The following is a 54,913-nucleotide window of genomic DNA, read 5'->3' as shown; positions in this document are numbered from 1 at the left end:
CATCACTGACCGGCTCAGGCCCTGGACACTGGAGGGTCGCGCCACAGCGGCAGGGTCAGGGCCAGGACGGTTCCCGCCTCGGACTCCACGGTCGAGATCTGACCTCCGTGCCGCGCCACGGTACGGCGAACATTGGCCAGACCGGCTCCCCCACCGGACTCCAGGTCATGGCCCAGTGGGGAGAACAGAAGCTGCACCTCCTCGGCCGTGAAGCGGCCGTTCGACTCCAGCCGGACCTCCACCTGCTGCCCATGCACCGCCGCGCTGATGGTGATGATCAGGTCGCCGGTGTCGGCCGGGCGACTCAGCAGGGTTAGGAACACCTCCGCGAACACCTGGCGCAGCAGCAGCGCGTCGGCCCGCACCACCGGCAGGCTGCCCATCTTCCACTTCACCGTCTGCTGGCGGGTATAGGATTCCAGGTCGCTGCGCACCTGAATCACCAGCTGATCGAGCGGCACCCGGCTGAGCCGCAGTTCTCTGTTCTCCAGATCGGAGAACTGCCGGATCTCCTGCGCCACCCCGCTCATGCGCTGCGTCTCAGCACTCAACAGACGGAACAGCTGCACAATCCGCTCGTCCTTCAGGTGGTCCAGCCGGCCCAGACGCTGCTCGATCAGGCCCACCACCCCGAAGACCCGGCGCAGCGGTTCTTCCAGGCTGCCGGCCAGCGTCGTGGCGATGGCCCGCAGTTCCAGGTTCAGGTCCTGCCAGCGCCGGGTGCGTTCCATCACCCGCTGCTCAAGCAGTTCCTCAGTGCGCTTCTGGTCGTCGATGTCGGTGGCCGACCCGACCCAGCGCATCAGCTGGCCGTCCACCAGCACCGGGATCACCCGCGCGACATGCCAGCGGTAGGTGTGGTCAGAGCGGCGTATGCGCAGCTCCAGGCGGTACTCCCGGACCGCCCGGATGGCCTCCGCACGAATCTGCATCAGCAGCGGTTGGTCGGCCGGATGAATGGCCTCCAGCCAGCTGACGCCCTCCATCTGCTCGGTCTGGCCGGTGTAGCTTCCCCACTGGGTATTGAATTCCTGCACCAGCCCGTCCGGCGTCAGAATCCACACCAGGTTCGGCAGCGCGTTCAGAATGCCGCGCAGCGACTGCTGGTTGAGCTGCTCACTGCGCGCCACCTCCTCGGCCTGCCGGCGGGCGGCCTGCTCCCGTTCGTACAGGCGGGCACGCTGCAACACCTGGGAGGTGTGGGTGGCCAGGGCCACCAGGAACTGGCGCTCCACCGGGTCAAAGTCATGCGGACTGGCGTAGCTCAGCGCCAGCGTGCCGGTGACCTGTCCGTCACTGCGCAGCGGCAGAACCGCCAGCGCCTGCGTCCGCGCTTCCAGGGTGCCGGCCAGCTCCGGAAAGCGCTGCAGCAGCTCGGCCCGGGACGACACGTATACCGCCTGCCCGGTTCGCCGGGCCAGCTGAACCGGCAGGTCGGCCTCGGGCGGAATGACGTGGTGACGCTCCATGAACTGCGGAGCGTAACCCTGCTGGGTGTCCACCACCAGTGTGGCCCCATCCAGCGCGACGCTGGTGAAGAAGCCGCCGTACGCACCGGTCACCTCGGCGCTCTCCTGCAGCACTCCCCGGTGGACCTCCTCGCAGGTCAGGCTCCGGGACAGCTGATCGGTGATGGTGTTGAGCAGCACCTGATACTGCTCCAGCCGCTGCCGGACGGTGAGCAGCCCGGTACGCACCAGCGCCTGCCCGATCTCGTCCGCCGCGCCCACCAGCAGGGCCCGCAGATCCGGGTCGAACGGCTGCGGCTCGGTGAAGTCGAGCACCAGCACCCCCATCGGGCGACGGGCCCGCATCAGGGGAATGCAGGCCAGCGCCTGCAGGTGGTACGTGTCGATGATCGGGTGCATCTGGGGATAGCGCTCTGCGAGATCGGCCTCGACCCAGATGGGACGTTCGACCCGGATCGCCTGGGCCGCCGGCAGATCGGCGGTGGCCGCCACCGACCGGATCGAGGTGACGTCCTCGTCCGAGTACCCGTGAGTGGCACTCAGCAGCAGCTCATTGCCGTTGTCGCTCAACAGGTACAGCAGGACCCCATGGGCCTGCAGCACTTCATGGCAGCCCTGCAGGGCCGAAGCTACGGCCGTCTGCAGGTCGGTGGCGCGGGCCAGGCCCTGCGTGAGCCGCAGCAACCGCACCGACAGGCCGTTCTGCCGCGCCCGGCTGTGCTCGGCCCGCTTCAGCGCGTCGATATCGTGGCAGGTGGAGACCCAGTGAATCAGCTCGCCCGTTTCCGACCGGACCGGCTGGCTGCGGCTACAGACCCAGTGGTACTCCCCGGTGGCCTGCAGCAGCCGGTACTCATATTCCACCGGGTCCTGGGCCATCCAGTGCGCCGGCAGCACGTCCCGCACCCGGTTGCAATCGTCCGGGTGCACACCCTGGAGGTACCCGTCACCGAGCATCGCTTCCGGCGACAGCCCGGTGGTCAGGGTCATGGCCCGGTTGCTGTACAGGCAGTGGCCCTCCTGATCAGAGCACCACACCGGTTGGGGCAGGACCTCATAAGGACCGAACTGTTCTGTCAACCCGGAGGACTCGGCACGCATGGACTACCGGCACATTGTCAAAAAACGCGCTCCAGCATTGTTAAATGTTTACAAAGCCGCGGCACATGGCAGCTGCGGGCTGAATACAGGGCTAAGGAGCGGACAATAGCTCAGCCCGGCCAGGTTCGGTCTGTAGGCCCGGGCTGAAGGCGGATAGCCCAGGCTCACTGAAGCGGCGATGGTGAGCGTCTGCTGTGGCTGCCCTGAGCCCGGCAGATGAGCTCGGCGGAACGCTTGCTGCTGGCGTGGCAAGGCTTCCACAGCTCCTCAAACAGGGCCTGCTTTTCCCCTGACCCGCCAGCCGGACTCTTCCAACAGCAGCGCCGCCCGATCACATATCAGGCGGCGCTGCTGTTCTCGGCTCAATCCAGCAGATTTACTTCTTGGGTTCGTCCGCCACGTCGCCAACCACGCCCGGCACGACCCAGCTCATGCTGTTCAGGTCGGCCACGCTCAGCGTCTTGCCGGCGGGCACACGCGTCACGCCATACCGGTCCTTGAGCGGCCCGGCGAACGGGTCGAAGGTGGGCTTGGCCGAGCTCATGTCCTTGGTCAGGGCCATCAGGCGGTCGTACACGCTCACCTTCTGCCCCTTCACGGTCATGGTGGCGGCCTTCAGCTGCGGCACGTACTTGGGATTGACCGCCAGTCCGGCGTCGGCGCCCATCTCCACTGCACCCTTGTTGAGCAGCCACCAGTAGTCCACGTTCTGCAGGTTCTTGTTGGTGTAGGTCCCGTTGTGCACCTTGGTCAGGAAGTCGATGTAGATCTTGTCCCAGTGCGCCAGGTGGCCGGTCACCACGTAGTCCTTGGAGAAGCGGTACATGCTGTTGTAGTGGCTGAAGGTGGGAATCTTCTTGGCCGCCGCCGTCTGCACGCCGGTGGCGCTGTCCTCGGCGCTGGTCAGCACGTCGTCGCCCTGCGCCAGCAGCGCCTCACTGGCCTCGCGGGTCTTGGCCGGATCGAACCAGGAGTTCAGCCACTTCACGTCCACCACGGCCTTGGGGTTGGCCGCCTTGACGCCCAGGGCGAAGGCCGACAGGTGACGCTTGAGCTCCGGCACCGGGTAGGTGCCCACGAAGCCGATCTTGCCGCTCTTGCTCAGTGCGCCCGCCACCAGACCGTTGAGGTAGTACACCTGATAGAAGTCGGCCATGTAGGTGGCCATGTTGGGGTTGCGCTTGTAGCCGGCCGCGTGCGCGAAGATCACGTTCGGGTACTTCTTGGCAGCGGTCAGGGTGTCGTCCATGTAGCCGAAGCTGGTGGTGAAGATCACCTGGCACTTGTCGGCCACCAGCCGGTCAATGGCCGGCAGCGCCTGCCCTTCCGGCACGCTCTCCACGTACTTGGTCTCCAGCCACGGCAGCGCCTTCTCGGCCGCCTTGCGCGCCTGGTCGTGGGCGTAGGTCCAGCCGATGTCGCCGGTGGGCCCCACGTAGATGAAGCAGGCCTTGAGTTTGGCGGTGCTGTTGCCCTGCGCCTGGGTGGTCTGTCCGAGCAGCGCGGCGCCTCCGGCGGCAGCGGCAAGGGCCATGGTCAGAATTCGCTTCATGTGGTTCCTCCTGGGTCCGGCGACGGACTGCGTTGAATGTAGAGCAAAACCTGAACAAAATGTTGATTTGATTCGGAAAAACTCCTCATAAATGCCTGGGGTGAACCGGATGGGGCACCGCAACCCGACACTCAGCGTTCGCCGCGGGTATACGGGCGGCCCAGCGCCTCGGGCGCCGCGCCCTGCTGACCGCGCAGCCCGGCGAAGGCCAGCACCACCACCACCAGCAGGTACGGCATGGCCGAGAAGAACTCGGTGGGCACCGGGCTCTGCCCCTGCAGCCGGAACTGCAGGTAGTACAGCAGTCCGAAGAAGATGCTGCCCAGAACGGCGCGCAGCGGGCTCCAGCCCACGAAGATCACCAGCGCCACTGCAATCCAGCCGAGGCCCGCCGTCATGCCATCGGTCCAGCTGGGCCGGTACACCAGCGACAGGTACGCCCCGGCCAGCCCGGCCAGGGCGCCGCCGGCCATCACGCCCAGGTAGCGCACCAGGCCCACGTTCAGCCCCAGCACGTCGGCCGCCGCCGGGTTCTCCCCCACCGAGCGCAGCGTCAGGCCAAAGCGGGTGCCCTGAAACACGAAGGCCAGCACGGCGGCCAGCGCGATGGCCCCCACCGTGAAGGGCCACTGCGGCGGCTGGTTGAACAGCGGAAAGCCCTCGTAGGGCTTGCCCAGCATGCCGGCCACGCCCAGCCCCAGCAGCGTCAGGGCCAGCCCCGACACGAACTGGTTGGCGCGCAGGGTGATGGTCACGAAGGCGTGCAGCAGCCCGGCCAGCGCGCCGGCGGCCATGGCCGCCAGGATCGCCAGCACCAGGCTGCCGCCCATGCCGCCGCCGTAGGCCACCGCAAATCCCGCCAGGGCGCCCAGGGCCATCATGCCCTCCACACCCAGGTTCACCACCCCGGCCCGCTCGTTGATGATGGCGCCCAGGCTGGCCAGCAGCAGCGGCGTGCCGAAGGCCAGCGCCCGGGTCAGCGCGTTCAGCAGTTCATCCATACTCCACCTCTCCTAGCCGCGCTTCCAGCGGTAGCGCACGAACACTTCGCTGGCGATCAGGGTCATCAGCATCACGCCGCTGAACACGTCCACGATGCGGCCCGGCATGTTCAGGTTGATCTTGAGCACGTCGCCGCCCGCCAGGATGATGCCCATCAGCGGGGCCGTCACCAGGCACAGCAGCGGATTGCCGCGCGCCAGCCACGCCACGATGATGGCCGTGAAGCCGTACCCCGCGCTGATCTGGGCCGGGTCCAGCAGCTTGTGGTGGATGCCCGCCACCTCGCCGGCCCCCGCCAGCCCAGCCATGCCGCCGGTGATCAGCGCCATCAGCAGCACGGTGCGCGGCGCGCTGATGCCGGCGTACCGGGCCGCACCGGGGTTCTCCCCCACCACCCGCAGCTCATAGCCCCGGGTGGTGCGCGACAGCACGAACTGCAGGCCCACCGCCGCCACCACGCCCAGCACCAGCGTCAGAATGCCGACCCGGGTGCCCGGCACCACCGCCAGCTGGGCGGCGGCCGGAAAGTCGTCGGTGTAGATGAAGCCGCGCACGTTCTTGCCCTTCCATGGCCCCGCGATCAGGTACACCACCAGGTACTGCGCCACGTAGTTGAGCATCAGGGTGCTCAGAATCTCGTTGACGCGCAGGCGGGTCCGCAGCCACGCTGCAATCAGCGTCCACAGCCCGCCCACCAGGAAGGCGGCCACGAACATCCCCACCGGCAGCAGCAGGCCCGGCAGCGGCGTGAACAACGCCACCCCGCCCGCCGCCACCGCGCCCATCAGCAGCTGCCCCTCCGCCCCGATGTTGAAGAACTGCGCCCGGAACGCCAGCGTCAGCCCCACCCCGATCAAGAGCAGCGGCACCGCCCGCCGCAGCACCTCGGCCCAGCCCTGGGCGTCCATCACGGTGCCCTGTAGCAGCGTGCCGTAGGCGGTGAGCGGGTTGGTGCCGGACGCGGCGAACACGGCTCCGGCGATCAGCAGCGCCACCACCAGTGCCGCCAGCGTTACCCATACCACCCGGCTCCGGCTCGGCGTCGTGATCTGGACGAAGCTCACAGCGCCACGCCCGCGGCCTCGGTCTCGCTGCCGGGACCGGCGCCGTGCGGGATGCCGCTGCCGCCGGTCATCAGCAGGCCCAGCCCCTCACGGGTCACGCTGCCCACGTCATAGGGGCCCAGCAGCTCGCCGTGGTACATCACGGCGATGCGGTCCGACAGGCTCAGCAGCTCGTCCAGATCCTCCGAGACCAGCAGCACCCCCGCACCCGCCTCGCTGCGTGACAGCAGCACCCGGTGCACCTGATCGGTGGCCCCGATGTCCAGGCCATAGGTGGGATGCACCGCCAGAATCAGCCGGGCCTGCCCGGTCAGCTCCCGGGCCAGAATCAGTTTCTGGATGTTGCCGCCCGACAGCAGCCGCGACGGGGTGGTCAGGCCCGGCGTGCTGACCTGATACTCCTCCACCATCTGCCGGGCATGCCGGTCCAGGGCACCCAGGTTGCGCACGCCGCCGCGCGCGTAGGGCGTGGCCGCGTACTCGCGCAGCGCCAGGTTCTCGGCCACCGTCATGGTGGGCACCGTGCCCATGTGGATGCGGTCTTCCGGGATGTGCGCCACCCCCTGCGCGAAGCGGCGGCGCGGATCGCCGCTCAGCGGTGTAGCGTCCAGGGTCAGCTCCCCGCTGTCGGCGGGGTGCAGACCGGCCAGCACCTCCACCAGCTCGCTCTGCCCGTTGCCGGCCACGCCCGCCACCCCGATCACCTCGCCGCAGTGCAGCGTGAAGGTCACGTTCTGCAGGGCCGGCAGGCCCCGGCCGCTGCGGGCGTTCAGGCCGCTCACCTGCAGCAGCGGTGCGGCCGCGTGGCTGGCCCCGCGCTTGCGCTCGAAGCTGACGCTTTTGCCCACCATCCGCTCGGCCAGCAGTTCGCGGGTCGCTCCAGCGGTGGGCCAGCTGCCGACCAGCTGACCGCGCCGCAACACCGCCACCCGGTCGGTGATGCTCAGCACCTCGTCCAGCTTGTGCGAGATGAACACCAGCGACTGGCCGCCGGCCCTCAGCTCACGCATCACCCCGAAGAGCCCCTCGACCTCCTGGGGGGTCAGCACGCTGGTCGGCTCGTCCAGAATCAGCACCCGCACCCCGCGCAGCACCGAGCGCAGAATCTCCACCCGCTGCTTCTCGCCGGGCGACAGGCCCTGCACCCGTGCGTCCGGGTCCACGCCCAGGCCATAGCGCTGGCTCAGCTCCCGGATGCGTCCGCGCATGGCCCGCGCTGGAAACAGCGCCGACCCGGTGCCGAGCGCCAGGTTCTCGGCCACGGTATGCCGACCGACCAGCATCGGATGCTGCGGCACCAGCCCGATGCCCAGCCGCAGCGCGTGCGCCGGAGACGCAATATTCACCGGCCGGCCGTCCAGCAGGATCTGGCCCTCGTCGGGGCGGTACAGGCCGTACAGGATGCTGATCAGGGTGCTCTTGCCGGCCCCATTCTCGCCCAGCAGCGCCAGCACCTCACCGGCCTGCAGGTCCAGCGTCACGTCGTCGTTGGCGGTCACGCCGGGAAAGCGCTTGGTGATGCCGCGCAACGACAGCACCGGCGGGCGGGCAGCAGCGGCATTCGGAGAGGGGTCGGTCAACATCGGCTCCTTCACGGTTCAGACGGGTAGACGCAACAGCTGGCGACGGCCGCAGATGCTTCGACCTCTCTGCATTGCCTCTAAGAATGATGACATAGTTGCATTAAGAATTTCTTTAGCCCCACGGGTCCGCAGATGCAGGCGCAGGTAAAAGGTTCATGAGTTACGCTTTGAACATGATCAACCCATTTTCCGTGCGTCAGCTGCCGCTGTTGGGCGGCGCGGCGCTGCTGGCCAGCCTGCTGACCGCCTGTCCTGGACCCCCCACGCCCCCACCGCCAGGGGTGAGCCTGGGGTTCAGCTACCCGGCCCAGGCCGACACCAGCGGGCTGACCCTGGCGGCCATCTACTTCACCGGCACCGCCGGCACCGACCTGAAGGTGCTGTCCACCTCCAGCGGGTACGGTGGCTATGGCCCACCCGCCGGCAGCAGCGCCAGCCTCTACATGGACGGCTACGCGCTCGCCGCCCTCGCCAAGGATCCGCTGTGCATGACACCCTTTAAGGACGGCGAGGCCAAGGGCATGCAAGACGTCACCCTCTCGAATCCGGAGGTGCGGACCTGCAACGTCTACTTCCTGGCGTTCCGGGACGCCAACGGCGACCGTCTGCCGCAGAAGGCCGAAGAGGCATACATGACCCACGACATCCTGAGCAACGCCAGCACGGACTTCACCTACAGCTACCTCAGCCCGGACGGCAAGAGCCGGGAGAGCGGCAGTCGCAAGTCCGGCTGGACCCTGGTGCGCCACATGGTGCTGCAGCCGGAGGCCACCCCCGGCCAGTACCTGGTCAGCATGAACAGCGTCCCCACCGCCGATCAGGGTATTCCGGTCGCGCTGCACGAGCCGAGCAACTACTTCAGCAGCCTGAGCGTGCCGGTGGCCGGAGGCCAGCGATGAAGCGCCTGCTGCTGCCGCTGCTGCTGCCAGTGGTGCTGGCGGCCTGTGGTTCGGCCTCGCCGTCGCTGAACGGCGGGCGGCCCGACCTGCCCACCGGCGCCGAGGTGCGGCATCCGGGCGTCCCGGGCGGCGCCACGGTGTACCTGAACCTGCTGAGCGATGCGGGCGAAAGCTACTACCAGACCTCCGCCGTGGCGGGTTCTACCAGCACCACCGTGGACCCCACCGCGTGGCGTGGCAAGGAGAGCGGCAAGACCGCCGCCCTCCCCACCCTGGTGCCGGCCGACGCCACCGTCAGCGACCCCGGCGCCCAGGTGCTGCTGCTGCACTGGGTGATGTGGCAGGACAGCAACAGCGACGGGGTGCGTCAGCCCACCGAGCAGCTGGCGCTGATGAGCCACGACCGGGTGGCCTACGTCAGCAAGGCCGTCACGATTAGCTTCAAGACCGCCACGCCGGACATGCAGCAGCGCTGGACTCTGGCCTCCGGCTGGAGCCGCGCGGCCCACTTCGTCTACCTGCCCAGCGGCAGCAGCACCTACCAACGCACCCTGACCAGCACCACGCTGGAGCGCTACGAGCTGCACGTGCCCACGCCGGTCACCAGCCAGTAACCAACAAGAGAGGGGGCCAGACCGGTATGGTCTGGCCCCCTCTCTTTGTGGTCTTACTTCTTCATCAGCGTCTGGGCGATGTTGTTCGGCACCTGGGTGTAGTGGTCGAAGAACATGCTGTAGCTGGCGCGGCCCTGGGTCATGCTGCGCATGTCGGTGGCGTAGCCGAACATCTCGCTGAGCGGCACGAAGGCCTTCACGATCTGTGCGTTGCCACGCGCCTCCATGCCCTGGATCTGACCACGGCGGCTGTTCAGGTCGCCGATGATGTCACCCATGAAGTCGTCCGGCACGGTGACTTCCACGCGCATGACCGGCTCCAGCAGCGCCGGGGCACCCTTCTGGACCGCTTCCTTCAGCGCCATGCTGCCGGCGATCTTGAAGGCCATTTCCGAGCTGTCGACCTCGTGGTACGAGCCGTCGTACAGGGTGACCTTCATGTCCACCACCGGGAAGCCCAGCATCGGGCCGCTCTGCATGGCCTCCTCGATGCCGTTCTGCGCCGGCTTGACGTACTCGCGCGGTACGGTGCCGCCGACCACGGCGTTCTCGAACACGAACCCGCTGCCCGGCGGAAGCGGCTCGGCCTTGATCTTGACGTGGCCGAACTGACCACGGCCGCCCGACTGACGCACGAACTTGCCTTCCACGTCGGTGGCGCGGGTGATGGTCTCACGGTAGGCCACCTGCGGCGCGCCCACGTTGGCGTCCACCTTGTACTCGCGCTTCAGGCGGTCCACCAGGATCTCCAGGTGCAGCTCGCCCATGCCCGCGATGGTGGTCTGGCCGCTCTCCTGGTCGGTCTCGACGCGGAAGGTGGGGTCTTCCTCGGCCAGACGGCCCAGGCCCACGCCCATCTTCTCCTGGTCGGCCTTGGTCTTGGGCTCGATGGCCAGCTTGATCACCGGCTCCGGCACGTCGATGCTCTCCAGCAGCACCTTCTCGTCGCCGTCCCCGATCAGGGTGTTGCCGGTGCCCGCGTCCTTCAGGCCGATGACCGCGCCCAGCTCGCCGGCCTTGAGTTCGGTGACGTCCTCACGGCTGTTGGCGTGCATCTTGAGCAGACGGCCCACGCGCTCGCGCTTGCCCTTGCTGGCGTTGTACACGTAGCTGCCGCTCTGCAGGGTGCCCGAGTAGATACGCACGAAGGTCAGGCGGCCCACGTACGGGTCAGCCATGATCTTGAACGCCAGCGCGGCCAGCTTGCCGTCCGGGTCGGCCGGGTAGTCGCGGGTTTCCTCGCTGTCCTCCAGGTGACCGCGGATGGCCGGCACTTCCAGCGGGCTGGGCAGGTAGTCCACCACCGCGTCCAGCAGCAGCTGCACGCCCTTGTTCTTCAGCGCGCTGCCACACAGCACCGGGAAGATGCGCTTCTCGATGGTGCCCTTGCGGATGGCCTTGATCAGTTCCTCGATGGTGGGCTCCTCGCCCTCGAGGTACTTGAGCATCAGGTCCTCGTCCACCTCAGCGGCGGCCTCGATCAGCGCGGCGCGCATCTCGGTGACCTTGTCCGCGAACTCGGCCGGCACGTCGTGCTCCTCGATGTCGGTGCCCAGGTCGTTGGTGTAGGTGTAGGCGCGCTGACGCACGATGTCGATGATGCCCTTGAACTCGTTCTCCTGGCCCATCGGGTACTGGATCGGGGCCGGGATGGCGCCCAGGCGCTCACGGATGTCGTTCAGCACCAGCTCGAAGCTGGCACCGGTCTTGTCCATCTTGTTGGAGAACGCGATGCGCGGCACGCCGTAGCGGTCAGCCTGACGCCACACGGTCTCGCTCTGCGGCTCCACGCCCTGGCTCGAGTCGAACACCGCGACCGCGCCGTCCAGCACACGCATGGACCGCTCCACCTCAATGGTGAAGTCCACGTGGCCGGGGGTGTCGATGATGTTGACCACGTACTCCTGGCCGCTGCGGGTCCACTTGGCGGTGGTGGCGGCGGCGGTGATGGTGATGCCGCGCTCGCGCTCCTGCTCCATCCAGTCCATGGTGGCGGCGCCGTCGTGCACCTCACCGATGTTGTGGGTCCGGCCGGTGTAGTACAGGATGCGCTCGGTGGTGGTGGTCTTGCCGGCGTCGATGTGCGCGGCAATCCCGATATTCCGGAAGTGGGTCAGATAACTGCTCGTCTTGGTGGTCATGTATGCTCCCTGAACACTCGGTGTGGGCGAGGCCCTCACGCAACATGGAACGGCGAGACGTCCCGCCGTTCCACTCCCTCTTCATGGCTGCTGTGGCCATGAAGACCGCTCAACGGGATTACCAGCGGTAGTGCGCGTAGGCGCGGTTGGCTTCCGCCATGCGCTCCACGTCGTCTTTTTTCTTGATGGCGCCGCCACGGCCCTGCGCGGCGTCCATCAGCTCACCGGCGATGCGCTCGATGGCGGTGCGCTCGGGGCGGCTGTCGGCGGCGGCGGTCAACCAGCGCAGCGTCAGGCTCTGCACGCGGCGGGGACCCACCTCGACCGGCACCTGGTAGGTGCTGCCACCCACGCGGCGGCTGCGCACTTCCACGCGCGGCTTGATGTTGTCGTAGGCCTGCTTGAAGATCAGCTGCGGGTTCTGACCGGTGCGCTCCTGCACCAGCCGGAAGGCGCCGTACAGGATGCGGCTGGCCAGGTTCTTCTTGCCGTCCTGCATGATGCGGTTGATCAGGGCACTGACCAGCACGTCCTGGTACACCAGGTCGGGGGTCAGCGGGCGAACTTCTGCTCTGCGGCGTCTTGCCATGTGGTTGCCTCTCTATCTCGCATGCGGCGAGAGATCGCTTCTCAGGGCGCTAAGCCCCAATACTGGCGCTCGTCTGCTTCATTGGACTCACCCCCGGGGGGTCAGCCACCCACGTGACGGGGCGGGCCGATGACCCGCCCCGATGTGCGGGTCTTACTTCTTCTTGCCGGCCGCCGCGGCAGCTGCCCCGGCCTTCGGCTTCTTGGTGCCGTACTTGCTGCGGCTCTTGTTGCGGTTCTTGACGCCCTGGGTGTCGAGGCTGCCGCGCACGATGTGGTAGCGCACGCCGGGAAGGTCCTTCACACGGCCGCCGCGGATCAGCACGACGCTGTGCTCCTGGAGGTTGTGGCCTTCACCGGGGATGTACGCCGTGACTTCGAAGCCGCTGGTCAGCCGCACGCGGGCAATCTTGCGCAGCGCCGAGTTGGGCTTCTTGGGGGTGGTGGTCTTCACGACCGTGCAGACGCCACGGCGGAAGGGGCTCCCCTTGAGGGCGGGAACCTTGGACTTCTTGCGGAGCGTGGTGCGCCCCTTACGGAGAAGTTGCTGTACGGTTGGCAGTGCGATCACTCCTTGCTGGTGCTTGGGTCTGTCTCAGGGCGCGCGGGCAGCATATCCACGCGTCGTAGGGACTTGCGAGAAACCTCCGGCTGCAACCTTGCCAGTCAGTTTCCAACCCTCGTATGGTACAGGTTTGGGGGTACGGGCGCAAGGCGAGCCCCACAGTCTGCCCATGCCAACGGCCTTCGGGCCGTGCTGGCCGGACTGTCACACCCGGTGCCGATCTTGAAAGAAGCTTCATGAAACACTGGCGGACATGCTGCAGAGCACCGACGCCCGCTGGACCACTGCCCTGATCGTGGCTGCGCTGCTGTGCGGCGGCTGGGCGCTGTGGCCGGTGGTGGCCCCGGCCAGCGCGCCACAGGTGAGCCATCAGCCGTTGCCGCTGCCGCCAGCCGAGGCCGCTCCCGAGTACCGCACCACCGGCAGCATCACGCCGCTGATCTCAGGACGCCTCGACTTGAACACCGCCACCGAGGAACAGTTGGAGGCGTTGCCAAAAATCGGTCCAGCCTTGGCGCAGCGGTTGCGGGCAGGCCGGCCGTATCACTCGCTGGCCGATCTGGACCGGGTGAAAGGGGTGGGACCGGCCCTGCTACAGACCCTGGAGCCGCTGGTGCGCTTCTGATGACCCGGGGACAGGCGCTCTTTCCTGCCCCCCTCGCCATCACTCCGGCCCACTGGTGGGAACGGCTGCCCCCGACCCTGCCGCCGCTGCTGGGGCTGATGGCGGGCATTCTGCTGGGCTTCGGGTCCGGCTGGGGCTGGCCGGCGGCCCTCCTGGCCCTGGCGCTGTGCGTCCCGGGGCGACGCTGGCCACTGGCCCTGCTGGCCGTGCTGGCTTGTGGACTGGGCTGTGTGCGGGAGCAGGCGTGGTGGAACGCTCCGGACCCGCTGGCCGGCTACATCGGCGCTCAGCTGACGCTCCAGGGCGACTGGGACGGTCAGCTGCTGCACCTCCGGGACCCGGCCTCAGCCGTGGCCCTCTCGCCCCGCCCGACGCTGGGACCGGGGCCGCTGAGGGTGTCGGGCGTGCTGGTGCGGCCTCCGCCCCGCCGTATTCCCGGCGGCTTCGACGCCCGCTTCTGGCTGCGGGCGCAGGGTGTGCGGGCAGAGCTTGTGGCCGCGCGGGTCCGGAGCCACCAGCCGCAGCGTGGCCTGAAAGGCTGGTTCCGGCGTGGCCTGACGGCCGGGCTGCCGGCCCGAGAGGCGGCGCTGATGCAGGCGATCGAGCTGGGCGATAAGGCGGAGCTGGGGCAGCAGACCTTCGATGATGGGCAGGCGGTGCAGGCCAGCTTCGCCCGTGCCGGCCTGTCGCACCTGATGGCGCTCAGCGGCCAGAACGTGGCGCTGCTGATCGGGGGGCTGACCCTGCTGCTGACGCGGCTGCCGGGCCAGACGCTGGGCCGCTGGCGCTACCCGGCGATGCTGCTGTTCCTGCTGGGCTTTCTGTGGCTGGTGGGACCGTCTCCCAGCATCACGCGGGCGGTGCTGATGGGCATGGCCAGCCTGGGCGCGCTGTGGGCCGGGCGGGGCCGGCTGGACCTGTACGGCGTGCTGGCGCTGACCGCACTGGTGGGCCTGACGTGGCAGCCCGGCTGGCTGTTCGACCTGGGTTTCCAGCTGAGCTACCTGGCGGTGCTGGGCCTGTCGCTGTCCGGGCGGGCGGCGGCGCTGCTGCCCCCGCGCTGGCCGGAACCGCTGCGGCTGGCACTGGTGGGCACCGTGCTGGCCGAAGTCGCCACCCTGCCGCTGGTGGCGGGCAGCTTCGGTCAGCTGCCCCTGGTGGGGCTGCCCGCCAACCTGCTGGCCGAGCTGATCATGGCGGCGCTGGTGCCGCTGGGCTTTGTGGCCGGGCTGCTCGGTCCCTGGAGCGGGCCGCTCCAGACGATCAATCACCTGCTGCTGGACGCCCTGCTGGGGGTGGCGCAGACATTCGGGCACGCGCCGGTGCTGCCGTGGGGACAGGTGTCGGCGGCGGGGGTGGCCGCCTACGCCGTGTTCGCGCTGGCCGGAGCGCTGACCCTGACCGGGCGGCTGCCGCTGCGCTCGCTGGCGCTGGTGACGCTGCTGTGCGTGCTGGGCACCGCGCTGCCGGGCCGGCTGCAGCTGCCCCGTGAAGTGGTGTATCTGGACGTGGGGCAGGGCGACAGCACCCTGCTGCGCCTGAATGGCCTGGAAGTGCTGGTGGATGGCGGGGGCACGCCACGCGGCGACTACGACGTGGGGGCCAGGACCGTGGTGCCGGCGCTGCGGGCGCTGGGGGTGACGCGCCTGAACGTGGTGGTGGCCACCCATGCCGACGCCGACCACATCGAGGGCCTGATCAGCGTGCTGCAGCTGATGCGGGTGGGTGAGTTGTGGGTGGGGCAGCCCAAGCGATCGGACCCGCTGATGGGCGCGCTGATCGCCACCGCCCAGACCCGGCATATTCCGGTGCGTGAGGTCAGGCGCGGCGACCACCTGCAGGCCGGTGACCTGAGCCTCACGGTGCTGTGGCCGCAGGGGGCACCCTGGGCCGCCGCCGACAATGACAACAGCGTGGCGCTCCGGCTCGACGGCCCACAGTTTCACACCGCCCTGCTGGGCGACCTGCCGGACCCGGCCGAAGAACGGCTCGGCGTGGGACGGCTGGACCTGCTGAAACTCGCCCACCACGGCAGCCGCTTCTCCAGTTCGGCGGCGTTTCTGGCCGAGACGCAGCCGCGGGCCGCCATCATCAGCGTGGGGCGCAACAGCTACGGCCACCCGAACGCGGCGGTGCTGGAGCGGCTCCGGCAGCAGGGCGTCCAGGTCTGGCGTACCGATGAACTGGGCACCATCCGCTGGCCGATTCCGTGATCGGTACACTGCAGGGCATGGGCACCCTGGATGGACGCATTGGCGGCATACGGCTCGGCTATGACCTGCACGCCCATTGGGACGGACAGCACCTCTCCGGCCGAATTGGCGGGCATCTGGAAGGGCAGGACATTGAGCTGACGCTGCGCGGCGAGCAGCTCGACGGACGCATCGGCGGGCGGATCCACGGCTTCAGCGCGGACGGAGCAGTGACGGCGCGCGAGCTGAAGGTGCGGCTGGGTGGCCGGATCGAGGGCGACGACGTGCGGGCCAGCCTGAGCGACACCAGCGCCAGCGGCCGCTTCAGTGTCCGGCTGGACGGCAAGGACATTCAGCTGGAGCTGACCGGCGACCGCCTGAGAGGCCGGATGGGCGGCACCTTCGAGGGCAAGGACGTGGACCTGCGCCTGGACGACGTGCCGCTGGGCGTGGCCGTGCTGGCCGCCGTCTGCGCCTACAAGGCCCTGGAGGATCAGCAAAACCAGGAACAGGCAGGCCAGTCGGACTGACCGGGAGAGCAGCACAGAAGCCGGCGAAGGGAGACCACCCCAGGAGACCGATGTTCCTGAGGCGGGCCGAACCCGGTGGCCCGCCGTTTCTGCATCCCTAAAACTGGCTTCGGCGCTGAGGCTGGGTCACGTCTGGCCTTCTCTCAGAGCTGCCCAGACCATTCAGGGCGGCAGATTCCTTCCCCTCTCAAGCCAGCGTCCACACCTGCGCCTCGTTGGCGCTGAGGCTGTTCGCCTCGCCCGCTCCGCCCAGGCTGCTCAGCCGCAGCAGGGCCCCCTGCAACTCCGGCAGGTCCAGCGGCACGGCCTGCGCACCAAAGTTGAGCAGCACCAGCATCCGCTCCCCCTCCGCCTCGCGCACAAAGGCGAACACGTCTGCATGTCCGGTGTCCAGGCTGCGGTAGGTACCGGCAGTCAGCGCGGCCGACTCGCGGCGCAGCCGCGTCAGGGCACGGAAGTAATTCAGGTCGCTGCGCGGATCGCTGTCCTGGCGGGCCACGTTGACCTGCTGGTAATCGGGGGCCAGTGGCAGCCACGGCTCGGCGTCCGAGAAGCCCGCGCCCGGCGTGTCGTCCCACTGCATCGGGGTGCGCTCCGGGTCACGGCCCGCCGCCGGCACGTCCGGCTGCTGCAGCGCGGCCGGGTCCTGCACCCGGTCGGCCGGAATCTCCACGTTCTGCATGCCGATCTCGTCGCCGTAGTACACGGTGGGCGTGCCGCGCAGGGTCAGCAGCAGCGTCTGGGCCACCCGGTACTGCGCGTCGCCCACCCGGCTGCGGAAGCGGTGCTGGTCATGGTTGCCCAGCACCCAGTTGGGCCAGCCGCCGGCCCGGGTCACGGCGGCGTCGTAGTCGTCCACCAGGGCGCGGATGTCGTGCGCCCGCCAGGGAGTCAGGATCAGGTGGAAGTTGAACGGCAGATGGCACTCCAGCCCGTCTGAAGAGCCGTAGTACGGCATCAGCTGCTCGACCGGCAGGTAGATCTCGCCCACCATCATGCGGTCCGGGAACTCGTCCAGCGCGGCCCTCAGCTCGCGGATGTACTGGTGGGTGAGCGGCAGGTCCTGGGTGTAGATGTGCTGCAGGCTGTTGTGCTCCGGCTGACCGGGGCGCCAGTCCGGGTTGCGCGGCTCGTCGCGGTACTCGGGGTCCTTGGCCAGCAGCCAGATCACGTCCACCCGGAAGCCGTCCACCCCTCGCCGCATCCAGAAGCGCAGGGTGTCGGCCATCTCCTGCCGCACCTCCGGGTTGGCCCAGTTCAGCTCCGGCTGGCCGCTCACGAACTGATGCAGGTAGTACTGCCCGGTCTGCTGGTCCAGGGTCCAGGCGTCGCCTCCGAAGAAGCTCTTCCAGTTGTTCGGCACCCCGCCGTCCGGGGCCGGGTCGCGCCACATGTACCAGTCGCGCTTCGGGTTGTCACGGCTGCTGCGGGCCTCCACAAACCAGGGATGCTCGTCGCTGGAGTGGTTCGGCACGAAGTCCAGCATCACCTTCAGGCCCCTCTGGTGGGCCGCCTGCACCAGGTCGTCGAAGTCCTGCAGGTCGCCGAACAGCGGATCAATGTCCTTGTAGTCGGCCACGTCGTAGCCGAAATCTTTCATCGGGCTGCGGAAGATCGGGCTGAACCAGATCGCCTCGATGCCCAGCGAGGCCAGATAATCCAGCCGCTGCGTCACGCCGCGGAGGTCGCCCACACCGTCGCCGCTGCTGTCCTGAAACGAGCGCGGGTAGATCTGGTAGATGATGCCGTGCTGCCACCACTTCAGAGACGCTGCGCTGGATGTCATGGCTCCAGCGTAGCAGAAAGATGGCCGGAACTGAATCGATTCAGATGGCCGATTTCTCAGGGGGCCGGCACGTCCGACCCCAGTCGTACCGTCAGGTCCGTGTCGGAGGCCGGAGCCGCCGCGTCCGGAGCACCGTAGCCCAGCTGCGCCACCAGCGCGCGCGCCGCCGCCGTGTCCCCGCTCACCGTGGTCTGCGCAGAGCTGTGGCGCGGTTCCGACACGATCTGGACGCTGCGGTAGCCGTCGGCCTCCAGCTGCGCCTTGAGCCGGGCCGCGCTGCCCGGTGGGGCGTCAATGTTGACCAGGGCGATGTCCAGGCCACGAGGGTCGCTGCTGCCCGCGAACTGACGCCGCACCAGCGTCCGGATGGCGGCGCGGTCCGGGGTCCAGGTGCCGCCCGGTCCGAAGTTGCCCGGCAGCGTGGTGGTGCCGACCTTTGGGCCGTGCAGCAGCGCGCTCAGCAACGCCCCCGCCTCGCTGCGCGATAGGTTGCTCTTGGTGTTGCGGTCCAGGGCACCCACCACCGCTGGAATCCGCCAGATGTTCAGCGGACTTTTCAGCCGGGCGGCGAGGGCCCCCAGAAACAGCTGCTGGCGCGTCACCCGCCCGATGTCGCCCAGCGCGTCGTGGCGAAACCGCAGGAACCCTTCCGCCTGATGCCCGTTCAGACGCTGCGGCCCCGCCTTCAGGTCAATGTGCAGGTGGCCGGCGTCATCGTCGTACTTCATCGCCTCCGGCACGTTCAGCTGGACGCCGCCGGCCGCGTCGGTCAGGTCGCGCAGGGCGTTGAGACTCAGCAGGGTGTAGGCGTCCACCGACAGGCCGGTCAGCTGCTGCACCGCCGCCACCAGCATCTGCGGCCCGCCGTGCGCGTTGGCCCCGTTGATCTTGCCAAAGCCCCACTTCGGAATGTTCATCCAGGTATCGCGCGGGATGGACAGCATCCGCACGGTGCCGTCGGCCCGGACCTGCGCCAGCACGATGGTGTCGGTGATGTAATCGAAGGCTTCCGGCTTGGCCGGCCAAGGCCAGACGGCCGAGGTGTCGTCGTACCGGGGCGTCACGCCGGCCAGCAGCAGGTTGAGCGGCTGCTGGCGCGTGTGCGGCAGACCACCGTAGCGCAGCAGCGCCGGCACCGCCGGAGCAGCCAGCGCGGTCAGACCGGCCAGCAGCAGGGCGAGGGCGGCGCTCAGGCGGGGCATGCCGGTCAATCTAGCAGAGCCGCCTGCTGGCGCGAACAAACGTGACGCACCGGCCTACAGGCTGCCGGCCTTCTTGATCGCCGCGCCCACATTCAGCAGCCTGCCACCTGAGACGCTGCTGGCGCTGCTGGTCAGCACGCTGCGGACCTGCGCCTGGGTCAGCTTGGGCCGGAAGGCCCGGATCAGGGATGCCGCGCCGGCCACCTGAGGGGCCGCCTCGCTGGTGCCGGCCCACAGCGCGTAGCTGCCGTCGGCGACGGTGGTCAGGCTCAGGATATTGAAGCCGCTGGACGCGCCCACGCCGCCCGGAGCCACCAGATCCAGCGGCTTCTGCCCGCTCTTGGGCCGGGCGCTGTAGCTAGCCAGGTCGTTGGACTGCCCCACCGCGCCCACCGCCAGCACGTTGGGGTCGCTGGCCGGGTAGTACAGGCCGTCATTCGGGGTGTTGCCGGCAGCCGCCACCAGCACCACATCCGCCGTGACCGCCTCCTTGATGGCCGCCGCGATGGTGGGGTCGCTGCTGCCGACAAAGCCCAGGCTCATGTTGATGACCTTGGCGCCCTGCTTGACCGCGTACCGGATGCCCGCCGCGAGGCTGGTGGTGGTGGCGCCGCCGGTATCCCCGAACACCTTGACCGGCAGGACGTTCCGGCCACCCCAGGTCAGGCCCGCGATGCCCAGCTTGTTGTTGGTGGCGGCCCCGATCAGGCCGACTGAGCTGGTGCCGTGGCCCACGTCGCCCCCGGTCGCCTCGGAGGGATCGGTGTCCTCGCTGGTGCAGTTGTCGTCGCTGTCCACCTTGGCGCAGAAGTCGTAGCCGGGCAGCAGGCGACCGGTCAGGTCCGGATGCGCCCGGTCCACGCCGGTGTCCAGCACCGCCACCACCGCACCGGCCGGGCTGCAGCCGGCGGCCTGCACCGCGTCCCAGCCGGCCTGGGCGTTGATGCGGGTCAGATAATCCTGATCGTACTTCTGGCCATCAACCTGCACGCCCGGATAGCTGGGGTCCGGATAGCCGGGATCGTTGGGTTTTGCCAGCGCGCTGTACACGTAGTTCGGCTGCACGCTGAGGCCCGCCCCCGTCAGCTGCGCGGCAAAGGCCCGGTCACTCTGGCCCGCCGGGGTGCGGAGCAGCTGCAGGTTGGTGCCGGGCACCGCCTCCCGGCTCGTGCCGGCCAGCGCCTGCTTTCCGGCCAGCGACAGGCTCTGCAGGGCGGGCGCCCCGATCAGCAGCACCTGGCCCTTCACGTGCGGCAGGCTCCAGTCGGCGAGATCGGCGTGGCCGCTGACGCTCAGGGTCCCCAGCTGAACTCCCGACTGCGCCGATGTCTGCAGGCTCAGCGGCGCGATGCACTGCGGCTTCGGGACGCCGCCCCCGCCACCGTTACCGGGCGGAGGCGTGACGCCCCCGGTTCCGGTTCCACCACAGGCGATCAGCAGGCCACAGGTCACGAGTGGCAACACAGCAGCGGCAGTCCAGCGCGGCGTCAGGGTCATGCTTCTAACTTGAACGCTCCAAGCTGACGATGCTGCCCGGGGCCGCTGTGACATTCTTTATAAATCCGTCAGTGACCGGTCAGCTGCGCTCCACTGCCCCCTTTACCCCCCGCCCCTGAGCCTCCACAATGCCAGCGTGCCCAGCGGACGCGTCCATAACCTGATCAACATCGCCGCCTACGCGCTGCTCTCGGCCGGCGCGCTGTACCTCACCCACGTTCCCACCTTCCAGGCGGCCCCGCTGGTGATCACGCCCGTGCAGGCGGCCAGCTTCACGCTGGCCTACGCGGCCGGCACCTTCCTGCTGTCGCCGGACCTGGACCTGGCCGAGGGGAAGGTGGACAGCAAGCGGCACTGGGGCGTGCTGGGCTTCCTGTGGGTGCCGTACGGCCTGCTGTTCAGCCACCGCGGGTTCAGCCACACCTGGCTGCTGGGTCCGCTGACCCGGCTGGTGTATCTGGCGCTGATGGTGCTGCTGGTGTGGGGTCTGCTGCATCTGCTGGTGCCGCAGCTTCCGCTGCCCTGGCTGCCTCAGCCGCTCAGCCTGAAGGTGCTGCTGCCCGCCCTGATCGGGTACTACCTCAGCCAGTGGCTGCACCTGATCGCCGACGGGGTGCGCCCGGACCACGGGCTGCGGCGCGGCCACCGCAAGGTCAGGAGCGGCCTGCGCAAGTTCCGCTAGCCCTCACGCCGCCGGGTCTGGAACACCATCACCTCGCTGCGTTCGTCCAGCGGCCCGCCGTGGAAGCTGCCGGTCACGCGCGGCGACTCGAAGCCCGCGCAGCGCAGCAGCCACTCCACCTCGTAGCGGGTGTAGTAGCGCTGGGTCAGGGTGTAGTGCCGCCGGGTCAGCTGGCCCTGCTCGTGGGTGGTGTCGGCGTAGTACTCGGTGACGATGCGCTGGCGCAGCTCATCCTGCCGCTGCACCAGAAACACGTCGGTGCGCCGGCCCTCGTGGTGGAAGGTCTCGCCCTCGTGCCGCAGGGTGGCCAGCGCCCCGTAGCGCGGCACCGACAGGTCGAAGACCAGCTGTCCGCCCGGCTCCAGGTGCCGCCGGATGTTCTCCATCGCCTCCAGCTGCTCGTTGGGGGTGTACAGGTGCATCAGGGCGTTGAAGGGGGCGATGCACAGCGCGAACCGCTGCGGCAGCTGCACTGTCCGCACGTCCCCCTGCACCAGCCGCAGCGTCAGCCGCTCGCGCTCGGCCCGCTGCTCGGCGTATCCGATCATGCGGGCCGAGGGTTCCAGGCCGGTCACGTCCACCCCGCGCCGCACCAGGTGGCTGGTCACCCGGCCGGTCCCGGCCCCGATCTCCAGCACCGGCCCGCCCACCCGCTCGGCCAGCTGCGCGTACAGGTGCAGGTCGTCGCGGTAGCTGTCGTACTGGTGATCGTAGAGGTCGGCAAAGTCGTCGTAGTTCATAGACAGGATCGTGGCAGGTGCTGCGCCGGCGCGCTAGGCCGGCGGGTCGCCGTAGCGCTCCAGAAAGGCGGGCAGGCTCAGCAGCGAGACGCGTGGCTGAGGTGTCCGGAGCACCGGGCTGCCGTAGGCGCGGCGCAGCACCGCAGCCCAGCGGCTCAGGCGCCGCTCGCTGCCGGGCGGCAGCGGCAGCGTGGCAAAGCCGAGCTGCGCCAGCAGCGGGGACAGCGCACTGATGCAGAACACCGCCCGCGCCGAACGCCACTCCGGGTCCTGCAGCAGGTCGTGGGCCAGCCACCGCAGGTCCTGCGGCGCCTGACGCATCGTCTGCCGCACCCCCAGGTCCACCATCAGCGGATTGTTGACGTGGAACTCAATCACCGGGTCGCCCCGGCGCAGCACGCCGCCGTCCGGCAGGGCCACGTCCGGCAACGGGAACGGCACCAGCGCTGCGCGGACCAGCGTGTCGTGCCGGTCCGCCACCCGGCGCACCCGGCCCAGCCGGTCGTAGAGGCGGTCCAGCAGCCGGATCAGGCGGCGCGGCAGGCCCGCCGGCGTCAACGGCGTGGCGCCCTCCAGCACGGAGAGCGGCACCAGCCGGTAGCCTCGATCCGTCAGCCGGGCCAGCAGCCCGGGGAGCATCGGCAGCGTGACCCGGGCCCCCGGTCCGGCGTCATGCAGCACCACCACCGCGCCCGGATGGATCAGGCGCAGCAGCCGCGCGCGCACCCCGTCCGGAGTGCTGGCGGGGTGCCAGTCGCGGCCCTCAACGCTCCAGTGGGCGCCGGGCAGCCGGGCCCGGCGCAGCCCCAGCACAGTGGCGAGCGTGTACGCGCCGTGCGGCGGCCGGTACACGGTGGGCGGCTGGCCGGTCAGCTGCTGCAGTTGCCGCGCCGCCCGCTGTGGCTCCAAGAAGGCGCCCCAGGGGGTGCGGAGCCAGGCGTGACGGTGCAGGGTGGCATGCGGCTCCAGCTGATGCCCCTCCTGCCGGATGCGCTCCAGCAGCTCTGGATGTGCCCGGGCCCGCGGCAGCAGCACGAAGAAGGTGGCGCGCGCGCCGGCCGCCTTCAGGGCGTCCAGCACCTGCGGCGTGCTGAGCGGGTCCGGGCCGTCATCGAAGGTCAGGGCCAGCTCGCGGCGGCGCTGCCGGCCCTCGCGGATCAGGCCCAGGCCCAGGCGCTGCACCAGCAGGTACGGCAGCAGCACGTAGACCGCCGCGCCCAGCACCCCCAGCCCCACGACCCGCCGGCGCATTCAGCGCCCCAGTCCGGCGTCGAGCGCGCTGAGCAGGGCCGCGGCCCCCCGCTCGGCCGCGTCCGGGACCCCCACGCTGCGGGCGGCTCCGGACAGGCGGGCACGCACTTCCGGGTCCAGCGCCCGGTTCAGCTCGCGCCGCAGCTGAAAACGGTCCTGCGGCCACAGGCCCGCCCCGTGCTCCACCAGAAAGCGGGCGTTGTGCTCCTCCTGGCCGGGAATCGGCTGATACACCACCAGCGGCACGCCCAGCACAGTGCTCTCGGCCACGGTCAGGCCGCCGGCCTTGCCCACCACCAGATCGGCGGCGGCCAGCAGTTCCGGATAGGCGTCAGTGTAGCCGAGCCGGTGCAGGGTGGCGCCGCCCCGCTGCTCCACCCCGGGCGCGCCGGTCTGGCCCCCGGCCACCAGCACCTGCACCGGCCGGCCCAGTTGCGCCAGGGTATCGAGCAAGGCGGGCAGGGCCCGGTAGGTGCCCTGCGCCCCAGACGACACCAGCAGCAGCGGCCGGTCCGGGTCCAGGCCGTGTTTGCGCCGCAGCGCCGCCGGGTCTGCGTCCGTCAGGGCGCGCAGGCGCGGCCCCACCGGAATGCCCGTCACCACCACCCGTTCTGGGGCGACGCCCCAGGCCAGCAGCTGGGCGCGGGTCTGTTGGCTGGCCACCAGCAGCAGGTCGGCCTCCGGGCGGGCCCAGTGGTGGTGCGCCCGGTAGTCCGTGACCACGATGGCGTTCAGGAAGTGCAGGCCCAGCCGCTGCCGGGCGGTGTCGGCCAGCGCGACGTTGGTGGGAAAGCTGGACAGCACCAGCTGCGGCATGGCCGCCTCCAGGTCGCGCATCAGTCCCGGCAGCCCCAGCCAGCGGAAGGTGCCGGTGATGCTGCGCGGCTCGCTCTCCTGATCGGTCCACTCGTAGAAGCGCCGGTACATTTCCGGCGCGTGGCGCAGCCAGGCCATGTAGACGTCCAGCGTCCAGAAGCGCTGGAAGCGGTTGAGATACCGGATGAAGTCGCCGTGATGGAACGTCAGCGCCGGCCGCTCGGCCTGCAGCGCCTCCACCAGCGCCCGGCCCGCCTGGGTGTGGCCGCCCCCGAAGGCCGCTGAGAACACGAAAGCAGCATGCGGCCCGGTGGACGGCGGCGCGCCGGTCACGCGCGCCTCAGCTGCCACAGGCCCAGCGCAGCGAACAGCAGGTTGGCGAACCAGATGCCCAGCTCGGTCAGGGCCGGCACCGCGCCCGCCACCGTCAGCCCCACGAAGAACACCAGGTAGTACGCCACCGAGGTGAGCAGCGCGATGCCCAGCGATACGCCCAAAGAGCGGCCGTAGCGCAGCGCGAACGGCAGGGCGGCCAGCGCCAGCACCAGGTTGCCCACCGGCAGCGCCAGCTTGCGGTTCAGTTCGCGGCGGGCCTGCTGCCGCTCGGCCGGGGTGCGGTCCGGCGCGCGCAGCACCCCCACCAGTTCCGCCCAGCCGTTGGCGTCGGCGCCGATGGTGTCGGCGTACTGCGCCAGCGTCTGGGTGCGGGTCAGTCCGGTGTCGAGCGTCAGGACGTCGCTGGTGCTGGCCGGCACGTTCACGGCCGTGAACACCTGCTGCACCGCCTGCTGCAGCGCCTGCGGGTCGCCCTGCGGCACCTGGGTGAGCCGGTTCACCTGCGCGTAGTCCACGGTGTAGACGCTGTAACCCTGCAGCCGCAGCACGTTCTGCTCGAAGGTGCCGCTGTCGGCGAAGATCAGGGTGCCCTGACGCGGGGCGTCGCGGCCCCAGCGCTCCAGCCGCACCTGGGTCAACCGCCGGGTGGCGGGGTCATAGCCGCCCAGCGACAGGCTCAGGCCGCCGCCCAGGTCCACCTGCCGCCCGACCAACTGCGACAGCCCCGCGCCGGTCAGGGTGTCCCAGTAGAGCCCGCGCGACTCCACGTTCAGGCGCGGGGCCACCCACAGCGAGAGCCACAGCGCCAACGCGGCCACCAGCGCCGCCGTGACCGCCACCGGCCGCGCCACCCGCCCTAGCCCGATGCCGCCCGACTGAATGGCCACCAGTTCGCGCTCGGCAGCCAGCCGCCCGAAGGCCACCACCACCATCAGCACCACGGCCATCGGGAACACCTTGACCAGCGTGTCGGGAATCTGATACCCGATCCAGCGCGCGATCAGGGTCAGCGGCACCCCGGCCAGCCACTGCGCGCTCACAAAGAAGTAGCCAAACGAGAGCACCGATGTGAAGAGCGCCACCCCCGCCAACAGCGGCGGGAGCAGCTCCCCGGTGACGTAGCGGGTGAGCCTCAACGTCCCACCGGCCGGCCTCCGGTCACCGGCCCACCGCGAACAGGATCTGGGCCTCGGCCGCCACCACGCCGTCCACCTCGGCGCGGCAGATGGTCTTGCCCAGGCCGCGCCGGAAGTAGTCCAGCTGCACGTGCAGGTGCAGCGTGTCGCCCGGCACCACCTTGCGCTTGAAGCGGGCCCCCTCCACCCCGGCGAGGTAGCCGATGGTGCCGGGTTCGAGCGGCAGGCAGAACATGCTGGCCTGCGCCAGCGCCTCCACGATCAGCACGCCCGGCATCACCGGCTCACTGGGAAAGTGACCCTGAAAGTGCGGCTCGTTGACCGAGACGTTCTTGATGGCGTGCACGGTGCCGTCGCCGGCGCTGAGCACCCGGTCCACCATCACGAAGGGAAAGCGGTGCGGCAGGGTGGCCAGCACCTGCTGGATGTCCATGGGGAAGGCAGGGGAAGCAGAGGATTCAGTCATAAGGCAGTATGGAGCCGAACACACGAGAAGCGCCGGTGCCGCAGCTCAGCGTCTTAGGTAGTTGTCGCTGCTCACCAGGTGGTGGCGCAGCAGGTGGATCATTTCCAGCGCCATGCCGGTGCCGACCGCCACCGCCTCGGTGGCGTTCTCGGCCACCGCCACCGGAATGCCGGTGGCCTGGCGCAGCAGGTCGTCGAAGTTGCGCAGCAGCGAGCCGCCGCCGGTCATCACGATGCCGCGGTCGATGATGTCGCTGACCAGCTCCGGCGGCGTGATCTCCAGCACCCGCTTCACGCCCTCCACGATCTTCATGACCGGCTCTTCGAGCGCCTCGACCACGTCGCGGCTTTCCAGGCTGATAGTCTTGGGCAGGCCGTTCACCAGGTCGCGGCCGCGCACCTCGGCCACTAGGTTGTCGGCGTCGGTGAGCAGCGTGGCGGCCCCCACCTTGACCTTGATCTCCTCGGCGGTGCGCTCGCCGATCATCACGTTGTGGGTGCGCCGCACGTAGCGGATGATGCTCTCATCGAACTCGTTGCCGGCCACCCGCAGCGATTCACTCACCACGATGCCGCCCAGCGAGATGACCGCCACGTCGGTGCTGCCACCGCCGATGTCCACCACCATGCTGCCCACCGGCTCGGCAATCTTGAGGCCTGCCCCGATGGCTGCCGCCAGCGGCTCCTCGATCAGGAAGCTTTTCTTGGCTCCGCTGTTCAGCGCGGCGCGCAGCACGGCGCGGCGCTCCACGTCGCTGACGCCGCTGGGCACCCCCACCATCAGCTGCGGCCCCAGGCCCAGCCAGCGGCCTGCCCCGCCGCGCACCTTGTGCAGGAACATGGTGATCATCTTCTCGGTCAGGCCCTCGTCGGCGATCACGCCGTCCTTGATGGGCCGCACCGCCACGATGTTGCCGGGGGTGCGCCCCAGCATGCGGTAGGCTTCCTCGCCCACTGCCAGCACTTCCTTGGTGTCGCGCGTCATCGCGATCACGCTCGGTTCCTGCAACACCAGGCCCCGGCTCTTGCTGTAGATCAGAAAGGTGGCGGTTCCCAGGTCAATGCCAATGTCTTCAGAAAATCTCACGCGACTCCTCCGCTAAGCAGTTCACTCTAACATCCGGCGCCGCCGCACTGAACCGCCAAGAGGGTTCAGTGCGGCGGCGCGCTGCCGGGCCCACCTGCCTGCCTGCTGTGTCGAGACTACGGAAGCGGCATGAAGAGAGTCTGAACTGCGTCTGCCCGGCTCAGCGCGGCTTGACGTAGGCGGCCAGCCAGACCAGCAGGCAGGCGAGCAGGCCCTCGGCCACCGCCCGCCAGAACGCCTCCAGCGGCAGCCGCAGTCGCCCGGCCAGCAGCGCCTCGGCCGCCGAGAGGGCCGCCAGCGCCGTGGAACTGCCGCCGTTCAGGCTGGCCAGGGCCCCCAGGCTCAGGGCCGCGCTCAGCACGGCCAGCAGGGCCAGCAGCACCATCAGCAGGGCTAGCAGCGCGCGCAAGGGTGGGCCACGGTGCGGGAAGGCAGAGGTGAGGGGCGAAGACGCCGGGCAGAGGTAAGCAGCACGCCCCAAGCTTGCCACAACCCCAGGGTCCGCTGAAGCACCCGGGTCAGCCGGCGGGTGCCGGTTCGGCCAGCAGGCCGGACCAGAACTGCACCGAGGCCTCCTCGTACAGCAGGCCCATCCGCAGGGCGTGGGCCGCCTGCTGCTCGTCCGGGCCGCACAGCACCGTCATGATGTGCCGGTACTCGTCCAGCCGGGTCTGGTGCAGGCTCAGCTGCTCGGCGGCAATGGCGCGCTGCAGGGCGCGGTCGTCCTGCGGGGCGAAGAACAGCTTCAGCAGCCCGGGGTCGCGCAGTTCTCCACTGCCGGCGGGCGTGGCGAGCCAGGCGGTCAGCGCCGCCTGTCCGGCTTCGGTCAGCCGGTACACCCTGCGGCGCCGTCCATCCGGCTCCTGCTGCTCCTGAAGCAGTCCGGCGGCGGCCAGCCGCTGCGGTTCGGCGTACAGCTGCGACCGGGGAAAACTCCAGAAGTACCCGACCGACTCGTCCACCCAGCGTTTCAGGTCGTAGGAGGTGGCCGGGCCGTGCTGCGACAGCATGCCCAGCACGATGTAGGAGGTGGGACCCAGAGAGGTGCGGCTTGCATCGGTCACGGGTCGAGTGTACAGTCTTTTCAGACCGTCCGAAAGAGACCATCTGAAACAGATGAGGGCGGCGGGAGGCAGACCATGACCCAGACAGCAGCAGTTTCGAGGCCTTCGGCAGCGGCCAGGTCCGCAGAGCGGCTCACCGCCGAGCTGGACGGCGACTTCGTGGTGTTCCTGATCGGCATGCAGATCAACCGGCCGTGGAAGGTCGGCTCCTGGCTGCCGGTGGCGATGGCCATGCCCCGGATGCTGCGCGAGCTGGCCCAGCAGCCGGAACTCGGCTGCCTGGCCAGCTGGGGCAGCGGGCTGAGCGTGATCCAGTACTGGCGCAGCGCCGAGCAGCTGCAGGCGTATGCCCACGCCCAGAGCCAGCAGCACCTGCCCGCCTGGCGCGAGTTCAATCGCCGGGCCCGCACGGCGGCCGGCGACGTGGGCATCTGGCACGAGACCTTCCGGGTCCGCGCGGGCGAATACGAGACGATCTACGTGGGCACGGCCCCGCGTGGCCTCGGGCAGGCGGGGCGGCTGCTGCCCGCCAGCGGCCGGCGCAGCAGCGCGGCCGGCCGCCTGCAGGGCGCCGCTACTTCTGCGTCAGAAAATCCGGCGCCCGCTTCTCTTTGAACGCCTGCACGCCCTCGGCGTGTTCCCAGCTGGCCCCCGCCTGATCCTGCAGGCGGGCTTCGCGCAGCAGGGCCTCCTCAAAGCTGCCCAGCTGCCCCTCCCACAGCGCCTGCTTGGTGAGCCGCAGCGCGGTGGCCGGCCGCGCCGCCAGCCGCTCGGCGTACTGCTGCACGTCCTCGTGAAAGCGTTCGGCCGGAAACACCCGCTCGCACAGGCCCAGCCGCAGCGCCTCATCCGGCAGCACCTTTTCCGCCAGCGCCATCAGCTCGAAGGCGCGCTGCGGGCCCACCAGCCGGGGCAGCAGCCAGGTGCTGCCCGCGTCCGGCACCAGTCCGATGTTCGAAAACAGCTCCACCAGACTGGCCTGGGCCGACCACAGCCGGATGTCGCCGCCCAGCGCGATGCTGGCCCCGGCCCCGGCCGCCACGCCGTTCACGGCCGTGATCAGCGGCTTGGGCAGCTGCCGGATCGCCAGCATCAGCGGGTTGAAGGTGTGCTGCAGGTGCTGGCTGAAGCGGTCGGGGGCGGCCGCACCGTTCATCTGGCCCAGGTCGGCGCCGGTGCAGAAGCCGCGGCCCGCGCCGGTCAGCACCACCACCCGCACCTCCGGCGCCTGCCCGGCGTCCCGGATCGCCCCGGTCAGCTGCAGCAGCAGCTCGTCATTGGCACTGTTGAGCGTCTCCGGACGGTTCAGGGTCAGGGTCAGGACCCGCTGCTTGAGCTCGCTGAGGATCGGTTGTGACATGGCCGCAGTGTAGTGCCCGGCTGCACCCGGTCCACCCACACCCGGGTATGCTGCCGGCATGTCTCAAGACCTGCTGATCCTGACGCCCCACAGCAGCGGCGCGGTGCCCGCCTCCGTGCTGCACGCCATGCTGGGCGACCGGCTGTGGAACACGGCGGAACGCGAGGCCCTGCTGCGGCGGCTGTTTCTGGACGGCGATCCGTACACCGACCTGATCTTTCTGGTGCCGGGTGCCCGCACGCTCAACGCGCCGTGGTCGCGCTTTGTGGTGGACCTGAACCGCGAACGCGACGACCGCAGCGACAATGGGGTGGTCAAGCGCGGCGGATTCGACCGTCAGCCGCTGTATCCGGAGGCGGCCCAGCCGGATCACCAGGAAATGGAAGCGCGGCTGCGGCGCTACTGGGACACTTTTGAGCGGCAGGTCACGGCGGAGCTGCCCGGCGCCCGGCTGATGATCGTGGGGCACTGCATGGCCGCCTTCGGCCCGAAGCTGGGCCCGGACGAGGGCCGGCCCCGGCCCGCGCTGACGCTGATGGTGGGCGAGCCGGACCAGCCGACCTTTCCGCCCTCGCTGGTTCCGGCACTCCAGCAGGCCGCTCAGCAGGCATTTGCGGACGTGCTGGCGGGCGCTGCGGTGCAGGAGGTGGCGGTGGGCGTGCCGTGGGCCAGCGACACCCTGAGCCTGCAGCATTCCCGGCGCAGCGGCGTGCCGGCCTTCGGGCTGGAGGTCAATGCCGGTCTGTACCTGAACGCCCAGGGTGAGCCGGACGATGCGGCGCTCCAGGGCCTGAACGCGGCCTTCCGGCAGTTCGCGCAGGCGGCGCTGCAGCTGCTCTGACGGCGGCCCGCTGTCCGCCCTGGACCCGGTCTTGCAGGCCTGCACCCGCTTTGCTACACTGTTCGGGCCTGGGAAACCAGGCGGAGCAGTGGCAGCACGGGTTCTTAGCTCAGTTGGTAGAGCGGCGGTCTCCAAAACCGTAGGTCGAGGGTTCAAGTCCTTCAGGGCCCGCCACAACAAATCCCCGCTTAACGCGGGGATTTTGCTGTACGGGGGCAGCGTGGCTGCCCCCTCGTTCAGTGCGGCACGGCGTCCGAGCGGAACTCTTCGGCCCGGTCCGCCTGTCGCTCGGTGAGCTGCAGGGCGGCCCGCAGCGTCAGGGCGCGCATCAGCAGCGTCTCCTGACTCACCGGGTGCGCGACCCGCCGCAGCGGACCCATCACCGTCAGCGCCACCCGGGTGCGCCGCCACGGCTTCAGCGCCTGGCGGGCCGATTTCAGCAGCGCGCGGCTCCGGCTGACGCCCGCCTGCTGACCGCCGATCAGCCGCGCCAGCACGGTCGGCGGCAGCCACCCGTCCAGCGGGCTGGACGTTTCGCGCAGCCATTCGAGCAGCGGTCCGCGCTGCCGCGCGATCTCCCGCGCCCAGTCGGCCTCGTAGGCGCCCCGGGTGGCGAACGGCAGCTGGTACAGCTCGGGGAACAGTCCGGCCGCCGTCTCACGGAACAGCCGCTTGCCCAGGCGCCACTCGCCCGGCACGCGGCGCATGAAGCGCATCACGTCGCCGTCCAGCAGCGGGTTGAGTACCAGACCGCCCCGCACCGCCCGCGCCGCGAAGTGCTGGCGCCACGGCAGCAGCATGTACTGCAGGCGCTGTTCGGCGTACAGGGTGTCCAGCTGGTCCTGCAGGCTGGGCAGGTGCGCCACGCTGCCGGTCACCTGCTCCAGCGTCTCCTGCCACGCGCCCATCAGCCGCGACTGGACACCGCTTTCCAGCATCGGCGACAGCCAGCCGAGCTGGTTCCAGGAGCGCAGGCCCAGCCGGTCCAGTACGTCCTCCTGGGTGTGCAGCGGCAGCGGGTCGGCGTACCCGAAGTTGTGCTCGCCCACCCACAGCTGGCCCACCGGCTGGGTGGCCAGGGCAGACCAGGCGTCCGCCTCGTCGCAGAAGTTGGTGACGCCCTGGCCCCAGCGGGCGTTCTGCCACAGCGTCTGCATTAGGTCGCCCTGGTAGGAGGGCATCAGCCGGAAGCGGTAGCCGTAGTGGGCCGCCAGTCCGGACGACAGCGCCGCGTCGCTGCCGGCCAGCGGCCGCCCCAGCGCATAGGAGAAAGCCCGGCCCTCCTTGACCCCCAGCGCGCCGCCCAGCACGCCCAGAATGGTGCGGGCATCGTGACCGGCGCTGAGCGAGAGGGTCGGCACGTCCGGCCCCACCAGACGCCGCTGCACCGCCTGAACCAGCAGCGTGGACAGCTCGGCCCGCCGCTCGGCCTGCTGGGCGCGGGTCACGAAGCGGCTGGGGTCCGGGGTGTAGGCGTCGTCCCAGAACTGCTGGCGGCTCAGCACCGGCGCCGGGCTCCCGGGGCGCAACGCGTGGACGCTGGCGCGGCCCAGACTGCTCACCCCCTGGTAGGGCGTCAGGCCCGAGACCATGTGGCCGCTGGCCAGCGCGCTGCCGAGCCCAGCGGCGTCCAGCGCACGGCCACGCAGGGCAGGCACCGCCATCAGGGTGCGCAGGTCAGTGTCGAGGTGCAGCGAGGCGCCGCTCACCGCCCGGTACACCTTGTGCGAGCCGACCAGGTCGGTCAGCACCGCCACCAGCTCACGGCGCACGTCAATCAGCAGCAGGGTGAAGTGGCCCTCCAGCGACAGCAGCGCGGACAGCCCCTGCTGCTCATAGATCTCCAGCAACGAGGCCGGGGTGTGCCCGTAGACGTGGCCGTGCAGGGCCAGCAACAGCCCGCGCGCCCGCTGGGTGGCCAGCGGCACATCGCGCAGATGGAGGGTCAGATGTAGCGCGCCCACTCCCAGCTGACCGTGCCAGCTGGCCGCCTGCTCCGTCGGGAGGTGCAGCGGGAACGGCAGCTCGGCGGCGGCCGTGTTGAGATGGGTCGCGGTCAGGCCGAAGCCTGAAGGCAGATGTTCCATAGCAGAAGTATGGAGTTTTTTCGAAGCCGATGTGGAAAATGTGAAGCTTTACCGCCGCTCCAGCTCCGCCACCCGCTCCTCCAGCTGCTGCACCCGCCGGATCAGCGCCGAAAAGACCAGGGCGTAGTGGTCGTAGAGCTTGGGCCGCTCCATCCGCAGCTCTCCCTGCATCCAGCCGGACAGCAGCCGCTCGGCCTCCTGCAGCACCTCGTCGTCCGGCACCTGCTGGACAGCACGGCCCTGCAGGATCCGGCGCGCCAGGTTCAGTTCGTCACTCATGCGCCCATTCTGGCGCAGATGACGGCGCGCGCGGCCACCGCCCGGTACACTGCCGCCATGACCCGTTCCCGCTTTCCTGCCCCCACCAGCTACGGCCGCCTGCGGGTGGCCAGCCTGTCCACCGGCCCGATTCAGGAGAACGCGGTGCTGGTCTGGGACGAGGGCGGCCAGGGCTTCCTGATCGACCCGGGCGACGACGCCGAGCGGCTGCTCGCCTGGGTGCGTGAACACGGGGTACAGGTGCAGGCGATCCTGCTGACGCACGCGCACTTCGACCACATCGGGGCGGTCCAGCCGCTGCGCGAACAGCTGCAGGTGCCGGTGTACCTGCACCCGGCCGACCGGCCGCTCTACCAGCTGGGCGAGGCGTCCGCGGCGCGCTGGAACCTGCCGTTCGTGCAGCCGGCCGACCCGGACCACGACATCGTGCAGGACCAGCTGTTCGAGGCGGGCACGCTGCGGCTGCGGGCCCGCGAGCTGCCCGGACACGCGCCGGGGCACGTGGTGTTCGTGGCAGAAGCGGAGCAGGGCAGCGGCTTTGCGGTGGTGGGCGACACGCTGTTTCAGGGGAGCATCGGGCGCACCGACCTGCCGGGCGGCGACCATCCACTGCTGATCGGGGGCATTCGGCGCGAACTGCTGGGCCTGCCGGACGACACGGTGATCTATCCGGGCCACGGCGCGCCGACCCGCATCGGGGCCGAGCGTGCCAGCAACCCGTTTCTGCGCTGAACACCGGCCACCTGACCGGGCCATCACACGGCCGACCGGGCCGGACGCCTGCCCGGCCAGCCGGCGCCGCGCCCGGCTGGCCCGCAGCGCCGGGACGGGCCGCCCGCCCTCACCTGACATTCGCCTGACCTGCAGCGCAAGAATGAAGGTATGAGCCATGTGGTGGTCGTCGAGGACGAGGGCACGGTGCGCGAGGTGCTGCGCTTTCATCTGGAGCGGGCCGGACTGCGGGTCAGCGCCTTCGAGACGGCCTCGCCCGCCTGGGACACGCTGCCCGGCGCCGACCTGCTGGTGCTGGACTGGATGCTGCCGGGCGAGAGTGGCCTGCAGCTGCTGCGGCGGCTGCGTCAGGACCCGGAGCGGCGGCGGCTGCCGGTGCTGATGCTGACCGCCCGCGCCGCCGAGGCCGAGCGGGTGGAGGGGCTGGAAAGTGGGGCCGACGACTACCTGACCAAACCGTTCAGCGCCGCCGAGCTGGTGGCGCGGGTGCGGGCGCTGCTGCGGCGCACCCAGGCGGACGTGCCCACGCAGCTGAGCAACGGACCGCTGCAGATTGACCTGTCGGCGGCCGAGGCGCGGCTCGGCGCGGTGCGGCTGAACCTGACCCGCCGCGAATTCGATCTGCTGGCGTTCCTGACCCAGCACGCCGGCCGGGTGTACGCCCGCACCGAGCTGCTGGACCGGGTCTGGGGCGCGGACTTTCTGGGCGGCGAGCGCACCGTGGACCAGCACATCACCCAGCTGCGCTCCCACCTCTCGGATGATCCGGCCCAACCGACCTTTCTGGAGACGGTGCGCGGCAAGGGCTACCGGATGCGGCCCTGGAGCACGGTCGAGGCGCAGAGCGTATGACGCAGCCGTCAGAGGGCCAGCCGGGCCCCCGCCTCCCCTGCCCCGACGACCACTGGATGGACCTGCTGCCGCAGGCGGTGGTGCTGTACCAAGGGGGACTGGTCACGCGGCTGAACGCGGCGGCCACCCGGCTGTGGGGCGTGTCCAGCGAGCGGGCCAGCGGCCGGCCACTGCTGGAGGTGCTGCGGCGGCACACCTTGGAGGCGCTGGCCGAACGCGGCGGCGAACTGGAGCTGGACGTGGCGGGCCGCGCCCTGCGCTGTCAGGCGGCGCTGTCGCAGGGCGGCGGCACCCTGATCGTGGAGGACGTGACCGAACACCGCCGCCGCGAGGCCGAACTGCGCGAGGCCGCCGCCATCCTGTCGCACGAGTTCCGCACGCCGGTGGCGGGGCTGCGCGGGGTGCTGGAGGCGCTGGAATACGCGATGCCGCCGGAGCTGCAGCAGAACTTCGTGCGGCAGGGGCTGTCGGAGGTGGAGCGGCTGGCCCGGCTGGTGGAGGACCTGGCGGTGGGGTTCCGGCCCACCCGCGCGCGCACCTTCCCGATCAGCGAGGCGTTTGTGCGCGCCGAACGGCTGCTGGCCCAGGACCTCAGCAGCACGGGCACCCGGCTGAGTTTCGGCGAGGACCACCTGGTGCGCGCCGACCCGGACAAGCTGCTGCAGGTGCTGCTCAACCTGATCGAGAACGCCATGAAGTATGGGCCGCGCGGCGGGCCGGTCACGGTGGAAACCCGCGCGCGCGGCAGCTTCGTGGAGGTGGCGGTGCTGGATGAGGGCGCCCCGGTCCCCGACACCGAGAACATCTTCCGGGCCCACACCCGTGGCCCCAACGCCAGCGGCAACGGCAGCGGCATGGGGCTGTACATCGTGCGCAGCGTGGTGCAGGGCTGGGGCGGTCAGGCCTGGGCCGAGCGCCGCGTCCGCGACGGCCAGGAACCGCACAACGCCTTCTGCTTCACCCTGCCCACCGTGGCAGGGATGATGTAAGTTTCAAATCCGCTACCGTAGGAGACACATGCGCGAGGCACTCGAACACGACCTGAACACCATCCTGAATGGAGCCTTGGAGATGCTCGCCATCGTCCAGCAGATGCTGCCGCTGACCGGGCGGGTGCTGAACGACCGCGAGGTGGAGCTGGCGCCGCAGGTTAAGGCGCTGGACCTGCAGGTGGATCAGCTGGAGGCGCGGGTGGAGGCCGAGTGCTTGCGGCTGATCGCGCTGCACCAGCCGGTGGCCCGCGACCTGCGGCTGATCGCGCTGGTGCTGAAGAGTCTGACCGACATCGAGCGGATGGGCGACTACGCCGTGCACGTGGCCGAGGACGGCGAGGAGCTGAGCCACGCCCCGGCGCTCAAGAAGTACGTGAATCTGTCGCGTATGCTGGAGCGCCTCTCGGAGATGGGCGAGGCGCTGACGCAGGCGATCGTGGCCCGCGACGTGCCGGGCGCCACCATGGCGCTGCACATGGACGACGAGGTGGACGACCTGTACGAGCAGGTGCAGCGCGAGCTGGTGACCTACATGCTGGAAGACCCGCGCAACATCAGCAAGTCGCTGGTGCTGATGCGGGTGGGCCGCAGCCTGGAGCGGATCGGCGACCACATGGAGAACGTGGCCGAGCGGGTGCAGTACTGGGTCACCGGCCAGCGCTGAGGTCGGGGATGCGGCGGCTGGTGCTGCTGGCCCTGGGCCTGCTGGGCCTGACCCCTGCCCAGAGCGTGCCGGCCCTCCCGGTTCCGCCGCTGCGGGCGGTGGGCAGCGTGCCGCCCTGGGTACCGGACCTGCCGTTCCGGGCGCTGGCGCCGGCCGACAGTTTTCACGAGCTGTACGCGGGACGCGCCGACCTGGTGCTGGGCAGCCTGCCCCCGCCCGCGCCGCCGGCCGGACTGAGGCCGGCCCTGAACGTGCCGGTGGGCGTGTACGCGGTGGCGGTGGCGTACCGGCTGCCGGGGGTGCAGCTGCATCTGGATGTCCCCACCCTCTGCCGGCTGCTGGCCGGGCAGCTGCCCACCTGGGACCATCCGGCGCTGGCGCAGCTGAATCCGGGGGTGCAGCTGCCGGCGCTGCCGGTGCTGGTGAGCGCCCGGGTCGCGCGCAACGGCGTCAGCTACGCGGTGGCCAGCGCCTGTGTGGCCGCGCGCATCTGGCCGTACGCCCAGCTCAAGTCCAACTGGAGCAGCGGGGCCGCCTTCACCCGGGCCGCGCTGGGCGCGCAGCGCACCGACCTGAACATTCCCGGCAGCGTGGCCGTCTTCACCCTGCACGACGTGCCGCCCGGCGCCCAGGTGGCGCTGCTGCGCGCCGTGGGCGGCCAGGACCTGCCGCCGCGCAGCGTCCTGGGGCTCAGCGGGCCGCCGCCCACCTCGCCGGCCCAGGTGCTGCCGCTGCCGGACGTGCCGGGCAGCTATCCGCTGCGCGGGCTGGTGTGGGCCAGCGTGATGCGCGAGCAACGGTACCGCAGCCGCACCCTGGCGCAGGCCCAGGCGCTGCGGGCCCTGCTGGACCGGCTGCGCGGCACCGACGGTCCCAGCGTTGCCGGCCTCCCGCCGGCGCTGTGGACCCGGGTGCCGCTGCAGTACGGCGGCGAGCCGCTGCCCCCCCCGTAAGGGCTGGTGCCGTTTCTACGGTGCCGCTGCCGGCCTCCTTGTTATACTGAGTTCAAGAATAGATGCAGTTCAGCGGGCCGGCAGCCCTGAAGGAGGAGCTATGACGACGCAAGGTGGCATGGGGACGGCGGCGCTCAGCGGCCTGGAACGGCCCTGGCTGGAGCACTACGAGCCGGGCGTCCCGGCCGACATGGAGAACAGCTACAGCGCGGTGTACGAACTGCTGGGCCGTTCGGCTGCCCGCTTCCCGAACCGCATCGCCCTGCATTTCATGGGCTCCGAACTCAGCTACCGCCAGCTGTGGCTGGACGTGCAGCGCTTCGCCTCGGCGCTGCAGCGGCTGGGCGTGAAGCAGGGCGACCGGGTCAGCATCATGCTGCCCAACTGCCCGCAGTTCGTGGTGGCGTTCTTCGGGGCCTCGCTGGCGGGCGCGGTGGTGGTGAACACCAGCCCGATGTACGTGGCGCGTGAGCTGGCCCATCAGCTGCAGGACAGCGGCAGCGAGACGCTGATCATGCTGGACGCCTTCTACCCGCGCTACGCCGAGGTACAGGACACGGTGCCGGTGAAGCGCGTCATCGTGACCGGCATTCAGGACGCGCTGCCGTTTCCCAAGAACATGCTCTACCCGGTGCGTGAGCGCAGCCAGGGCCACTGGGTGGACGTGCCGCTGGGCGGCCGGGTGTTCGGGATGAAGGCGCTGCTGCGCTCGCAGGCCCCCAGCCCACGCCCGGTGCAGGTGCGCCCGGACGACGTGGCGCTGCTGCAGTACACCGGCGGCACCACCGGCGTGCCCAAGGGCGCCATGCTCACCCACCACAACCTGACCAGCAACGCGCTGCAGTGCCGCGCCTGGATGACTGACCTGAAGGAAGGCCAGGAGGTGCTGCTGGCCGCCATTCCCTTCTTCCACGTGTACGGCATGACCACCGCCCAGAACATGGGCCTGCTGATCGGGGCGACGCTGGTGCTGGTGCCGAACCCCCGCGACCTGGGCATGCTGCTGCAGCTGATCGACAGCCGCAAACCGACCATGTTCCCGGGTGTGCCCACCATGTACGGCGCCATCAATCAGCATCCGGACACGCCAAAACACGACCTGACCAGCATCCGCGCCTGCATCTCGGGGTCGGCGCCGCTGCCGCTGGAAACCGCCCGGCGCTTCCGCGAGATCACCGGCGGGGCCAACCTGGTGGAGGGCTACGGCCTGACCGAATCCAGCCCGGTCACGCACAGCAACCCGATCTTCGGGGAGCAGCGCGAGGGCAGCATCGGGGTGCCGTTCCCCGGCGTGTATGCCTATGTGGCCGCCGAGGACGGCACGCCGCTGCCGTCCGGCGAGGTGGGCGAGCTGTATGTGGCCGGGCCGAACGTGATGGCCGGCTACTGGCAGCGCCCGGACGAGACGGCCAAAACGATGCGCGAGCGGGCCGGCCAGCGCTGGCTGCTGACCGGCGACATGGCGGTCATGGACCCGGACGGCTACTTCCGGATCGTGGACCGCAAGAAGGACGTGATCATCGCGGGCGGGTTCAACATCTACCCGCGCGAGGTGGAGGAGGTGCTGTACCAGCATCCGGCGGTGCTGGAGGCGGCGGCGGTGGGGGTGCCGCACCCGCACCGGGGCGAGACGGTCAAGGCCTTCGTGGTGTTCCGCCCCGGCCACAGCGCCACGGCCGAGCAGCTGGAAGCCTACTGCCGCGAGCGGCTGAGCCCCTACAAGGTCCCGAGGCTGTTTGAAGTGCGCCAGGAGCTGCCCAAGTCGCCGGTGGGCAAGGTGCTGCGCCGGGTGCTGGCCGACGAGGCGCGGGCCGGCGCGGCCGCGTCACGCGGCTGAGCCCGGCCGCTGCGGCTCATCTGATTCTTTGCCGCTTCATACGGACCAAACCGGGCCGCTGCATTATCATGGACGTCTATGGCCTATACCATTCTGGTTGCTGACGACGAACCCGCGATCCGCACAATGCTGGAGGTCATCCTCTCGGCAGATGGGCATGAGATCGTCGCGGTGCCGGACGGCAAGGCCGCCCTGGACTACCTGCGGGACCACACGCCCGACGCGATGCTGCTGGACGTCAAGATGCCGTTCATGGACGGCTTCGAGATCTGCTCGCGCGTCAAGCGCATCAAGCGGCTGCGCGACTCGCCGGTGCTGCTGCTGACCGGCTTCGACGACGACCAGACCCGCGACCACGCCAAGCTGGTGGGGGCCGACGACATCGTGTACAAGCCGCTCTCCGGCAAGAACCTGCGCGGGCGGGTCAATGCGCTGATTGAGGCGCGGCAGCCCTGATGGAGCGGTCATGGTAGTCGTGGGACGGCTGTTCAGGCTGCTGCTGGCGCTGGTGCTGGCCGCCGTGTTCGTGGTGGCTGGCCTGGCCGCGCTGTACTCGGTGCGCTGGTCGCGCAACCTGCCGGACTACCGCGCCCTGGATTCGCTGACGCTCGGCGCGGTCACGCGGGTGTATGCCCGCGACGGTACCACGCTCGGCACGCTGGTGCCGAAGCTGGGCGACGCCAGCGTGAGCCGCACCCTGGTGCAGCTGGACGAGATCAGCCCCTACATGATCGCGGCCATCGTGAGCAACGAGGACCGGCGCTTCTTCGAGCACTACGGCCTGGACCCCTACGGCATCGCCCGGCAGTTCCGGCGGCTGTCGCAGAAGGAAGACCTGCAGGGCGGCAGCACCCTGACCAACCAGCTGGTCAAGAACACGCTGCTAGAGAACTACCAGAGCGCCCGCACCCCGGAGCGCAAGTTCAAGGAGTGGCTGCTGTCGGTGCAGGTGGAGCGCAACTTTACCAAGGAAGAGATTCTTCAGGACTACCTGAACATCATCTACTGGGGGGACGGTGGGCCGGTCGAGCTGTACGGCATTTACTCGGCGGCGCAGGCGTACTTCGGCAAGACACCCAAGCAGCTCACGCTGGCCGAGAGCGCCTACCTGACCACGCTGGTGCCGGGCCCTGGCAAGTACTACCCGCGCTACGCCGAGCAGCGGCTCTTCATGAAAACCCTGCTGGCCCGCATGGTCGAGGACGGCTGGGTAACGCAGGCGCAGGCGGACGCCGCCTGGGCCGAGAAGCTGCAGCCGCGCGGCTGGAAGGTCAGCTACGACGCGTCCGGCGGCATCAAGGCGGCGCGGCTGGTAGACCGCAGCGCCACCTACCTCAAGGCCGTGACCAGCGCCCGCGCGCCCCACTTCATGCAGCAGGTGGAGCAGGAGCTCGTGCGCCGCTTCGGGCGCGACAAGGTGTACGGCTCCGGCGGCCTGAAGGTCTACACCACCCTGGACCCGCAGGTGCAGAGCGCCGTGGAGAATGCTTCCCGTACCGCCCGCGTGCCGGCCGGCACCACCCTGGCGGCCGTGGTAAGCGATCCCTACACCGGTGACGTGCTGGGCATGGTCGGCCAGAAGCTGGTGGGCAACGCCCCGCCAGCCGACTGGAACAACGCGGCCCAGGGCCAGCGGCAGATCGGCAGCACCATCAAGCCGCTGCTGTACACCACGGCCCTGTCCACCGGCGCGACCCAGCTGGACCGCTACGACGACTCGCCCATCAGCTTTCCCTGTCCCAGCTGCGAGGGCGGCAAATACGAGCCCAAGGACTTCGAGGGCGAGATGACCGGCCGCACTATGACGCTCAGGGAGGCGCTGGACCGCTCGCTGAACCTGCCGACGGTGCGGCTCGCCGACAAGATCGGCCTGCAGACCTTCTTCGGCAAGCTGCGCGAGCTGAACCTGCCGCCCAATGACGGCACCGGTCTGGCCGCCGCGCTGGGCGCGGTGGAGACCACCCCGGTCAAACTGGCCGCCGCCTACGCCCCCTTCGTGAACGGCGGCACGTACCGCACGCCGAGGTACATCACCCGGGTGACCGGGGCGCGCGGTGAGCTGCTCTACGACAGCGCCGGCCAGCAGAACACCGCCCACCGGGTCTGGTCGCCGCAGGTGGCGTGGCTGGGCCTGGACATGATCAAGGGCGTGGTCTACGACCTGGGCACCCGCCAGGGTGGCTTCTCGGAGCCGGCCCGCATTGACGGCTGGACCGTGGGCGGCAAGACCGGCACCAGCACTGGCCCCAAGGACCTGTGGTTCGTGGGCGTGAACCCCTACTACGTGGGCGCGGTCTGGATCGGGCGGCAGCAGGGCGGCAGCATGCCCACCAACCTGTACTCGGGCGTGTGGGCGCCGCCGGTATGGCACGACATGATGGTGGGCGCGCTCCGCGGCAAAGCGGTCCGCAACTTTGCGGAGCCGCCGGGCATCACCTACAGCGCGCACCCGGACCGTGGCCCCTACACCCGGGTGAAGGTGGCGCTGCTGGACCCGCGCTACAGCGCCGCCGCCGATACCGCTGTGGATCAGGACCCGCAGACGCCGCAGTACCGGGAAGCCAGCCTGCCGGGCGCCATTCCGGACACGGTGCTGATCAACCTGGACCAGCGCACCAGCCGCATCGCCACCGAGTTCACCCCACCGGACCAGATCGTGCAGCGGCGCGTGCCGGTGGAACAGCTGCCCGCCTTCGCCCCGGACCCGAATCCGCAGCCGCTCCAGGAACAGAAGCCGGACCCGGCGGCCCTGAAGAGCAGCAGCGGCATCACCGACGGCGTGCCGAACGCTCCCAAGAATTAGCCGTTGTCTGGTGTGCCGGCCCGCTAGCATGGGGTATGTCCTCTCCTGAAGCGGTCCAGCCGGCCGGTCAGCTGGTGGTCAACGGCACCTCCAGCGCCGGCAGGAGCACCTTCTGCCAGGCGCTGCAGGCAGCTCTGCGCCCCGTATCTGGTGACCGGCTACGACTGGCTGTGGTCCACCATGCCGCTGCGGTATTTCTCGTTTGAGGAGCAGGAGGGCGTCTGGTACCAGGACGTGCAGGGCGGGGTCGCCAGCATCGGCTTCGGTGCGGTGGGCCGGCAGGTGGTGTCGCGGCTGCACCACGCAGTGGCGGGCTGCTGACCTCCGGCACCAACGTGATCGTGGACGTGTTGTTCGCAGAGCCTGAATGGCTCCAGGAGGCGATGCGCCTGTGGCAGCCCTTACCGATGCTATGGGTGGACCTTAAACCGCCGTTGGATACCTGCGTTCGCTGGGGAGCGCAGCGCGAGTCCACCCACGCCGGACGGCCCACCGGATCTGGAGCTGAGTCCCACGCTCGGCACGCCGGAGACGTGTGCGGCTCTGGTGGTAGAGCGGCTGGAGCCGAAAGGAGTGTGCCGGCTTGACCGCTGACCGGCACGCGCCAGTGACCTGTCCCGGCTGCGGCGCCGTTCAGCTGGGGCAGGGGCTCACGCCGCCCGGGCGCTACCACGCGTCCGGTGAGTGCTGGGCCACTTACGGCGAGCTGAGCGCGGCCCTGGCCGAGCGTGCGGAGCTGAGCTTCCCGACCCAGCTGTCGGTGGACGCTTACGGCGCGCAGCACGCTGGGGGGTCCTCGCGACCCATTACCACGGCCTTTTCGCTGATCGGCCTGTATCTGGTAAACGAGCGCGGACAGAGCGGGCGGCAGGCCCAGCTGGCCCACATGCGGCTGGCCCGACAGCGCTGGACCTGGCCGGCCTTCGTGCCGCCAGACATGCAGGGCAGCCTGACGGTGCTGGACGTGCTGGCCGCTCCATCAGGACCGCCGCAGGATCAGCAGCTCCGTGCCTGGTCCGCGTCGGTGTGGGCGGCCTGGCAGGACTGGCATGGCTGGACCGCCGACTTCTGCCGCCGTCACCTGGGCTGAGCCGGCGCGCTGCGCTCCTCTCATGCCCCTCCCCTACCCTGAATCCATGACCCGTTCCCGCCTGCGCCCGGCCCCGCTGACGCTGCTGCTGCTGACGCTGGGGGCCTGCGGCCTCAGCAGCGCGCGGGTGCGGCTGGGCGACGCGCTGCCGGCGCACCCCTGGCGTGACGCGCCGCGCGAGCTGGTGGTGCTGTACTCGCACGACTGCGGTGACCTGGGCAGCCTCTGGGACGTCTTGCTGCACGCCGGGCTGCCGGTGCGGGCCGTGAACGCCGAGGAGATTGCGGCCCCGGCCCCCGGCAGCCTGACCCCCTGGCGCGGCGAGGACGCCACCCGGTTCTCGCGGCAGCTGAAGGTCAGCGCCTACCCGGCGGTGCTGCTGGTGCAGGACGGCCGGGTGCTGAACGCCTGGGAAGGCGACTTTGTGGCCGCCGATGCCGGGCAGCTGCGGCAACCCTGAGGCTGCCGCTGCTCTAGCATGGGCCGGTGAGTGAACCGCGCCTGCCCTACGCCCCCCCGCCCGGCTTCCGGCGCTGGCAGCTGGAAGTGCAGTGGGACGGCGCTCACTTCCTGGGCTGGCAGGCACAGGCCGAGGGGCGCACGGTGCAGGACACCCTCTTTGCGGCGCTGGGGCCGCTGGCCGCCTCGGCCCGTCCGGTGGCCGCCGGCCGCACCGATGCCGGCGTGCATGCCGAGTGCATGTCGCTTCACTGGGACATGGCGGAAACGATGACACTGCCCGCCAGTCAGCTGCAGCGCGCCCTGAACGCCCGGCTGCCGCACGACCTGGCGGTGCTGGGTTGCCGGCCGGCCCCGCCGGACTTCCACGCCCGGTACAGCTGCCTGGAGCGTGCCTACGTGTACCGCCTGCTGAACCGGCCGGTCCGCTCCCCATTGCTTGACGGGCGCGCGCTGCATGTGCCGCAGCCGCTGGATGTGGCGGCCATGCAGCAGGCGGCCCTCAGCCTGCTGGGCGAGCACGACTTCGCGGCCTTCGCCACCCGCGAGGAGCGGCAGACGCGCCGCCGGGTGCACCGGCTGGAGCTGCACCCGGCCGGGGACCTGCTGGAGCTGCACCCGGCCGGGGACCTGCTGGAGCTGCACATCGCGGGCGAGAGTTTTCTGCGCCACATGGTGCGCGGTGTAGTGGGCACGCTGCTGCTGGTGGGGCGCGGCGCGCTGGACCCGGCAGCGGTGGCGGGCATCCTGGCCTCGGGCGACCGGCGGCAGGCCGGGCCGAACGTGCCGCCGCACGGCCTGTACTTCGCCGGGGCCCGCTATCCGGTTACAGACCCAGCAGCCGCGCCATAACCTGCCCCCCCTGCACCACGTCGTCCGGGAGGCCCAGCTCCACGCCGACCCCGGCGAACGGCACCCGCGCCCGGGTGTGACTCTTGACGCCCAGGTCCTCGAAGTTGCCGTGATCGCTGCTCAGCACCACCCGCGCGCCCGCGTGCAGCAGTCCCTCGAGCAGGGCGTCCAGCCGCGCCAGATAGGCCTGCCCGGCCCACAGCAGGTCCGGTGGGGTGGGGGCGCGGCCCTGGTGGCCCAGCAGGTCGCTGAACCACAGGTCCAGCACCAGCAGATCCTGGCCCGGCAGGGCCGCGAGCCGCTCGCCCTGCCGCCGCCAGTGGTCCGGCGGGTCCACGGCGGTCCAGGGAGCGGTGTACTGCAGCCCCAGCGTGGGCGGCAGGTGCGGCAGGCCCGGCGGGTTCTGCGGCAGGCCCGCGGTGGTGAAGCTGTACGGAAAACACCCGGCCCGCAGGCGCGGCTGGGCAAAGTACCCGGGCGGGTAGTAGTTGAGCAGGGCCGCCTGCCCCCCTGCTGCCCGGACCCGCCCCGGCAGGCCCGCCTCATCGAGCAGCCGCTTGAGGGTCGGGCCGGGATGCGGGCCGTAGTGGCCGCCCATCCGTGCCACCGCGTCCTGGCCGGTCAGCCAGCAGCTCTGGCCGGTGGCGCTCTGCGGCAGGCCCTCCACCCCCAGGGTGGCGTCCAGCGCCCGCCCCGCCTCAATCACCGGCCTGAGGGTCGGCAGGTCCATGTCCCACGGGCTGAAGGGCGGCGCGTCGGCCGGATGGCCCACCCCGTCCAGCGCCAGCCAGTACAGGGCCGTCATGGTCAGAGCCTACCCGCCCGGGCGCCCCGGCGCCAGCCGGAGGGCAGGTCGGCTCAGTCTTCCGGCTGGCTCCAGCCCCAGGCCCGCCAGCTGTCCACCCCGAACCAGACGCTCAGCAGGGCCGGCAGCAGCGCCCACCAGGTGTGTTGGGCCGTCAGCCAGACGGTCAGAATCAGGCAGGCCAGCGCCGCCATCACGCTGGCCACCATTGCAGTTCTCGCGTTCATCCGGCGCATACGGTTCAGGGTAGCCTCCGGACTCTGGCGCTTTTCTGACGTGGGCCAAGGTCCGGTCAGCTGACCTTCACGCCAAGCAGACCCGAATCCGGCAGCATAGGGCATGCTTCGTCCACTTCCCCTGCTGATGGCCGCGCTGCTCGGCGCCGCCTCTGCCGCCAGCGTGCAGCTGAACCTGCCGGGCCGCCAGGACCGCGCCTGGCTGCTGTGTGACAGCCTCAGCACTCCGGAGGTGCTGGTGGTGGGTCAGCCGGACGCCGGCGGACGCGCCGAGATCACCACCCTCAGCAAGGCGCAGCCGGGGCGCTACAGCTACGCGGCGTGGCGGGTGGGCCGGCCAGATCCGGGGGCCGGCAACGTCTACTACAGCCTGACCCCGCGGGACGGCAGCGCGGCCAGCAGCACCAGCCCCGACAACATCCGGCTGATCAATCCGGGCGTGGCGGCCAACCCGCAGCTGTACAGCGCCAGCGGCGTGCCGGTGCTGAGCAGCATCACCCTGCAGGGGCAGACCCGCCGCTGCCGGCTGGCACCCGGCCTGCGGGTGCTGGCCGTCACCGAGCGGCGCAGCGTGATGATCACCCAGGACGCGCAGGGCCGCTTCCGCTACCAGAGCTTCGACAACGCGGCCTTCCGGCCCGGTGACGTGCAGACCACGCTCGGCGACAGCCTGGCCCAGAGCAGCACCCCATCGCTGAGCATCGTGGGCGGCACCCGGCTGATCAGCCCGGCGGGCGAGCGCTACACCTTCACCCACCAGGGCTACACCTACACCCTGAGCCTGCAGAGCAGCGGCGGCAGCCTGAGCGTGCAGCGCGGCAGCACCCCGCTGCAGAGCGAGCCGCTGCGGGCGGTGCTGACCGGCGACCGGCCCGGCTAGCCGCGCCACACTGTTGCCGTTCTGACCACCCGCGAGGCCGCCCCCCCGTATAGTTCGGATCGGGAGAATCCACTCTGAGCGACTTCGATGTGCTGGTCATGGGCGCAGGACACAACGCGCTGGTCACGGCGGCCTACGCGGCCCAGGCAGGGCTGCGGGTCGGCGTGTTCGAGCGCCGCCATCTGGTGGGCGGGGCCGTCAGCACCGAGGAACTGGTGCCCGGCTACCGCTTCGACTACGGCGGCAGCGCCCACATCCTGATCCGCATGACGCGGGTGGTGCAGGAGCTGGAACTCAGCCGCTACGGCCTGCACTACACCGAACTGGACCCGATGTTCCAGGCCTCGGACGGCGACACCCCGTGGTTCATCTGGCGAGACGCCGAGCGCACCATCGAGGAGCTGAACGGGCTCTTTCCCGGCCAGGGCGACAGCTACCGCCGCTTCCTGCATGACTGGACCCCCTTCGCGGACGCGGTGGCGGACCTGTTCAACAGCGCGCCCGGCCCGCTGGATCTGGGCAAGATGGTGATGCGCAGCAAGGGCGAGATGAGCATGCAGGACCAGCTCTCGCGCATCCTACGGCCCTACGGGGAGGTGGCCCGCGAGTACTTCAGCGAGGAGCGGGTGCGCGCGCCGCTGAGCTGGATGGCCGCCCAGAGCGGCCCGCCGCCCACCGACCCGCTGAGCGCCCCCTTCCTGCTGTGGCACCCGCTGTACCACAAGGGCGGCGTGGCGCGGCCCAAGGGCGGCTCTGGCGGGCTGACCCGGGCGCTGGCGCGCAGCATTGAGGCACACGGCGGGCAGGTGCATGTGAATGCCCCGGTGCGCCGGATTCTGGTGGAAGGGGGCCGCGCGACCGGCGTGGAACTGGAGGACGGCACCCGCTACAGCGCCCGCGCCGTGGTGGCCGGCAGCCACGTGCTGAGCACCGCCGCCGCGCTGCCGGACGAATACGTGCCGCAGGCCGCGCGGCAGGTGCGGGTGGGCAACGGCTTCGGCATGGTGCTGCGGCTGGCGCTGAAGGGGCAGGTGCGCTACCGCCAGGACCGAGGCCTGGCCAGCCGCACCGGGCTGGGCCTGCTGATCCGGGACGAGCAGCAGCTGATGAAGGCCTACGGGCAATACCTGGCCGGTGAGCCCACCACCGACCCGCCGCTGATCGCCATGAGCTTCTCGGCAGTAGACGACAGCCTGGCCCCGCCCGGCTGCGACGTGCTGTGGCTGTGGGCGCAGTACTACCCGTACCAGCTGCACACCGGCAGCTGGGAGACCCGGGTGGCCGAGGCCCGCGAGAACATCCTGAACAGCTTCGAGCACTACGCCCTCGGCACCCGCGACCTGATCGTGGGCGAACTGGTGCAGACGCCGCAGTGGCTGGAAAGCCACCTGGGCCTGCACCGGGGCAACGTGATGCACCTGGAGATGAGCTTCGACCAGATGTTCAGCTTCCGGCCGTTCATGGCGGCCAGCCAGTACCGCTGGCCCGGCGTGAAGGGCCTGTACCTGACCGGGGCCAGCACCCATCCGGGCGGCGGCATCATGGGCGCGTCGGGCCGCAATGCCGCGCGGGTGCTGCTGCGCGACCTGACGCAGCGGAAGTGGAAGTGACGGGCGATGACCGCCCCCGGACGTTCCTGATGCTGCCGCCCCTGCTGCGCTGGGGCCTGGCCCTGCTGGGCCTGGGGCTGGCCTTTATAGGTGCCCTGCTGGTCCTGGCCCAGTTGCCCGGTGGCGTCGGCCTGATCGTGGCGGGGCTGCTGGGTGGGGGCCTGGCCGCACTGGGCGGCGACCTGATCGGGCGGGCGGGGGCCGGGACGACCATGGCTGAACGGCTGCGCGCCGTGCGCCGCTCGCTGCGGCCCTGGACCGTGCTGCTGGCGCTGTTCGTGCTGCTGAAGGTGCCGGTGCCGCTGTGGCCAGACGGGTTCCCGCTGCTGGCCACCCTCAGCACCGTGTGCCTGAGCGGCGCGGCGCTGCTGTACAGCTGGGAACGGGTGGGAGCAGCACGGGCCGCCAGCATGGCGCTGCTGGCCTTCCTGGCCGGCCTGGGCGTGGAGCTGCTGGGCAGCCGCACCGGCTGGCCGTTCGGGCTCTACAGCTATGCGGGCGCGCCGGGCCTGACTCTGCTGGGGGTGCCGCTGCTGGTGCCGCTCGGCTGGTTCGGCATGACCCTGGCGGCCTCGCTGCTGGCGGGTGGGCGGACGTGGCTGTGCGGGGCACTGCTGGTGGCCTGGGACCTGGGCCTGGAGCCGCTGATGACCCAGCAGGGCTTCTGGCGCTGGCAGGACCCGGCCGGCCTGTGGGCCGGGGCGCCGCTGGCCAACTTCACCGGCTGGTTCGTGGTGGGGGTGGCGCTGAGTTTCTGCTTCCAGATGATCGCGCCGCCGCTGTACCGGCCCGGCCCGGCGGGCGGGCGGCCGCTGGCCCTGGCCTACCTGCTGGAGGCGGCCTTCCTGCCGGCCGGCCTGCTGCTGCTGGGCCAGCCGGTGGCGGCGCTGGTGTGTCTGGTGGCGATGGGCGGGATGGCCAGCCTCGCGTGGTGGGTGCGGCCCAGGGAGCAGGCATGGACCTCGTCACGGCGGGTCTGAGCCGCAGCGTGCGCCGCGCCGTTCAGGGCGGCCTGGCCGGCGTGTGGGTGCGCGGACCGCTGCCCGGTGGCGGGGCGGTGCTGGCACCCAGCCACCACAGCTGGTGGGACGGCTACGTGCTGTACGAGTGCAGCCGGCAGCTGGGCCAGCCGTACACCGTGCTGATGAGCGAGCCGCAGCTGACCCGGTACCCCTTCCTGCGGCGGCTGGGCGCGGTCGGGGCGCAGGAACTGCGACCGGCGCTGCGGACGGCGCGGGCCGGGCACTGGGTGGTGGTGTTTCCGGAAGGTCAGCTGCGGCCCGCCGCCGGGCTGGCCGGGCTGCTGCCGGGCGCCGGCTGGCTGGCGCAGCGCGCCCGGGTGCCGCTGGTGCCGGTGGCGCTGCGGGTGGTGCTGCGCGGCCAGCAGTGGCCGGAAGCGTACCTGAGCTTCGGCGCGCCGGTCCCAGCGGCTGAACTGCCGGACGCGCTCGGTGGCCTGCTGACCACCCTGGATCACGACCTGCAGACCAGCGACCCGGAGGCCCCGCTGGCCGGGTACCTGTGCCTGAGCCGGGGGCGCCTCAGCCAGCAGCAGCGCCTGGACCTCCCCAGCCGGGCGCTGGCCCGCCTGACCGGAGACCGGTGAAGGTACACTTCCACCGAAAACGCACGTCCTGGCACACGTGGCGCGGACGCATCGACTATCCGCTGGCCCGGCTGAGCACCGTCCTGCCCACCGGGTTCCTGCTGTATAAGCTGCTGACGCTGACCGTGAACGCCCTGAGCTTCCCGGTGCTGCGCCCGCGCCGCCGTCCGGCCGGCGCGCCCAGCGTCAGCGTGCTGCTGCCGGCCCGCAACGAGGCCGGCAATCTGCCATACACCCTGCCGGGCCTGCTGCGGCAGGGCGCGCTGGAGGTGCTGGTGCTGGATGACCGCTCCGACGACGACACTGCCCGGATCGCCCGGGCGCTGGGGGCGGCTGTGCTGCCGGGCCAGCCGCTGCCGGACGGCTGGCTGGGCAAACCGTGGGCCTGCTGGCAGCTGGCGCAGCAGGCGCGCGGCGAGGTGCTGATCTTCACCGACGCCGACGTGTTCTGGGAGCCGGGCGCGCTGGACGCCATCCTGCACGAGCTGGAGCGCACCCGCGCCGACCTGCTGAGCGTGTGGCCCCGCCAGCAGACGCGCAGCCTCGGCGAGCGCCTGCTGGTGCCGCTGGTGGACAACGTGCTGCTGACCCTGCTGCCGGGGCCGCTGACGCGGCTGCCGCTGGCCAGCCTGAGTGCCGGCAACGGGCAGCTGATGGCGTTCCGGCGGGCGTGCTACTTCCGGATCAGCGGCCACCGACTGGTGCAGGGAGAGGTGCTGGAGGACGTGCGCTTCTCGGAGCGGCTCAAGGCCAGGGGCGGGCGGCTGGCGCTGGCGCTGGGCGGCGACCTGATGAGCGTGCGGATGTACCGCAGCTATCAGGAATCGCTGCACGGATTCGCCAAGAGTCTGCCGGAGGTGCACGCCCAGTCGCGGCTGGTGATGGCGGCCAGCTGGCTGCTGTACCTGCTGACCTACACGGTGCCGTGGTTCTCCCGGCGGCGGGAACTGGCCGTGCTGGGGCTGCTGGAACGGCTGCTGGTGAACGTCCGTGCGGGCCGCACCCGGCCCGCCGACCTGCTGGAGGTGCTGCTGACGCCGTTGACCCCGCTGGCCGCGCTGCCGGTGTATCTGCTGGCCACCCGCCGCCGTTACCGCTGGAAGGGCCGCGAGTACCAGCGCTGACCGGACGGGCCCCGGCCTGCAGCTGCCCTGTGGTCTGTTTTCAACAAAAATTTTCAGACTGACCTGAAATTGACAAAATTATTTTTTACAGTTACCCTGAGGCGTCGGACAATTTCACCTCAAGACGAGGTTCTCTGTGATTCAGACCAGCGCCCGTCCGCCCCTGCCGAGTGGAGCCATCAGCCGGATCCGGCTGCAGAGTGCACAGCTGTCGCCGGGCCTGCGCCGGGTGGCCGATCACGTGATGGTGTCGGCCGATTCGGTGGTGCACCAGACCATCACCGAGCTGGCCAGCAGCGTGGGCGTCAGCGAGGCGACCATCACCCGGCTGTGCCGCAAGCTGAACTTCGCCGGTTTTCACGCCTTCAAGCTCGCGCTGGCCACCGATGTGATGGCCCGCGACCCCGCCCCTCCCCCCGGCGGCGACAGCGGCAGTGCCCGCGCCGCCCGGCTGCTGCACTACACCACCCAGACGCTGGAAGGCACCGCCCAGCTGCTGGACGACGCCGTACTGGACCGGGTGGCCACCCAGCTGGCCCGCGCGCCCCGCGTGGACCTGACCGGCCAGGGCAACAGCGGCCTGCTGGCGCAGTACTTCGCCAACCGGCTGATGCGGCTGGGCATCACCGCCATCGTGTCCACCGACCCGCACATCGCGGCCGTCAGCATCAGCACGGTGCCCCGGGGCGGGGTGGTGATCGGGCTGAGCAGCAGCGGCAGCACCATCGACACGGTGCAGCACCTGCAGCTGGCCCAGCGGCACGGCCACTACACCGTGGCCATCACCCACCGCGCCAGCAGCCCGGTCACCCGCTACGCCAGCGACGTGCTGTTCACCGCCGCTCAGGAGGACCCGCTCTCCGACAGCGTCTTCGACACGCTGACCAGTCAGGCGCTGGTGCTGGAACTCCTCTACACCGCCATCCTGCCCAAACGCCCGGAAGCGCACGCCATGCTGCGCGTCACGGCCGAGTCGGTGGTCGAAAAGAAGTACTGACGCTTCGCCGTTCCTGCTGCCGGGCCGCATCGGGCCGCCCGGTCCGTGTCAATCCACCCCTGTTCCGGCCACCCGCGCCACAAGGAGTTCACCATGAAGACCCCCCGCCTGATCGCCCTCGGCCTGACCCTCGCGCTGGGCACCGCCGCCGCCCAGCAGCCGGTGGAGCTGCAGTTCTGGACCTGGTACCTGAGCCCGAAGTTCGACAACTACATCAAGAGCACCATTGACGCCTTCCAGAAGGCCAACCCCGGCATCACGGTCAAGTGGTTCGACAAGCAGGACAGCATGGTGCAGGACTTCATCAGCAGCGTGAACCTGGGCGGCGCGCCCGACGTGATCAACCTGAACATCGACGAGACCGCCAAGGCCGCCCAGAACGGCTTCCTGCGCGACGTGGGCTCGCTGACGCCCATGGCCACCCTGACCGCCACCTACTATCCGCAGAGCATCAAGAACTTCAGCACCGGCGGCAAGGTCTACGGCTACCCGTGGTACGGCTGGCTCAACGAGGGCGTGATGCTCTACAACCCGGACCTGTTCAAGAAGGCCGGCGTGACGCGTGTGCCGCGCACCACCAGCGAGCTGCTGACGCTCGCCAAGACCGTCAAGGACAAGACCGGCGCCTACGCCTGGGTGCCGGCCCTGAAGGACCCCAACACCGCCTCGTTCCTGGGCTACTTCTACGCCGAGGGCCTGCCGATCTACGACGCCAGCGGCAAGGCGGCCTTCAACACCGCGCAGCACGCCGCGCTGCTGCAGCAGTACGTCAACCTCTACAAGGGCGGCTACATCCCGGAAGACGCCATCCGCCGCGAGGCCTTCCAGGTGGCCACCGAGCTGTACGCGCAGAACCGGGTGGCGCTGATCGTGGGCGGGCCGCAGGCGCTGACCCGCATCAAGGACGCCAACCCCGGCCTGTACGGCAAGACCCAGGTCACCGAGGCGCCGCTGGGCAAGGCCGGCGTGCAGACCGGCGGCAGCATGGACCTGGTGGTGCCGACCGCCAGCAAGCACCCGGCCGAGGCCGCCAAGCTGGCTGCCTTCTTCACCAACAACGCCAACCAGATCGCCTTCGCCAAGGTGGTGCCGGTGGTGCCCACCACCCGCGCCGCCCAGACCGACGCGCTGTTCAAGGCCGGCGGCACCGACCCGATCGCCAAGGCCACCGGGCTGGTCGGCGCTTCGGGACGCTACATCAACCCCGGCTACGCGGCCCCCACCAACAGTGACGACCTGTACAAGAACCTGAACGACAACATCGAGGCGGCGCTGCTGGGCAAGAAGACCGCCCAGGTGGCCCTGAACGACGCGGTGGCGTACTGGAACGCCAACATGAAGAAGTGAGGACCCCGGGGGAGGCGCGGTATCGGCCTCCCCTCTTTTCATTCCCCAAGGACTGACCTATGCGTGCCTCCTGGCGTGACACCCTGCTCTCGTATGCCTTCCTGGCCCCGGCGATCATTCTGCTGGGCCTCTTTACCTTCTATCCGCTGGCCTACGGCACCTTCCTGGGCTTCACCCAGTACGACGGCGCCCGCTTCGCCCAGGGGCTGGGGCCGAAGTGGGTGGGCCTGGACAATTTCCGGGCGCTGATTGCCGACCCGCTGTTCCTGACCTCGCTGTGGAACAGCGTGCGGTACCTGCTGGTGGTGCCGCTGCTGCAGCTGGCCTCGCTGGCGGTGGCGGTGCTGGTGAACCGGGAGCTGCCGGCCATGCCGTTCTTCCGGGCGGCGTACTACGTGCCGGTCATCACCACCATCACGGCCACCGCCGTGATGTGGGACTGGATCTACAACAAGGAAGGCACCCTCAACTGGGTGCTCTCGGGGCTGCACCTGCTGCCGCAGGGCGCGGCCTTCGGCTGGCTGAACAACGAGCAGACCGCCTTCTGGGCCGTGATGCTGGTGACCTTCTGGCGGGGCTTCGGCTACTACATGGTGCTGTATCTGGCGGGCCTGCAGAGCATTCCGGCCGAGCTGGAGGAGGCGGCCCGGCTGGACGGGGCCAGCAGCTGGCAGCGCTTCTGGCGCATCACGGTGCCGATGATGCGGCCCACGATCCTGCTGTGCAGCCTGCTCTCGACCATCGCGGCGCTGCGGGTGCTGGAAGAGCCGCTGGTGCTGACCCAGGGCGGGCCGCTCAACAGCACCTACACCGCCTTGATGTACGTGTATTCCAAGGCGTTCCAGGGCTTCAACTTCGACTACGGGCTGGCGAGCGCGGCGGGGCTGGTGGTGGCGGTGGTGGCGCTGCTGCTGTCGCTGGCCAACTTCCGGCTGTTCCGGGACAGCACCGGGGAGCAGGCGTGAGCGCCGTGACGCGCCCCCGGGTGCTGCCGCAGGTGCACACGCGCCGGGCGGTGCCGCGCCGCGCGGGCCGGCTGGTGCTGCGCTACGCGCTGCTGCTGCTGGTGCTGGGCTTCGCGGTGTTCCCGTTCCTGTGGACGCTGGCCATCGCGCTGACCGACAAGCACGCGGGCGGCAGCATCTATGACTTCCCGGCCAGCCTATTTCCGCGCCGGGTGACTTTGGGCAACTTCGTGGAGGTGTACAACACCTTCTCGCTGGGCAAGTACATCTGGAACAGCGTCTCCATCACGGCCATGACGGTGGTGGGCACCCTGGTGATCTCGGCGCTGGCCGCCTACCCGCTGGCCCGCTTCCGCTTTCCGGGGCGGCAGGTGATCTTCGGCATCATCGTGGCCACGCTGGTGCTGCCGGGCGAGACCACCTTCATCGTGAACACCCTGACGCTCAAGCACCTGGGGCTGCTCGGCACCCACCTGGGCGTGGTGCTGCCCACCGTGGCCGGGGCGTTCGGCATCTTCCTGATGCGTCAGGCGTTCATGGCCGTGCCGCACGCGCTGCTGGAAGCCGCGCGGCTGGACGGGGCCGGCGAGTTCACGGTGCTGACCCGCATCATGCTGCCGCTGACCCGCCCCAGCCAGGCGGCGCTCGGCATCTTCACGCTGGTGACCAGCTGGAACGCCTACTTCTGGCCGATGCTGGTGCTGTCGGCCACGCCGGACCAGATGCCGCTGAGTGTGGCGGTGCTGAAGCTCAAGGGGCAGTTCAATTACGATCCGTTCAACATCGCCGCCGGGGCGCTGTTTATGATGATCCCGGTCCTGCTGGTGTTCCTGGCGGCGCAGCGGCTGTTCATGCGCGGGCTGGAAGGAGCGGTGAAATGAGTGACGTGCTGATGCTGCAGGAGGCCCGTGAGGCGGCCGAGGTGGTGCGGCGGCAGGCGAAACAGCCGCTCTCGGCGGTGGTGCGGGCGATCCAGGCAGCCCAGCCCCGCTACGTGGTGACGGTGGCGCGCGGCAGCAGCGACCATGCCGCCACCACCCTGAAGTACGCCATCGAGACGCATCTGCGGCTGCCGGTGATGAGCGCGGCCCCCAGCGTGAGCGGGGTCTACGGCGCCGACCTGGACTATCAGGGGGCGCTGGTGCTGGCGGTCAGCCAGTCGGGCGGCAGCCCGGACCTGGTCGAGGCGGTGGAGCGGGCGCGCCGCAACGGCGCCCTGACGCTTGCGATGATCAACCAGCCGGACAGCCCGCTCCATCAGGCGGCGGACCTGACGCTGCCGCTGTGCGCCGGAGAGGAGCGGGCAGTGGCCGCCACCAAGAGCTACCTGGCGGTGCTGACGCTCGGCGCGCGGCTGCTGCAGGAGCTCAACCCGGACCCGGCGCTGGAGACGGCGCTGGCCCGGCTGCCGGACCTGTTGGACGCCCTGGCCGCGCAGGAAGAGCTGGCCGAGCAGGTGGCGGCCACGCTGGTGGACGCCCAGGACCTGCTGGTGCTGGGACGGGGCCTGCACCAGGGGGTGGCCGCCGAGACCGCCCTGAAGCTGCAGGAGACG

General features: G+C 70.2%; 56 protein-coding genes and 1 tRNA gene (2 of these 57 only partly in view). 33 read left to right on the top strand and 24 right to left on the bottom strand.

What is annotated here, in order from left to right; all coding sequences use genetic code 11:
- A protein-coding gene (locus ABOD76_RS11075; RefSeq protein WP_350244897.1) for a hypothetical protein crosses the window boundary here: on the top strand, window positions 1-9 show its final stretch. The gene continues 504 nt to the left of window position 1, outside the view; only the last 9 of its 513 coding nucleotides appear in the window; its start codon lies off the left edge, out of view; its stop codon occupies window positions 7-9.
- A gap of 5 nt (window positions 10-14) precedes the next feature.
- On the opposite strand, the gene ABOD76_RS11070 is transcribed toward ABOD76_RS11075, so the two are convergent.
- From ABOD76_RS11070 to ABOD76_RS11050, 5 genes are all read right to left on the bottom strand, one after another.
- Entirely contained in the window at window positions 15-2,570 is a 2,556-nt protein-coding gene (locus ABOD76_RS11070; protein ID WP_350244896.1) for a PAS domain-containing protein, read from the bottom strand.
- 376 nt (window positions 2,571-2,946) lie between these two features.
- Complete coding sequence (locus ABOD76_RS11065; protein ID WP_350244895.1) at window positions 2,947-4,122, bottom strand: BMP family ABC transporter substrate-binding protein; 1,176 nt, start codon at window positions 4,120-4,122, stop codon at window positions 2,947-2,949.
- Between the two features lie 131 nt (window positions 4,123-4,253).
- A complete protein-coding gene (locus ABOD76_RS11060) occupies window positions 4,254-5,123 on the bottom strand; it encodes an ABC transporter permease (protein WP_350244894.1) in 870 nt (289 codons plus the stop codon).
- Window positions 5,124-5,135: 12 nt separating this feature from the next.
- Complete coding sequence (locus tag ABOD76_RS11055) at window positions 5,136-6,149, bottom strand: ABC transporter permease (protein ID WP_350244893.1); 1,014 nt, start codon at window positions 6,147-6,149, stop codon at window positions 5,136-5,138.
- A 35-nt stretch (window positions 6,150-6,184) separates the two neighbouring features.
- A complete protein-coding gene (locus tag ABOD76_RS11050; protein WP_350244892.1) occupies window positions 6,185-7,771 on the bottom strand; it encodes an ABC transporter ATP-binding protein in 1,587 nt (528 codons plus the stop codon).
- Window positions 7,772-7,944: 173 nt separating this feature from the next.
- Here ABOD76_RS11050 and ABOD76_RS11045 point away from each other — a divergent pair, with 173 nt between their 5' ends.
- Window positions 7,945-8,670 (top strand): hypothetical protein, encoded by a 726-nt coding sequence (locus ABOD76_RS11045; RefSeq protein ID WP_350244891.1) that lies wholly within the window; start codon window positions 7,945-7,947, stop codon window positions 8,668-8,670.
- Window positions 8,667-9,284, top strand: coding sequence for a hypothetical protein (locus tag ABOD76_RS11040; protein ID WP_350244890.1), 618 nt, complete (start codon window positions 8,667-8,669; stop codon window positions 9,282-9,284). Before ABOD76_RS11045 ends, ABOD76_RS11040 begins: the two co-directional genes overlap by 4 nt.
- A gap of 53 nt (window positions 9,285-9,337) precedes the next feature.
- Here ABOD76_RS11040 and fusA read toward each other — a convergent pair whose 3' ends face one another.
- The 3 genes from fusA to rpsL all read right to left on the bottom strand — a co-directional run bounded on the left by fusA (window position 9,338) and on the right by rpsL (window position 12,575).
- Window positions 9,338-11,425 (bottom strand): elongation factor G, encoded by a 2,088-nt coding sequence (fusA, locus tag ABOD76_RS11035; protein WP_350244889.1) that lies wholly within the window; start codon window positions 11,423-11,425, stop codon window positions 9,338-9,340.
- Window positions 11,426-11,543: 118 nt separating this feature from the next.
- A complete protein-coding gene (rpsG, locus tag ABOD76_RS11030) occupies window positions 11,544-12,014 on the bottom strand; it encodes a 30S ribosomal protein S7 (protein WP_350244888.1) in 471 nt (156 codons plus the stop codon).
- Window positions 12,015-12,167: 153 nt separating this feature from the next.
- Window positions 12,168-12,575, bottom strand: a complete 408-nt coding sequence (gene rpsL / locus ABOD76_RS11025; protein ID WP_350245246.1) for a 30S ribosomal protein S12 — start codon at window positions 12,573-12,575, stop codon at window positions 12,168-12,170.
- Between the two features lie 256 nt (window positions 12,576-12,831).
- Between rpsL and ABOD76_RS11020 the strand changes: the two genes are divergently transcribed.
- The 3 genes from ABOD76_RS11020 to ABOD76_RS11010 are packed head-to-tail and all read left to right on the top strand — an operon-like array spanning window position 12,832 to window position 15,925.
- A complete protein-coding gene (locus tag ABOD76_RS11020; protein WP_350244887.1) occupies window positions 12,832-13,203 on the top strand; it encodes a ComEA family DNA-binding protein in 372 nt (123 codons plus the stop codon).
- Window positions 13,203-15,416, top strand: a complete 2,214-nt coding sequence (locus ABOD76_RS11015) for a DNA internalization-related competence protein ComEC/Rec2 (protein ID WP_350244886.1) — start codon at window positions 13,203-13,205, stop codon at window positions 15,414-15,416. The genes ABOD76_RS11020 and ABOD76_RS11015 overlap by 1 nt, the downstream gene beginning before the upstream one ends.
- A gap of 17 nt (window positions 15,417-15,433) precedes the next feature.
- Window positions 15,434-15,925, top strand: coding sequence for a hypothetical protein (locus ABOD76_RS11010; protein WP_350244885.1), 492 nt, complete (start codon window positions 15,434-15,436; stop codon window positions 15,923-15,925).
- A 187-nt stretch (window positions 15,926-16,112) separates the two neighbouring features.
- Here the strand turns inward: ABOD76_RS11010 and ABOD76_RS11005 are convergent, their stop codons facing one another.
- Genes ABOD76_RS11005 through ABOD76_RS10995 form a run of 3 tightly spaced genes read right to left on the bottom strand, consistent with a single transcriptional unit; the run spans window position 16,113 to window position 20,377 of the window.
- A complete protein-coding gene (locus tag ABOD76_RS11005) occupies window positions 16,113-17,711 on the bottom strand; it encodes an alpha-amylase family glycosyl hydrolase (RefSeq protein WP_350244884.1) in 1,599 nt (532 codons plus the stop codon).
- Between the two features lie 56 nt (window positions 17,712-17,767).
- Window positions 17,768-18,913: an LCP family protein gene (locus tag ABOD76_RS11000; protein WP_350244883.1), complete on the bottom strand. Its 1,146-nt coding sequence runs from the start codon at window positions 18,911-18,913 to the stop codon at window positions 17,768-17,770.
- A 54-nt stretch (window positions 18,914-18,967) separates the two neighbouring features.
- On the bottom strand, window positions 18,968-20,377 hold the full coding sequence (locus tag ABOD76_RS10995) for a S8 family serine peptidase (RefSeq protein WP_350244882.1): 1,410 nt from the start codon (window positions 20,375-20,377) through the stop codon (window positions 18,968-18,970).
- Between the two features lie 169 nt (window positions 20,378-20,546).
- Here ABOD76_RS10995 and ABOD76_RS10990 point away from each other — a divergent pair, with 169 nt between their 5' ends.
- Window positions 20,547-21,092, top strand: a complete 546-nt coding sequence (locus ABOD76_RS10990; RefSeq protein WP_350244881.1) for a metal-binding protein — start codon at window positions 20,547-20,549, stop codon at window positions 21,090-21,092.
- On the opposite strand, the gene ABOD76_RS10985 is transcribed toward ABOD76_RS10990, so the two are convergent.
- From ABOD76_RS10985 to ABOD76_RS10950, 8 genes are all read right to left on the bottom strand, one after another.
- Window positions 21,089-21,832, bottom strand: a complete 744-nt coding sequence (locus ABOD76_RS10985; protein WP_350244880.1) for a class I SAM-dependent methyltransferase — start codon at window positions 21,830-21,832, stop codon at window positions 21,089-21,091. The two genes, ABOD76_RS10990 and ABOD76_RS10985, sit on opposite strands and share 4 nt — an antisense overlap.
- A 33-nt stretch (window positions 21,833-21,865) precedes the next feature.
- Window positions 21,866-23,083 (bottom strand): polysaccharide deacetylase family protein, encoded by a 1,218-nt coding sequence (locus ABOD76_RS10980; RefSeq protein WP_350244879.1) that lies wholly within the window; start codon window positions 23,081-23,083, stop codon window positions 21,866-21,868.
- Window positions 23,084-24,190, bottom strand: coding sequence for an MGDG synthase family glycosyltransferase (locus ABOD76_RS10975; RefSeq protein WP_350244877.1), 1,107 nt, complete (start codon window positions 24,188-24,190; stop codon window positions 23,084-23,086).
- A gap of 38 nt (window positions 24,191-24,228) precedes the next feature.
- Entirely contained in the window at window positions 24,229-25,371 is a 1,143-nt protein-coding gene (locus ABOD76_RS10970; protein WP_350244876.1) for an LptF/LptG family permease, read from the bottom strand.
- A 22-nt stretch (window positions 25,372-25,393) separates the two neighbouring features.
- Window positions 25,394-25,837, bottom strand: a complete 444-nt coding sequence (gene fabZ, locus ABOD76_RS10965; protein WP_350244875.1) for a 3-hydroxyacyl-ACP dehydratase FabZ — start codon at window positions 25,835-25,837, stop codon at window positions 25,394-25,396.
- A 45-nt stretch (window positions 25,838-25,882) separates the two neighbouring features.
- A complete protein-coding gene (locus tag ABOD76_RS10960) occupies window positions 25,883-26,923 on the bottom strand; it encodes a rod shape-determining protein (RefSeq protein ID WP_350244874.1) in 1,041 nt (346 codons plus the stop codon).
- Window positions 26,924-27,083: 160 nt separating this feature from the next.
- Window positions 27,084-27,332, bottom strand: coding sequence for a hypothetical protein (locus ABOD76_RS10955; RefSeq protein ID WP_350244873.1), 249 nt, complete (start codon window positions 27,330-27,332; stop codon window positions 27,084-27,086).
- Between the two features lie 109 nt (window positions 27,333-27,441).
- Window positions 27,442-27,987 carry a PadR family transcriptional regulator gene (locus tag ABOD76_RS10950; RefSeq protein WP_350244872.1) on the bottom strand — a complete coding sequence of 182 codons (546 nt, stop codon included), beginning with the start codon at window positions 27,985-27,987 and terminating at the stop codon, window positions 27,442-27,444.
- A gap of 75 nt (window positions 27,988-28,062) precedes the next feature.
- Between ABOD76_RS10950 and ABOD76_RS10945 the strand changes: the two genes are divergently transcribed.
- Window positions 28,063-28,602: a DUF4188 domain-containing protein gene (locus ABOD76_RS10945; protein ID WP_350244871.1), complete on the top strand. Its 540-nt coding sequence runs from the start codon at window positions 28,063-28,065 to the stop codon at window positions 28,600-28,602.
- On the opposite strand, the gene ABOD76_RS10940 is transcribed toward ABOD76_RS10945, so the two are convergent.
- Entirely contained in the window at window positions 28,562-29,347 is a 786-nt protein-coding gene (locus ABOD76_RS10940; protein ID WP_350244870.1) for an enoyl-CoA hydratase/isomerase family protein, read from the bottom strand. The two genes, ABOD76_RS10945 and ABOD76_RS10940, sit on opposite strands and share 41 nt — an antisense overlap.
- 58 nt (window positions 29,348-29,405) lie before the next feature.
- On the opposite strand from ABOD76_RS10940, the gene ABOD76_RS10935 reads away from it, so the two are divergent.
- The gene (locus ABOD76_RS10935; protein WP_350244869.1) at window positions 29,406-30,188 is read left to right on the top strand and encodes an N-formylglutamate amidohydrolase; all 783 of its coding nucleotides are present in this window, start codon (window positions 29,406-29,408) and stop codon (window positions 30,186-30,188) included.
- Between the two features lie 98 nt (window positions 30,189-30,286).
- Window positions 30,287-30,362 (top strand) — tRNA-Trp (locus ABOD76_RS10930).
- Window positions 30,363-30,424: 62 nt separating this feature from the next.
- Here ABOD76_RS10930 and ABOD76_RS10925 read toward each other — a convergent pair.
- Entirely contained in the window at window positions 30,425-32,275 is a 1,851-nt protein-coding gene (locus ABOD76_RS10925) for a hypothetical protein (protein ID WP_350244868.1), read from the bottom strand.
- A 48-nt stretch (window positions 32,276-32,323) separates the two neighbouring features.
- Complete coding sequence (locus ABOD76_RS10920; protein WP_350244867.1) at window positions 32,324-32,554, bottom strand: hypothetical protein; 231 nt, start codon at window positions 32,552-32,554, stop codon at window positions 32,324-32,326.
- A 57-nt stretch (window positions 32,555-32,611) separates the two neighbouring features.
- Here ABOD76_RS10920 and ABOD76_RS10915 point away from each other — a divergent pair, with 57 nt between their 5' ends.
- The 13 genes from ABOD76_RS10915 (at window position 32,612) to truA (ending at window position 43,788) form a co-directional block, all read left to right on the top strand.
- Window positions 32,612-33,286 carry an MBL fold metallo-hydrolase gene (locus ABOD76_RS10915; protein ID WP_350244866.1) on the top strand — a complete coding sequence of 225 codons (675 nt, stop codon included), beginning with the start codon at window positions 32,612-32,614 and terminating at the stop codon, window positions 33,284-33,286.
- A gap of 150 nt (window positions 33,287-33,436) precedes the next feature.
- Entirely contained in the window at window positions 33,437-34,138 is a 702-nt protein-coding gene (locus tag ABOD76_RS10910; protein WP_350244865.1) for a response regulator transcription factor, read from the top strand.
- Window positions 34,135-35,127, top strand: coding sequence for a sensor histidine kinase (locus tag ABOD76_RS10905; protein WP_350244864.1), 993 nt, complete (start codon window positions 34,135-34,137; stop codon window positions 35,125-35,127). The genes ABOD76_RS10910 and ABOD76_RS10905 overlap by 4 nt, the downstream gene beginning before the upstream one ends.
- Window positions 35,128-35,155: 28 nt before the next feature.
- Entirely contained in the window at window positions 35,156-35,794 is a 639-nt protein-coding gene (gene phoU, locus ABOD76_RS10900; RefSeq protein ID WP_350244863.1) for a phosphate signaling complex protein PhoU, read from the top strand.
- An 8-nt stretch (window positions 35,795-35,802) separates the two neighbouring features.
- Window positions 35,803-36,747: a hypothetical protein gene (locus tag ABOD76_RS10895; protein ID WP_350244862.1), complete on the top strand. Its 945-nt coding sequence runs from the start codon at window positions 35,803-35,805 to the stop codon at window positions 36,745-36,747.
- A gap of 100 nt (window positions 36,748-36,847) precedes the next feature.
- Entirely contained in the window at window positions 36,848-38,584 is a 1,737-nt protein-coding gene (locus tag ABOD76_RS10890; RefSeq protein ID WP_350244860.1) for a long-chain-fatty-acid--CoA ligase, read from the top strand.
- A 78-nt stretch (window positions 38,585-38,662) separates the two neighbouring features.
- Window positions 38,663-39,040: a response regulator gene (locus tag ABOD76_RS10885; protein WP_350244859.1), complete on the top strand. Its 378-nt coding sequence runs from the start codon at window positions 38,663-38,665 to the stop codon at window positions 39,038-39,040.
- A gap of 10 nt (window positions 39,041-39,050) precedes the next feature.
- A complete protein-coding gene (locus ABOD76_RS10880; RefSeq protein WP_350244858.1) occupies window positions 39,051-41,387 on the top strand; it encodes a transglycosylase domain-containing protein in 2,337 nt (778 codons plus the stop codon).
- Window positions 41,388-41,537: 150 nt separating this feature from the next.
- A complete protein-coding gene (locus ABOD76_RS10875; RefSeq protein ID WP_350244857.1) occupies window positions 41,538-41,708 on the top strand; it encodes a hypothetical protein in 171 nt (56 codons plus the stop codon).
- A 14-nt stretch (window positions 41,709-41,722) separates the two neighbouring features.
- A complete protein-coding gene (locus tag ABOD76_RS10870; protein WP_350244856.1) occupies window positions 41,723-41,974 on the top strand; it encodes a hypothetical protein in 252 nt (83 codons plus the stop codon).
- Window positions 41,971-42,477: a DUF5946 family protein gene (locus ABOD76_RS10865; RefSeq protein ID WP_350244855.1), complete on the top strand. Its 507-nt coding sequence runs from the start codon at window positions 41,971-41,973 to the stop codon at window positions 42,475-42,477. Before ABOD76_RS10870 ends, ABOD76_RS10865 begins: the two co-directional genes overlap by 4 nt.
- Window positions 42,478-42,523: 46 nt before the next feature.
- Entirely contained in the window at window positions 42,524-42,937 is a 414-nt protein-coding gene (locus ABOD76_RS10860; protein WP_350244854.1) for a penicillin-binding protein, read from the top strand.
- Window positions 42,938-42,963: 26 nt separating this feature from the next.
- Complete coding sequence (truA, locus tag ABOD76_RS10855; RefSeq protein WP_350244853.1) at window positions 42,964-43,788, top strand: tRNA pseudouridine(38-40) synthase TruA; 825 nt, start codon at window positions 42,964-42,966, stop codon at window positions 43,786-43,788.
- On the opposite strand, the gene ABOD76_RS10850 is transcribed toward truA, so the two are convergent.
- Window positions 43,763-44,593, bottom strand: a complete 831-nt coding sequence (locus ABOD76_RS10850) for a metalloenzyme domain protein (protein ID WP_350244852.1) — start codon at window positions 44,591-44,593, stop codon at window positions 43,763-43,765. The two genes, truA and ABOD76_RS10850, sit on opposite strands and share 26 nt — an antisense overlap.
- A gap of 53 nt (window positions 44,594-44,646) precedes the next feature.
- On the bottom strand, window positions 44,647-44,829 hold the full coding sequence (locus tag ABOD76_RS10845) for a hypothetical protein (protein WP_350244851.1): 183 nt from the start codon (window positions 44,827-44,829) through the stop codon (window positions 44,647-44,649).
- Between the two features lie 103 nt (window positions 44,830-44,932).
- On the opposite strand from ABOD76_RS10845, the gene ABOD76_RS10840 reads away from it, so the two are divergent.
- The 10 genes from ABOD76_RS10840 to ABOD76_RS10795 all read left to right on the top strand — a co-directional run.
- On the top strand, window positions 44,933-45,709 hold the full coding sequence (locus tag ABOD76_RS10840) for a hypothetical protein (RefSeq protein ID WP_350244849.1): 777 nt from the start codon (window positions 44,933-44,935) through the stop codon (window positions 45,707-45,709).
- Window positions 45,710-45,807: 98 nt separating this feature from the next.
- Window positions 45,808-47,319, top strand: coding sequence for a phytoene desaturase family protein (locus tag ABOD76_RS10835; protein ID WP_350244848.1), 1,512 nt, complete (start codon window positions 45,808-45,810; stop codon window positions 47,317-47,319).
- 29 nt (window positions 47,320-47,348) lie between these two features.
- Complete coding sequence (locus ABOD76_RS10830) at window positions 47,349-48,299, top strand: carotenoid biosynthesis protein (RefSeq protein WP_350244847.1); 951 nt, start codon at window positions 47,349-47,351, stop codon at window positions 48,297-48,299.
- A complete protein-coding gene (locus ABOD76_RS10825; protein WP_350244846.1) occupies window positions 48,275-48,925 on the top strand; it encodes a lysophospholipid acyltransferase family protein in 651 nt (216 codons plus the stop codon). The genes ABOD76_RS10830 and ABOD76_RS10825 overlap by 25 nt, the downstream gene beginning before the upstream one ends.
- Before the next feature lie 83 nt (window positions 48,926-49,008).
- A complete protein-coding gene (locus tag ABOD76_RS10820; RefSeq protein ID WP_380129784.1) occupies window positions 49,009-50,049 on the top strand; it encodes a glycosyltransferase in 1,041 nt (346 codons plus the stop codon).
- A 136-nt stretch (window positions 50,050-50,185) separates the two neighbouring features.
- The gene (locus ABOD76_RS10815; RefSeq protein WP_350244844.1) at window positions 50,186-51,046 is read left to right on the top strand and encodes a MurR/RpiR family transcriptional regulator; all 861 of its coding nucleotides are present in this window, start codon (window positions 50,186-50,188) and stop codon (window positions 51,044-51,046) included.
- 93 nt (window positions 51,047-51,139) lie between these two features.
- Window positions 51,140-52,393: an ABC transporter substrate-binding protein gene (locus ABOD76_RS10810; protein ID WP_350244843.1), complete on the top strand. Its 1,254-nt coding sequence runs from the start codon at window positions 51,140-51,142 to the stop codon at window positions 52,391-52,393.
- 59 nt (window positions 52,394-52,452) lie between these two features.
- Window positions 52,453-53,358, top strand: coding sequence for a carbohydrate ABC transporter permease (locus ABOD76_RS10805; protein WP_350244842.1), 906 nt, complete (start codon window positions 52,453-52,455; stop codon window positions 53,356-53,358).
- Window positions 53,355-54,239, top strand: coding sequence for a carbohydrate ABC transporter permease (locus tag ABOD76_RS10800; RefSeq protein ID WP_350244841.1), 885 nt, complete (start codon window positions 53,355-53,357; stop codon window positions 54,237-54,239). The genes ABOD76_RS10805 and ABOD76_RS10800 overlap by 4 nt, the downstream gene beginning before the upstream one ends.
- On the top strand, window positions 54,236-54,913 hold the 5' portion of the coding sequence (locus tag ABOD76_RS10795) for an SIS domain-containing protein (protein ID WP_350244840.1). Its footprint extends 345 nt past the window's final position; the window shows 678 of its 1,023 coding nt (coding positions 1-678); it begins with the start codon at window positions 54,236-54,238; the stop codon falls past the right edge of the window. The genes ABOD76_RS10800 and ABOD76_RS10795 overlap by 4 nt, the downstream gene beginning before the upstream one ends.

The organism is Deinococcus sonorensis KR-87, assembly GCF_040256395.1.
GTDB classification, from domain to species: Bacteria; Deinococcota; Deinococci; order Deinococcales; family Deinococcaceae; genus Deinococcus; species Deinococcus sonorensis.
This window is presented reverse-complemented; position numbering and strand designations above follow the sequence as displayed.

What these genes read in the sequence shown, in the direction of transcription:
- ABOD76_RS11070 (WP_350244896.1), bottom strand. Translation starts at nt 2,570, where the DNA reads ATGCGTGCCGAGTCCTCCGGGTTGACAGAACAGTTCGGTCCTTATGAG.
- ABOD76_RS11065 (WP_350244895.1), bottom strand. Translation starts at nt 4,122, where the DNA reads ATGAAGCGAATTCTGACCATGGCCCTTGCCGCTGCCGCCGGAGGCGCC.
- ABOD76_RS11060 (WP_350244894.1), bottom strand. Translation starts at nt 5,123, where the DNA reads ATGGATGAACTGCTGAACGCGCTGACCCGGGCGCTGGCCTTCGGCACG.
- ABOD76_RS11050 (WP_350244892.1), bottom strand. Translation starts at nt 7,771, where the DNA reads ATGTTGACCGACCCCTCTCCGAATGCCGCTGCTGCCCGCCCGCCGGTG.
- ABOD76_RS11045 (WP_350244891.1), top strand. Translation starts at nt 7,945, where the DNA reads ATGATCAACCCATTTTCCGTGCGTCAGCTGCCGCTGTTGGGCGGCGCG.
- ABOD76_RS11040 (WP_350244890.1), top strand. Translation starts at nt 8,667, where the DNA reads ATGAAGCGCCTGCTGCTGCCGCTGCTGCTGCCAGTGGTGCTGGCGGCC.
- fusA (WP_350244889.1), bottom strand. Translation starts at nt 11,425, where the DNA reads ATGACCACCAAGACGAGCAGTTATCTGACCCACTTCCGGAATATCGGG.
- rpsG (WP_350244888.1), bottom strand. Translation starts at nt 12,014, where the DNA reads ATGGCAAGACGCCGCAGAGCAGAAGTTCGCCCGCTGACCCCCGACCTG.
- ABOD76_RS11020 (WP_350244887.1), top strand. Translation starts at nt 12,832, where the DNA reads ATGCTGCAGAGCACCGACGCCCGCTGGACCACTGCCCTGATCGTGGCT.
- ABOD76_RS11015 (WP_350244886.1), top strand. Translation starts at nt 13,203, where the DNA reads ATGACCCGGGGACAGGCGCTCTTTCCTGCCCCCCTCGCCATCACTCCG.
- ABOD76_RS11010 (WP_350244885.1), top strand. Translation starts at nt 15,434, where the DNA reads ATGGGCACCCTGGATGGACGCATTGGCGGCATACGGCTCGGCTATGAC.
- ABOD76_RS11005 (WP_350244884.1), bottom strand. Translation starts at nt 17,711, where the DNA reads ATGACATCCAGCGCAGCGTCTCTGAAGTGGTGGCAGCACGGCATCATC.
- ABOD76_RS11000 (WP_350244883.1), bottom strand. Translation starts at nt 18,913, where the DNA reads ATGCCCCGCCTGAGCGCCGCCCTCGCCCTGCTGCTGGCCGGTCTGACC.
- ABOD76_RS10985 (WP_350244880.1), bottom strand. Translation starts at nt 21,832, where the DNA reads ATGAACTACGACGACTTTGCCGACCTCTACGATCACCAGTACGACAGC.
- ABOD76_RS10980 (WP_350244879.1), bottom strand. Translation starts at nt 23,083, where the DNA reads ATGCGCCGGCGGGTCGTGGGGCTGGGGGTGCTGGGCGCGGCGGTCTAC.
- fabZ (WP_350244875.1), bottom strand. Translation starts at nt 25,837, where the DNA reads ATGACTGAATCCTCTGCTTCCCCTGCCTTCCCCATGGACATCCAGCAG.
- ABOD76_RS10945 (WP_350244871.1), top strand. Translation starts at nt 28,063, where the DNA reads ATGACCCAGACAGCAGCAGTTTCGAGGCCTTCGGCAGCGGCCAGGTCC.
- ABOD76_RS10940 (WP_350244870.1), bottom strand. Translation starts at nt 29,347, where the DNA reads ATGTCACAACCGATCCTCAGCGAGCTCAAGCAGCGGGTCCTGACCCTG.
- ABOD76_RS10935 (WP_350244869.1), top strand. Translation starts at nt 29,406, where the DNA reads ATGTCTCAAGACCTGCTGATCCTGACGCCCCACAGCAGCGGCGCGGTG.
- ABOD76_RS10925 (WP_350244868.1), bottom strand. Translation starts at nt 32,275, where the DNA reads ATGGAACATCTGCCTTCAGGCTTCGGCCTGACCGCGACCCATCTCAAC.
- ABOD76_RS10920 (WP_350244867.1), bottom strand. Translation starts at nt 32,554, where the DNA reads ATGAGTGACGAACTGAACCTGGCGCGCCGGATCCTGCAGGGCCGTGCT.
- ABOD76_RS10915 (WP_350244866.1), top strand. Translation starts at nt 32,612, where the DNA reads ATGACCCGTTCCCGCTTTCCTGCCCCCACCAGCTACGGCCGCCTGCGG.
- ABOD76_RS10910 (WP_350244865.1), top strand. Translation starts at nt 33,437, where the DNA reads ATGAGCCATGTGGTGGTCGTCGAGGACGAGGGCACGGTGCGCGAGGTG.
- ABOD76_RS10905 (WP_350244864.1), top strand. Translation starts at nt 34,135, where the DNA reads ATGACGCAGCCGTCAGAGGGCCAGCCGGGCCCCCGCCTCCCCTGCCCC.
- phoU (WP_350244863.1), top strand. Translation starts at nt 35,156, where the DNA reads ATGCGCGAGGCACTCGAACACGACCTGAACACCATCCTGAATGGAGCC.
- ABOD76_RS10895 (WP_350244862.1), top strand. Translation starts at nt 35,803, where the DNA reads ATGCGGCGGCTGGTGCTGCTGGCCCTGGGCCTGCTGGGCCTGACCCCT.
- ABOD76_RS10890 (WP_350244860.1), top strand. Translation starts at nt 36,848, where the DNA reads ATGACGACGCAAGGTGGCATGGGGACGGCGGCGCTCAGCGGCCTGGAA.
- ABOD76_RS10885 (WP_350244859.1), top strand. Translation starts at nt 38,663, where the DNA reads ATGGCCTATACCATTCTGGTTGCTGACGACGAACCCGCGATCCGCACA.
- ABOD76_RS10880 (WP_350244858.1), top strand. Translation starts at nt 39,051, where the DNA reads ATGGTAGTCGTGGGACGGCTGTTCAGGCTGCTGCTGGCGCTGGTGCTG.
- ABOD76_RS10860 (WP_350244854.1), top strand. Translation starts at nt 42,524, where the DNA reads ATGACCCGTTCCCGCCTGCGCCCGGCCCCGCTGACGCTGCTGCTGCTG.
- ABOD76_RS10850 (WP_350244852.1), bottom strand. Translation starts at nt 44,593, where the DNA reads ATGACGGCCCTGTACTGGCTGGCGCTGGACGGGGTGGGCCATCCGGCC.
- ABOD76_RS10845 (WP_350244851.1), bottom strand. Translation starts at nt 44,829, where the DNA reads ATGCGCCGGATGAACGCGAGAACTGCAATGGTGGCCAGCGTGATGGCG.
- ABOD76_RS10840 (WP_350244849.1), top strand. Translation starts at nt 44,933, where the DNA reads ATGCTTCGTCCACTTCCCCTGCTGATGGCCGCGCTGCTCGGCGCCGCC.
- ABOD76_RS10835 (WP_350244848.1), top strand. Translation starts at nt 45,808, where the DNA reads ATGGGCGCAGGACACAACGCGCTGGTCACGGCGGCCTACGCGGCCCAG.
- ABOD76_RS10830 (WP_350244847.1), top strand. Translation starts at nt 47,349, where the DNA reads ATGCTGCCGCCCCTGCTGCGCTGGGGCCTGGCCCTGCTGGGCCTGGGG.
- ABOD76_RS10825 (WP_350244846.1), top strand. Translation starts at nt 48,275, where the DNA reads ATGGACCTCGTCACGGCGGGTCTGAGCCGCAGCGTGCGCCGCGCCGTT.
- ABOD76_RS10810 (WP_350244843.1), top strand. Translation starts at nt 51,140, where the DNA reads ATGAAGACCCCCCGCCTGATCGCCCTCGGCCTGACCCTCGCGCTGGGC.
- ABOD76_RS10805 (WP_350244842.1), top strand. Translation starts at nt 52,453, where the DNA reads ATGCGTGCCTCCTGGCGTGACACCCTGCTCTCGTATGCCTTCCTGGCC.